Source organism: Streptomyces sp. Mut1 (assembly GCF_030719295.1).
GTDB classification, from domain to species: Bacteria; Actinomycetota; Actinomycetes; order Streptomycetales; family Streptomycetaceae; genus Streptomyces; species Streptomyces castrisilvae.
This window is the reverse complement of sequence record NZ_CP120997.1, coordinates 5,469,848-5,526,465: the sequence shown is the minus strand read 5'-3', so window position 1 is coordinate 5,526,465 and position 56,618 is coordinate 5,469,848. Positions and strand designations below refer to the sequence as shown.

Here is a 56,618-nt window from a genome sequence, read left to right as displayed (position 1 = left end):
CCTGAGCGGACCGAGCATGTGCCACTCCCCCCTGGTGCGCATGACACGTGGCCGCCGGCAATCCTGCCACGGCCGGCCGGAAGAGGGGTACGTACGCGAACACCGCGGCCCACGCCGGTAACTGACGCTACGTCAGCGATTGCCGACAAGAAAGGTCCCCCTTCGGGCGCGGCCCGCACGCCGCGCCCGAAGAGGGACCGTCGGCCCTCGCCCGTCAGCCCTCGCCGGTCAGCTCCGCCACCAGCTCGTCGGCCGCCGCGTACGGGTCGAGGCCGCCGGCCACGATGCGCTCGGCCAGCGCGCCGAGACGGCGGTCGCCGTGCAGGCTGCCGATGCGCTCACGGAGCCGGGTGACCGTGATCGTCTCGACCTCGCGGGCGGCGCGGGCCGCGCGCCGCTCGCCGAGGACCCCGCGCTCCTCCATCCACGCCCGGTGTTTCTCCAGGGCCTCGACCACCTCGTCGATGCCCTCGCCCCGGGCGGCGACCGTCTTCACGATCGGCGGCCGCCAGTCGCCGGGGCCCCGGGACTCCCCGAGGCCCAGCATGTGGTTGAGCTCGCGGGCGGTGGCGTCCGCCCCGTCCCGGTCGGCCTTGTTCACCACGTACACATCGCCGATCTCCAGGATTCCGGCCTTGGCCGCCTGGATGCCGTCGCCCATGCCGGGGGCGAGCAGGACGACCGAGGTGTCGGCCTGGGAGGCGATCTCCACCTCGGACTGGCCGACGCCCACCGTCTCCACCAGGACGACGTCGAAGCCCGACGCGTCCAGCACCCTGATCGCCTGCGGCGCCGCCCAGGCGAGGCCGCCGAGGTGGCCGCGGGTCGCCATGGAGCGGATGTAGACGCCCGGGTCGGAGGCGTGGTCCGACATCCGGACCCGGTCGCCGAGCAGGGCCCCGCCGGAGAACGGCGAGGACGGGTCGACGGCGAGGACAGCGACCCGCTTGCCCTGCCGCCGGTAGGCGGAGACGAGCGCCGACGTCGATGTCGACTTGCCGACACCCGGCGAACCGGTCAGGCCGACGACGTAGGCGTTGCCGGCCAGCGGTGCCAGGGCCGCCATCACCTCGCGCAGCTGCGGCGAGGCCCCCTCCACCAGCGAGACGAGCCGCGCCACGGCCCGCGGCCTGCCCGCACGGGCCTGCTCCACCAGGGTGGGGACATCCACCATCACCGCTCCGTCTCCTCGCTGCCTGTTCCGCGTGTTCTGCGTACTACTTGCCCGGGACGCGCAGGATCAGCGCGTCGCCCTGGCCGCCGCCGCCGCACAGGGCCGCGGCCCCGATGCCGCCGCCGCGCCGCTTGAGCTCCAGCGCCAGGTGCAGCACCACCCGGGCGCCGGACATGCCGATCGGGTGGCCGAGCGCGATGGCGCCGCCGTTGACGTTGACCTTCTCCGAGGTGACGCCGAGGTCCTTCATGGACTGGACGGCGACGGCCGCGAACGCCTCGTTGATCTCGATGACGTCGAGGTCCTCGACGCCGATGCCCTCCTTCTTCACGGCGTGCCGGATCGCGTTGGACGGCTGCGACTGGAGCGAGTTGTCCGGGCCCGCCACATTGCCGTGGGCGCCGATCTCGGCGATCCACTCCAGGCCCAGCTCCTCGGCCTTGGCCCTGCTCATGACGACGACCGCGGCGGCGCCGTCGGAGATCTGCGAGGAGGTGCCCGCCGTGATCGTGCCGTCCTTGGCGAAGGCCGGGCGCAGCTTGCCGAGGGACTCGGTGGTCGTCTCGGGGCGGATGCCCTCGTCCTTCGAGAAGAGGACCGGGTCGCCCTTGCGCTGCGGGATCTCGACCGGGGTGATCTCGGCCTCGAACAGGCCGTTCTTCTGGGCCGCGGCGGCGCGCTGGTGGGACAGGGCGCCGATCTCGTCCTGGGCGGCGCGGTCCAGGCCGAGGCGGGTGTTGTGCTTCTCGGTGGACTCGCCCATCGGGATGTTCTCGTAGGCGTCGGTCAGTCCGTCGTACGCCATGGAGTCGAGCATCTCGATCGCGCCGTACTTGTAGCCCTCACGGGACTTCGGGAGCAGGTGCGGGGCGTTCGTCATGGACTCCTGGCCGCCGGCCACGACGACGTCGAACTCACCGGCGCGGATCAGCTGGTCGGCCAGAGCGATGGCGTCGAGCCCGGAGAGGCACACCTTGTTGACGGTGAGGGCCGGGACGCTCAGAGGGATACCGGCCTTGACCGCCGCCTGGCGGGCCGGGATCTGGCCGGCGCCGGCCTGGAGCACCTGGCCCATGATCACGTACTCGACCTGGTCGCCGCCGATGCCGGCCCGGTCCAGCGCCGCCTTGATGGCGAAGCCGCCGAGGTCGGCCCCGGAGAAACTCTTGAGGGAGCCGAGGAGCCGGCCCATGGGCGTCCGGGCGCCCGCGACGATCACGGAAGTGGTACCGGTCGTTCCTGACATGAGGCACAGCCCCTTGGAATAGATGTGAACGAGGGTTTACTTGAATGTACTGAGCGGCCCCGCCCCCGTCATCCGGCCGCGAGTGTGATCGCGCGCACGTTGCGTAACCACCCGCCGCGCGCTGCACTGGTCCCATGCTGACGCGAATCGACCACATCGGGATCGCCTGTTTCGACCTCGACAAGACCGTCGAGTTCTACCGCTCGACCTACGGGTTCGAGGTCTTCCACTCCGAGGTCAACGAGGAGCAGGGCGTGCGGGAGGCCATGCTCAAGATCAACGATACGTCCGACGGCGGCGCCTCCTACCTCCAGCTCCTCGAACCGACCCGCGAGGACTCCGCCGTGGGCAAATGGCTGGCCAAGAACGGGGAGGGCGTCCACCACATCGCCTTCGGTACGGCCGATGTCGACGCCGACGCCGCGGACATCCGGGAAAAGGGGGTCAGGGTGCTGTACGACGAGCCCAGGACGGGGTCGATGGGCTCCCGGATCACCTTCCTGCACCCCAAGGACTGCCACGGCGTCCTCACCGAACTGGTCACGGCAAAGACGGAGCACTGACCCGAGGCAGACCCGGCCCGGTAGAGTGGGCTTTTCCGGGCCGGGGCCGGATCGGGGCCGCGGCGCGTCCTGGGCCGTTGATCTGTCACCATTCCCCGGGGGGCCGTTCACCGGCGGACGGTACTCGTTCGGCGTGCGCGACCGGGGTTGGGGTCTCCCCTGCTCAGTGGGACATCCCCTGCTCGAACGAAGTTGAGAGCGCGGGGAAAGAGTTGAGAGCTCGGGGAAGGATGGGACCGCGCAGTGCGGGGCTACGAACGCCAGGAGAGCCACCGGGCTGAAGACGACCATCTCTCGCGGTTCGAGGCCGAGATGGAACGGCTGAAGACCGACCGGGAGAAGGCCGTACAGCACGCCGAGGACCTCGGTTACCAGGTCGAGGTCTTGCGCGCCAAGCTGCACGAGGCACGGCGCAGTCTGGCGACCCGTCCCGCCTACGACAGCGCGGACATCGGCTACCAGGCGGAGCAGATGCTCCGTAACGCCCAGATCCAGGCCGAGCAGCTGCGTACCGACGCCGAGCGCGAGCTGCGCGACGCCCGCGCCCAGACGCAGCGCATCCTCCAGGAGCACGCGGAGCACCAGGCCCGGCTCCAGGCCGAGCTGCACAACGAGGCGGTGCAGCGCCGCCAGCAGCTGGACCGGGAGCTGGCCGAGCGCCGCCAGACCGTCGAGTCCCACGTCAACGAGAACGTCGCATGGGCCGAGCAGTTGCGGGCCAGGACCGAGTCGCAGGCCCGCCGCCTGCTGGAGGAGTCCAGGGCCGAGGCCGAGCAGGCGCTCGCCGCCGCCCGCGCCGAGGCCGCCCGGCTGGCCGACGAGACGCGGCAGCGGGTCGGTTCGGAGGCCGAATCCGCCCGCGCCGAGGCGGAGTCGATCCTGCTGCGGGCCCGCAAGGACGCCGAGCGGATGCTCAGCGTCGCGGCCGGACAGGCCCAGGAGGCCACCAGCCACGCCGAGCAGCTGCGGCTGACGACGACCACCGAGACCGAGCAGACACGGCAGCAGACCACCGAGCTGAACCGGGCCGCCGAGCAGCGCATGCAGGAGGCCGAGACCCAGCTGCGCGAAACCAGGCTGGAGGCCGAGAAGGTCCTCGCCGAGGCCAAGGAGGCCGCGGTCAAGCGGCTGGCCGGCGCCGAGTCGCAGAACGAGCAGCGCACCCGTACCGCGAAGACGGAGATCGCCCGGCTGGTCGGCGAGGCCACCAAGGAGGCGGAGACCCTCAAGGCGGAGGCCGAGCAGGCCCTCGCGGACGCCCGCGCCGAGGCCGAGCGGCTGCGCGCCGAGGCCGCCGAGGCCGCCCGCACCGCCGCGGCCGAGGACGCCGCGGCGCAGCTCGCCAAGGCGGCCAGGTCCGCCGAGGAGGTGCTGACCAAGGCGTCCGACGACGCGAAGTCGACCACCAGGGCCGCGGGCGAGGAGGCCGAGCGCATCCGCCGCGAGGCGGAGGCCGAGGCGGACCGGCTGCGCGGCGAGGCGGCCGAGCAGGCCGATCAGCTCAAGGGCGCGGCCAAGGACGACACCAAGGAGTACCGGGCCAAGACGGTCGAGCTCCAGGAGGAGGCGCGCCGGCTGCGCGGCGAGGCCGAGCAGCTGCGGGCCGAGGCGGTCGCGGAGGGCGAGCGGATTCGTGGCGAGGCCCGCCGCGAGGCCCTTCAGCAGATCGAGGAGGGCGCGAAGACCGCCGAGGAGCTGCTCGCGAAGGCGAAGGCCGACGCGGAGGAGCTGCGCGGCGGCGCGACCGCCGAGAGCGAGCGGGTCCGCGGCGAGGCGGCCGAGCGGGCCGCCGCCCTGCGCAAGCAGGCCGAGGAGGCGCTCGACCGGGCCCGCGCCGAGGCCGATGGGCTGCGCACCGAGGCCGAGGAGCAGGCGGAGGCGGCGAGGACGGCGGCCGAGGAGGCCGCGTCCGGGCTGCGCGAGGAGACCGAGCGCGCGGTCGCGGCCCGGCAGGCGGAGGCGGCCGATGAGCTGACCCGGCTGCACACCGAGGCCGAGACCCGTCTCGCCGCGGCCGAGCAGGCGCTCGGCGAGGCGCGTACGGAAGCGGAGCGCATCCGGCGCGAGACGAACGAGGAGTCCGAGCGGCTGCGCACCGAGGCCGCGGAACGGCTGCGGACGCTCCGGGAGCAGGCCGAGGCCGAGGCCCAGCGGCTGCGCGACGAGGCCGCCGCTGACGCCTCGCAGTCCCGTGCGGAGGGCGAGTCGGTCGCCGTACGGCTGCGCGGTGAGGCGGCCGCCGAGGCGGAGCGGCTGAAGACCGAGGCGCAGGAGACCGCCGACCGGGTGCGGTCGGAGGCCGCGGCCGCCGCCGAGCGGGTGGGCACGGAGGCCGCCGAGGCGCTGGCCGCCGCCCAGGAGGAGGCGAACCGGCGCCGGCGCGAGGCCGAGGAGACGCTCGACGCCGCGCGCGCCGAGGCGAACCAGGAGCGTGAGCGGGCCCGCGAGCAGAGCGAGGAACTGCTCGCCTCCGCGCGCAAGCGGGTCGAGGAGGCGCAGGCCGAGGCGCAGCGCCTGACCGGCGAGGCGGAGACCCGGGCCACCGAGCTGGTCGCGGCCGCCGAGCAGACCGCCCAGCAGGTGCGGGACGCGGTCAGCGGGCTCCAGGAGCAGGCCGAGGCGGAGATCGCCGGGCTGCGCTCCACAGCGGAGCATGTCGCGGAGCGGACGAAGACCGAGGCGCAGGAGGAGGCCGACCGGCTCCGGGCCGACGCGCACACGGAGCGGGAGCGGGCGGGCGAGGACGCCTCCCGTATCCGCGAGGTGGCGCAGGAGGAGACGGACGCCGCGAAGGCGATGGCCGAGCGTACGGTCTCCGAGGCGATCACGGAGTCCGAGCGGCTGCGCGCCGAGGCCGCCGAGTACAGCCAGCGGATGCGTACGGAGGCGTCGGACGCCCTGGCGTCGGCCGAGCAGGACGCGTCGCGCAGCCGGGCGGAGGCCCGCGAGGACGCCAACCGGATGCGGACCGAGGCAGCGGCCCAGGCCGACCTGCTGGTGGGCGAGGCGACCGCGGAGGCGGAGCGGCTGCGCACCGACGCGGAGCGGCAGGCGGCCCGGGTCGGCGACGAGGCGGCGGGCGAAGCGGAGCGGATGCGCGCGGAGGCGGCGGCCACCGTGGGTTCGGCGCAGGAGCACGCGGCGCGGACCCGCGAGGAGTCGGAGCGGCTGCGGGCCGACGCGGAGGCGGCGGCCGAGCAGATGCGGGCCGAGGCGCGCCAGGAGGCGGACCGGCTGCTGGACGAGGCGCGCGAGGCGGCGTCCAAGCGCCGGGCCGACGCGGCCGAGCAGGCGGACCAGCTCGTCAACAAGGCCCAGGAGGAGGCGCTGCGCGCCGCCACGGAGGCCGAGGAGCAGGCCGACACGATGGTCGGCGCGGCGCGCAAGGAGGCCGTGCGGATCACCTCCGAGGCGACCGTCGAGGGCAACGGGCTGGTGGAGCGGGCCCGCGCGGACGCGGACGAGCTGCTGGTCGGCGCGCGCCGGGACGCGACGCAGATCCGGGAGCGGGCCGAGGAGCTGAGGACCCGTCTGGAGAGCGAGATCCAGGAGCTGCACGACCGGGCACGCCGCGAGACGTCCGAGCAGATGAAGACGGCCGGCGAGCGCGTCGACAACCTGATGAAGGCGGCGACCGAGCAGCGCGAGGAGGCCGCGGCCAAGGCCAAGGAGCTGCTGGCGGACGCGAACTCGGAGGCGAGCAAGGTCAGGATCGCCGCGGTGAAGCGGGCCGAGTCGCTGCTGAAGGAGGCCGAGCAGAAGAAGGCCAGCCTGGTGCGCGAGGCGGAGAAGCTGCGGGCGGACGCCGAGGCCGAGGCCAAGCGGACGGTGGACGAGGGCCGGCGCGAGCTCGATGTCCTGGTGCGCCGGCGCGAGGACATCAACACCGAGATCTCCCGTGTCCAGGACGTGCTGGAGGCGCTGGAGTCCTTCGAGACCCCGGCGCCGAGCGGCAAGGGCACGGGCGCGGCACCGCCCGGCGGCGTCAAGGCCGGGGCCGCGGCGGGCACTCGATCGGGCGGCAAGCAGTCCGATGGGTAGTCAGCCGGCCGTCCGTCGTGGTTCCGCGTGGACTTTCCTACCCGACCGTGATCCGCCGAGCACGTCCTCCGGGCGTCAGCCACTCAAAAGGGGTGTCATTCTCCAGATCAAAAGCGCATCTGCTCGATGACACGCCGTTCCGGCCCCTAGGATTCCCTCTATCACCTCACCGGTCTCACTTCGACAGGAACCCCATGAGTGACCCTTCCTCCCCCTTCGGCTTCGAACTCGTGCGGCGTGGTTACGACCGCGGTCAGGTGGATGACCGCATTACCAAGCTCGTCGCCGACCGTGACAGTGCCCTCGGCCGCATCACATCGCTGGAAAAGCGCATCGAGGAGCTTCACCTCGAAACGCAGAACGCCCAGGCCCAGGTGAACGACGCGGAGCCGTCGTACGCGGGTCTCGGCGCGCGCGTGGAGAAGATCCTCCGTCTCGCCGAGGAGGAGGCGAAGGACCTGCGCGAGGAGGCCCGTCGCGCCGCCGAGCAGCACCGTGAGCTCGCCGAGTCCGCCGCCCAGCAGGTGCGTAACGACGCCGAGACGTTCGCCGCCGAGCGCAAGGCCAAGGCCGAGGACGACGGCGTCCGCATCGTCGACAAGGCCAAGGGTGAGGCCACCACTCTGCGCTCGGACGCGCAGAAGGACGCGGCCCAGAAGCGTGAGGAGGCCGACGCCCTCTTCGAGGAGACGCGCGCCAAGGCCGCCCAGGCCGCCGCGGACTTCGAGACGAACCTCGCCAAGCGCCGCGACCAGTCGGAGCGCGACCTCGCGTCCCGTCAGGCCAAGGCCGAGAAGCGTCTGGCCGAGATCGAGCACCGCGCCGAGCAGCTCCGTCTGGAGGCCGAGAAGCTCCGTACGGACGCCGAGCGCCGGGCCCGTCAGACGGTGGAGACCGCGCAGCGCCAGTCCGAGGACATCGTGGCGGACGCCAACGCGAAGGCCGACCGCATCCGCAGCGAGTCGGAGCGCGAGCTCGCGGCCCTCACCAACCGCCGCGACTCGATCAACGCGCAGCTGACCAACGTCCGCGAGATGCTGGCGACGCTGACCGGCGCCGCCGTGGCCGCCGCCGGCACCCCCGCCGACGAGGAGCCCGCCTCCCGCGGCGTTCCGGCCCAGCAGACCCGCTGACACCGGCGGGAAGCACCCGCTCCGTATCCCTCGTGCCCGGTTCCGCCTTTGTGGTGGCGCCGGGCACGCGGGCGTTCTAGCGTGAACGCATGATCGAGCTTGACGGACTCACCAAACGTTTCGGACACAAGGTCGCCGTCGACCAGTTGTCGTGCGTGATCAAACCGGGAATGGTGACGGGTTTTCTGGGACCCAACGGGGCGGGCAAGTCCACCACGATGCGGATGATGCTCGGTCTCGACAACCCCACCAGCGGTTCGGTGCGCATCGACGGCAAGCACTACCGCGACCTCGCCGAACCGCTGAAGTACATCGGCGCGCTGCTGGACGCCAAGGCGATGCACGGCGGGCGCAGCGCGTACCACAATCTGCTGTGCCTGGCCCAGAGCAACCGCATCCCGGAGAGCCGGGTGGCGGAGGTGCTGGACACCGTCGGGCTGACCGCGGTGGCGAAGAAGAAGTCCAAGGGCTTCTCGCTCGGCATGGGCCAGCGGCTCGGCATCGCCTCGGCGCTGCTGGGCGATCCCGAGATCCTCATGTTCGACGAACCGGTCAACGGCCTGGACCCCGAGGGCATCCACTGGATCCGGAATCTCATGAAGACGCTCGCGGGCCAGGGCCGGACCATCTTCGTCTCCTCGCACCTGATGAGCGAGATGGCGCTGACCGCCGACCACCTGATCGTGATCGGCCAGGGCAGGCTGCTCGCCGACACGTCGATGGCCGACTTCATCCATGAGAACTCCCGCAGCTACGTCCGGCTGCGCTCGCCGCAGCAGGAGCGGCTGCGCGATGTGCTGCACGAGGAGGGCATCGTCGCCGCCGAGGCGGGCGACGGTGCGCTGGAGGTGGACGGCGCCACCACCGAGGACATGGGTGAGCTGGCCGCCCGGCACACGATCGTGCTGCACGAGCTGAGCGCCCAGCGGGCCTCGCTGGAGGAGGCGTTCATGCAGATGACGGCGGGCTCGGTGGAGTACCACGCGCACTCGGGCCAGGACGGGGCACCACCGCCCGAGGAGCCATGGGGCCAGTGGGGTCAGCGCCCCGGCAACGGAAAGGGGGCGTGACCATGGCTTCGGTCCCCGCTGTCCTGACCTCCGAATGGACCAAGATCCGGACGGTCTCCTCCACCACTTGGACGCTCATCTCGGCGTTCGTGGTCACCGTCGCGATGGGCGCGGCGCTGTGCGCGGTGATGAACTCCCAGTTCGACCAGCTCGCCCCCGAGGAGCGGGCCACCTTCGACCCCACCTTCATCAGCTTCTCCGGGATGATTCTCGGCCAGCTGGCGATGGTGGTGTTCGGGGTGCTGGTGGTCGGTACGGAGTACAGCTCCGGCATGATCCGCACCTCGCTGGCGGCGGTGCCCCAGCGTGCGACCTTCCTGCTCGGCAAGATGCTGGTCGCCGGGGTGCTGGCGCTGGTGGTGGGTCTCGCCACCAGTTTCGCCACGTTCTTCCTCGGCCAGGCGCTGCTGGGCGACCACCGTACGGACATCGGCGCGGACAACGTGCTGCGGGCGGTGGTCGGGGGCGGCCTCTACATGGGGCTGATCGCGATCTTCTCCATGGGGGTGGCGGCGATGCTGCGCAGCTCCATGCTGTCGCTCGGCATCCTGATGCCGTTCTTCTTCCTGGTCTCACAGATCCTGACGGCCGTGCCGGGCGCCAAGACGGTCGCCCGGTACTTCCCGGACCAGGCGGGCTCCAAGATCATGCAGGTGGTGCCGGACGCGCTGAACAGCGACCCGGCGCCGTACGGGCCGTGGACCGGACTGCTGATCATGGTCGCGTGGGTGGCGGCAGCGGTGATCGGCGGCCTCCTCGTCCTGAAGAAGCGGGACGCCTGACCGGGGGCGGCGGGCTCCGGCCCGCCGCCTTTCGCGGGACTCGCCCCGGTAACGACTTGGCCGGAACCGTCAGCGCCTGGATATCCTCCTCACTCATACGGGGGGCGTACGGCCGGACGGCCTGTGCCCCGACGACAGATAAGTCGATGGGGCTGGAGCATGATCGAGGCAGTCGGCCTGACCAAGCGCTATGGCGCGAAGACGGCCGTGTACAACCTTTCCTTCCAGGTGCGGCCCGGTGCCGTCACCGGATTCCTCGGTCCCAACGGGTCGGGCAAGTCGACGACCATGCGCATGATTCTCGGCCTCGACCGGCCGACGGCCGGCCGGGTGACCATCGGTGGCCACGATTTCCGCAATCTGCCGAACGCGCCCCGCCAGGTGGGCGCCCTGCTCGACGCCAAGGCCGTGCACGGGGGCCGCAGCGCCCGCAACCACCTCCTCTCGCTGGCCCAGCTGGCCGGCATCCCGGAGGCCCGGGTGGACGAGGTGCTGGGCGTGGTCGGCCTCCAGGGCGTGGCCCGCAAGCGTTCCAAGGGCTTCTCGCTGGGCATGGGCCAGCGGCTCGGCATCGCCGCCGCGCTGCTGGGCGACCCGCAGGTGCTGCTCTTCGACGAGCCGGTCAACGGCCTCGACCCGGAGGGCATCCTCTGGGTCCGCAACCTGATGAAGATGCTGGCTTCCGAGGGCCGTACGGTCTTCGTTTCCAGCCATCTGATGAGCGAGATGGCTCTCACCGCCGACCACCTGATCGTGATCGGCCGCGGCCAGCTGATGGCCGACATGAGCATCACCGACTTCATCTCGGCCAACTCGGCCGACTTCGCCCGGGTCCGCGTCCCGGACGAGACGCCGGAGCAGCGCGAGAAGCTCACCACCACCCTGACCGAGGCGGGCGGCCAGGTCATGCCGGAGCCGGACGGGGCGCTGCGGGTCACCGGCCTGGCCCTGCCCCGGATCAGCGACCTGGCCCATGAGTCGGACGTCCGGCTGTGGGAGCTCTCGCCGCACCAGGCCTCGCTGGAGGAGGCGTACATGCGGATGACGCAGGGCGCCGTGGACTACCGCTCGACGGCCGACCAGAAGGCCCACCTCCAGCAGCAGCCGCCGCCGTACGCCGGATACGGGCAGCAGCCGGGGTACGCCCCGCCGCCGCAGCAGCCCGTGGCGGATGTCCCGCAGCAGGGCTGGTACGCCCCGCCGCCGCCCGGACAGAACCCGTACGCGGCCGCCCAGGCCCCCGCGGCCCCGGCGCAGGCTCCCGCCCCGGCGCAGGCCCCCACGGACGCCCCGGCCGCCGCGCCGGTGGCCGCCGCTCCCGCCCCGGCGGCGCCCGCCGAGGCCCCCGCAGACCTGACCAAGCGCGACACCAGCGAGGACCCCCGATGACCACGCCGTCCACGCCGCCGGCGCCGCAGGCGCCGTACCAGCAGGCCGCACCGCCCCAGGCGTACCAGCAGCCCCAGGGCTTCTACAGCTCGCCGATCCCGGTGCGCCCCGCGACGCTCGGTGACGCCATCGCCTCCGAGTGGACCAAGATCCGCTCCGTGCGCTCGACCATGTGGACGCTCGGCGTCATGACCGCGCTGCTGCTGGTCATCGGGGTGCTCACGGCATGGGCGGTCTCCGCGTCCGACTCGGAGATGGAAAGCACCCCGGTGCTGAGCCTCGGCTTCTTCGGTGTGCTGCTGGGCACGATCTGCGTGATCACGCTCGGCGTGATGACGATCGCGTCGGAGTACGGCACCGGCATGATCCGTACGACGCTGACGGCCTGCCCGAGCCGGGGCCGGGTGCTCGGTGCCAAGGCGCTCGTCTTCTTCCTGCTCACCTTCGTCCTCACCACGGTGATGACGTCGATCGTCGCCCTGATCCAGACGTCCGTGCTGGACGCGGCGGCGCCCACCGGGGAGGAGTGGCTGCGCGCCACGGTCGGCGTCGGCCTCTACATCGCGACGCTGGGGCTGCTCGCGCTGGCGGTCGGCGCGCTGATCCGGCACTCGGCCGGGGCGATCACGATCATGATCGGCGTGGTGCTGCTGCCGCTCGTGCTGGCCATCTTCATGTTCGCGGAGTCGCTGCGCACGCTCCAGGAGAAGCTGCTGGAGTACTCGATCCCCAACCAGCTGAGCATCTTCTACGACAACTCGGTCACGTCGTCCGGCGGCCCGTCCGGCTGGGACCCGCTGTGGATCATGATCGGTGTGACCGCGGTGGCCATGGGCGGCGCGTACCTGTCGATGAACCGGCGCGACGTCTGAGCCCTCGGGCCTGTCCGGCCCGTCAGTACCTGGGCGCGTTCCTGGACCGCTGCACCCGTGTGGTGCGGCGGTCCTTCGCGTTCCAGCAGGCCTTGTGCCAGTGCCTGCGGTCGTCCACCCCGCCGTACTCGGACCAGGCCACCAGGTGCGGGACGCCGGACGGGATCTCCTGGTCGCAGCCGGGGCAGCGGTAGCGCTTGCCCGCCGCGCTCGCGCCGCTGACCGCGCGCACGGACCACTCCTCGCCCTGCCACTCCTCCGAGCGCCCTCCCCCGCCGTACCGGCCCCCTGCCACGCTCGCGCTGTTGACGGGGCTCTCGCCGCCTCGGGGGCGGTTGCGGCGCGGGGACACGTGACACCTCACGGGGCAGGCTGGGCAGTTCCCGTCCAGCGTAGGGCCATTCGGGCGGGGTACCCGTCCCGCACCGCCCGCGGCGGCGCGGGTTAGCGGAAAATCGCAACAACCGGGCCCCGGACCGTGCCTTTGGCACGTGTCAGACGTTGTTGCCAGTAGGGGAGAGCCGCGTCGGCCGCAAGGAGGCAATTGGCGATGCGTGTGGGAACGTTCGTACTGGCAGCCCAGTTTCCGGGCCAGGGGCCGGGGGAAGCGCTGCACCGGGCGATCCGGTCCGCCGAGGTCGCGGAGGAATCCGGCCTGGACGCGGTCTGGCTGGCCGAACATCATTTCGTGCCGTACGGGGTGTGCCCGTCCGCCGTCACGCTGGCCGCGCAGCTGCTCGGCCGCACCCGCCGCATCCGCGTCGGTACGGCGGTGAGCGTGCTGCCCACCCAGCACCCGGTCGCGCTCGGCGAGCAGGCCGCGCTGCTCCACCTCACCAGCGGCGGGCGGTTCAGCCTCGGGGTGGGCCGGGGCGGTCCGTGGGTGGACCTGGAGGTGTTCGGCGGCGGGCTGGAGGCGTACGAGAAGGGCTTCCCGGAGTCCCTGGGGCTGCTGCTCGACTGGCTGCGCGAGCCGCGCGTCGCGGGCCGGGGCGAGCGGTACGGCTTCCGCGAGGTGGCGGTGGTCCCCCGGGCCGACGAACCGCTCGACGGCCGGGGTCCGGAGAGCTCCGGCGGCCCCGAGGTGATCGTCGCCTGCACCTCGCGCTCCAGTGTGGAGCTCGCCGCCGAGAACGGCCTGCCGATGCTGCTCGGCATGCACTGCGGGGACGCGGAGAAGGCGGAGATGGTCGCGCTGTGGCGGTCCCGCGCGCTGGCGGCGGGTCACGCGCCGGAGCGGGTGCACGGGGCGGGGCACGTATCGGCGGGGGTGGCCCAGATCGCCGACCGCACCGAGGACGCCGTCGAGACGCTGGTGAAGGCGATGCCGGGCTGGCTGCGCCAGGGGCTCGGCGCGCATGTGACGGTCGACGGCCGGCACCGCGTGATGCGGGACCCGGTGGAGTACGCGGAGCTGCTGTGCCGCCTTCATCCGGTGGGCACGCCGCGGCTCGCGGCCGACCGCCTCGCGACCACCGCCGCGCGCACGGGCATCACCCGCTTCGCGCTCCTGGTGGAGGGTTCCGGAGATCTGGTCGCCACGGAGGAGAACGTAGCGCGGCTGGGCACCGAGGTACTGCCACTCCTCGAATGACCCCCGCGCACCGCTCCGGGGGTGTACGGCGGTGTACGTACGGGGGCTGCCGCCCCGGACCAGTCGCACCTCCCGCGGCCCGGGGCAACAGCCGAAAGGATTCAGCAGTCCCGTAGTTCGGGCGACTGGTTGAGCAACTGGCCCCTCACCGAGGTGAACTTGGCCAGTCGGTCGTCGACCGAGGCGTCCAGCGGGAACACCGCGACGCGGTGGCAGTTCTGGAATGCGAGACGCACCCCGAAGTGCCGCTGCAGCGCGCCGCGTATCGCATCACTCGCGAGCGCACGCAGCAGCTGACCACGTGCCTGCTCGTTGGGCGGCGGCGTCTGGTTGTCGGCGAACTCCCCGCCGTCGACCTTCAGCTGAGCCACCAACGAGCTGATCATCTCCCATGCGAAGGGCAGGGAGGTCCGGACGCAGTCGACGAAGTCGGCTTCGTCGACCTCGCCTCGCTCGGCCTGTTCCAACAGCGCCGGTGAGACGTCGAGCGACATGGGTTCTCCTCTCGCGACCCCGGCGGAGTGCCGGAGCCTTACGGGCAGGGAAGGAGGACGGCGACGCAGCGTACACACGCGACGACCTCCTGCATCCACGGTAAGGGTGCAGTCCGGGCCGCACCAGGAGATTGGGAACACAACCGGCCAATAACGAAGGGGTTCAAAGAGGGGCAAGACAGAAAGCGTCAGGTCCGAAAGGGGCGGGAGTGGCGGATGGGTGAATCGCGTCGAGCCCCCGACGTCGAGTAGCGTTGCCGACCATGCGTCTTGTCATCGCCCGCTGCTCCGTGGACTACGCGGGCCGGCTCACGGCCCACCTGCCCTCCGCTCCCCGCCTGATCCTGGTGAAGGCCGACGGGAGCGTGTCGATTCACGCCGACGACAGGGCGTACAAACCGCTCAACTGGATGTCGCCGCCCTGCACCCTGAAGGAGGGCAGCGGTGACACCGAGGGCGTCTGGACCGTGGTGAACAAGGCGGGCGAAAAACTGATCATCACCATGGAGGAAATCCTCCATGACTCGTCCCACGAGCTGGGCGTCGATCCCGGGCTGATCAAGGACGGCGTGGAAGCGCACCTCCAGGAACTGCTCGCCGACCGGATCGAGACCCTCGGCGAGGGTTACACCCTGATCCGCCGCGAGTACTTCACGGCGATCGGCCCCGTCGACATCCTGTGCCGCGACGCCGACGGGCAGACGGTGGCCGTCGAGCTGAAGCGGCGCGGTGACATCGACGGTGTGGAGCAGCTGACCCGCTACCTGGAGCTGCTGAACCGCGACCCGCACCTGGCGCCGGTGAAGGGCATCTTCGCCGCCCAGGAGATCAAGCCGCAGGCCCGCGTCCTGGCCACGGACCGCGGCATCGGCTGCGTCGTCCTCGACTACGATGCGATGCGAGGCATCGAGGACGACAAGCTGCGGCTGTTCTGAGCCCTTTTCGGACGGGCCCACACCTCCAGGGCCCGCCCGGCGACACCACCGGCCCCGCCCGGCACCATCAAGCCCGCCCGGCACCATCAAGCCCGCCCGGCACCATCAAGCCCGTCCGGCGATTGAGGACAACGCGTCGACCGAGCCGCCCCCGCACCCCCTAGAGCACCGACGGGCTCTCGCTCACCTCGCCGGACGGCCCACTCGCCGAGTCGGACGAGCCCGGCGGCGTCGACTCCTCCGGGTCCGGCTCCGTCGGGCCCGGGGACTCCGGCTCCGTCTCCGAGGGCGCCGGACTGCTCGGCGCCGTGGCCGACTTCGTGGGCGTCGGCCTGGTCGACCCGGTCGGCCCGGTGGACGACGGCACCGAGGGCGACGAAGGCGCCCCGGACGACGCCCCCGTCTCCTCCGCACCGGCCGAGGACGACGCCGACGTCTCCCCCGCGCCCGCCGGCGCCGACCCGCTGTCCGACGGCCCGGGGGTCGTCGACGACGAGGCGGAGCCCGACGCCGTGGCCTTCCTCGTCGGGGGCGTATCGTCCGCGGGCTCGCCGACCGTCGTATCGCCGTCGTCGTCCGGGACCTGCTGCTCGGTCGAGGCCCCGGGGTCGCCCTGCGGGTCGCTGCTCGACGTCAGCCCGAGCGTCACCACCGTGCCGAGGACCCCGGCCAGCAGGACGCCCGCGCCCGCCGCGACCAGATTGCGCCGGGCCCCGCCCAGGAACGCCGCCGGTCCGCTCCGCCCGGCGCTCCTGCCGGCCGGGGGCGCCTCCTGGCGGGGCACCACCGCCGTGTCGTCGAACGCGCGCTGCATCGAGACCGGTATGACGGCGGGCACGCCCAACGGCGGGGACACCTCGAACGGACCGGCCGGAGTCTCGTCGCCCGAGGGCAGGCCGCTCACGGCCGTACCCCCGGAACGGTCCTCGACCAGGGCGAGCGCCCGCCGGCCGGCCACCGCTCCGCTCTTGTCGGCCAGCGCCCCGCGCATGCTGACGGAGGTCTCCAGCTCGGCCCTGGCCCGGTCGGGGTTGCCCGTGCAGAGCGCGAGGACGCCCAACTCGTGGTGGAAGTAGGCCTCTTCCGCGACCTCGCCGGCGATCCGGCCGGCCTCCTGACCGATCCGCAGGACCCGCTCCCAGGCGCCCCAGTGCAGCCCGGCCGCGAAGGCGGGGGCGGCGCTGCGGGCCAGGAGCACGGCGGCGCTCGTCTGCCCCGCCTCCTCCCCCGGCACCAGCTGGGTCAGCGCCGCGATGATCGCGTCGGCCTCGGCGGCGGCCCGGACGGGGGTGACCGAGGGGTGGCCGGTCCACCAGGCGTAGTGCTGGGCGGCCGAGCGCGCCCGGTCGGCCGCGTCGTCGCCGTATCCGGCGGCCACCAGCTGGGCGAGCACCCCGGCGGCCAGCCGGTAGCGGGAGCCGGCCGGGGAGAGCAGGCCGCAGCCGGCCAGCTCGCCGAGTGCGGCGTCGGCGTGGGTGTCCCCGACGAGCGCCGGCAGATGGGCCTGGTGCGGCACCTCGCCGCCGAGCGCCACCGCGAAGCGCAGCGTGTCGCGGGCAGCGGCGCTCAACCGCGAGGCGAGCAGCGCGGCGGGCGCGGCGCCCTCACCGAGACTGGGCAGCGGGGTCCCGGTGTCCTCCGCGCCGTCCTCGGGAGCCGGGGGCGCTTCGGCCGGCCGGTTCTCCAGGTAGCCGTACTCGTCGTACGCGGTGGGGTCGGTGCGCAGTTGGTCGCGCTGGCGCAGCAGGGCGCCGGCCTGGACGAAGCGCAGGGGCAGGCCCTCGGACTCGAACCAGAGGTCTCCGGCCCAGTTGGCCTCCTCCTCGGTGAGCGGCCGCTCGACGACCCGTTGCAGCAGGTCGACGGAGGTGGCGCGGTCGAGTCCGGTGAGGAAGACCTCTTCGAGGTGGGAGTCCGCGTCGGGGGCGGGCACGTCGGGCGTGGCGGCGAGCAGGTAGGCGCACTCGGGGGTCGCGTCGAGGAGTTCGTCCAGGGCCGCGCCGCCGAACTCCAGGTCGTCCAGGACGACGACGGCTCCGGTGGAGCGCAGCTTCTCCAGGAGGAGAGGGCGGTCGGGGCGGTGCAGGGGTGCGTCGTGGACGGTGTCGAAGAGTGCGTGCAGTAGGTCGGTGACGGTGCGCCTGTGGCCGCTGAGGCGGACGACCCCGTCGGGCGCGAGTTCGGCGCAGTCGGCGGCGACGGCGTCGAGCAGGACGGTGCGGCCGGAGCCCGCGGGGCCGGTGAGCCGGACCGAGCGGCCGCGGACGAGCAGGCGGCCGAGCCGTTCGCGTTCCTCCTCGCGCCGGAGCAGGGGCAGCTGCGGGAGAGGCGGGCCGGGCGGCACGGGGGGTGCGGCGGCGCGGGCGCGGTCGGCGCGTTCGGCGGGGGTGCGGCGGACGGGCGGGGCGGGCTGCTCGCCGGGCGGGCACAGCTCGACCTCGCTGCCGTCGACGGGGTTGACGGTGAGCAGCAGGTCGCCCGCGACGAGCGTGACGACGCGGACCTGTTGCGGTGTTTGCTGACCGAAATCCGGGGTCAGCGGATCGCGTGAGGGCCGGCGCCGGCCGGCCTCGTCGGCGAAGCCGTTGCTGTCGTGGCCGAACTCATCCGGCCCCCGGTGTATCGGGTCCATCGCCAAAGCCCCCAAGACGCGTCGAGCGCGGTTGTCCCTCCCGGCCTCGCACATCCGCTCACGGTCCGGTGTCCGCCGGGTGGGTCCGTCAATCGGCAGACGGCCGAACCCTAAACCTTTGCACAGTATCTACGAACCCCCGGGGTGGCTCGCCGCCCCACAGATCACGGTCTCGTGAGGATTGTGCGGCTTCGGGCCGTACGGTCACCGAGGGTCCGTCCGGGGCCACGGGGCGTCCCCTGCGGGGGCGCTCAGACGCGCGGCAGCGACTCCGCGGCGATCCCGCCCTCGATGGCGAGGATGCGGTGCAGCCTTGTGGCCACCAGGAGGCGTTGCATCTGCGGGGGTACGCCGCGCAGCACGAGGCGCCGTCCGGCGCGTCCGGCCCTGCGGTGTGCGCCCATGATGACGCCGAGTCCGGTGGCGTCCCACGAATCCAGCTCGGTCAGGTCGAGCACCAGATCTCCGACGCCGTCGTCGAGGGCCGAGTGCAGGACCGTACGGGCGTCCGCCGCGCTTCGGACGTCGAGGCGGCCCCCGACGACCAGCTCGGCGTGGTCGCCCCTGATGTGCATATGCGCTCCCCTGGAATGCTCCGTGATCCGGTCCGTCTGTCCGAAACTGTCTCTGCCCCAACTGACTGCGGCAGCGTCAGGGTAGTTGCCGTCTGTAAGCGAACCGATACCGAATTCACTCCGGGGAGTGATACGGGCGGGTCGCGGACTCCGGTGGCTGAGCCGGCGGCGGCCGGCGTCCCCCGACGGGCACCCGGCCTGATTGACAGCGGATCAGACGGACCGGACCGAAAATGATCAGTAGGTGTAGAAGCCCTGCCCGCTCTTGCGTCCGATGTCACCTGCATCGACCATCCGGCGCATCAGCTCCGGGGCGGCGAACTTCTCGTCCTGCGACTCGGTGTAGATGTTGCCGGTGGCGTGCAGCAGGATGTCGACGCCAGTCAGGTCGGCGGTGGCCAGCGGGCCCATGGCGTGGCCGAAACCGAGCTTGCAGGCGGTGTCGATGTCCTCGGCCGTGGCGACACCCGACTCGTAGAGCTTGGCGGCCTCGACCACGAGCGCCGAGATCAGCCGGGTAGTGACGAAGCCGGCCACGTCGCGGTTGACGACGATGCAGGTCTTGCCGACGGACTCGGCGAACTCCCGTGCGGTGGCGAGGGTTTCGTCGCCGGTCTTGTAGCCGCGCACGAGTTCGCAGAGCTGCATCATCGGGACCGGCGAGAAGAAGTGGACGCCGACGACGCGCTCCGGGCGCTCCGTCACGGCCGCGATCTTGGTGATCGGGATGGCGGAGGTGTTGGAGGCGAGCACGGTGTCGTCCCGGACGATCTTGTCGAGGGCCCGGAAGATCTCGTGCTTCACCTCCAGCTTCTCGAAGACGGCCTCCACGACGATGTCCGCGTCGGCGACGGCGTCCAGGTCGGTGGTGGTGGTGATCCGGCCGAGCGCGGCCTCGGCGTCGGCCGCGTCCAGCTTGCCCTTGCCGACGAACCTGTCGTAGGAGGCCTTGATGCCGTCACGGCCACGGGTCAGCGCCTCGTCGGTGACGTCGCGCAGGACGACGTCCCAGCCCGCCTGCGCGGAGACCTGTGCGATGCCGGACCCCATGAGTCCGGCTCCGATGACGGCGAGCTTCCTGGCCACGTTGGCACCCCTGTGTCTTGTCAATGGTTATGGTCCATGCCCTCCGGCGGAGGTTAGTACCCGTGGCGGGCCCTGGGGCCGCGAAGAGATGCGCGTCACGTCTCAAATGACGGACATCACACCGGGAGGTGTCATTCGGCGGTGCGGCGGGCGTAGTTGAGCACCTTTTCGCCCAGCAGGTCCTCGATGTCGTCGAGCAGGGCGAGGGCGTCCCGGGAGACCTCGGCGGGCTTGCGCCCGGCGACCATCTCGCCGCCGACGTAGGCCATGAGCGTGCTGTGGACCCAGGAGAGCTGACCGGCCACCAGAACGGCCGTCCGGTCCCCGGGAGTGGCCCCGGACACCTCCTGGAGGGTTGCCTCCAAGTGCTGCTGGGCCTCCTGCTGGATGAGCCACAGGCGGGCCTTGAGGCCGTCGGCGCCCTCGATGACCCGCATGAAGCGGGCGTACCCCTCCATCAGTCCGACGGTGGGCGAGACGCTCTCGACCTGGACGCGCAGCTCCCGCAGGACGGCGTCGGCCGCGGACTCGCCCTCGTCCCGCCCCCTGACGTACCGGGAGAGGCGCTCGACCATGCCGGCGCCGCGGTCGAGGAAGAGGTCCTCCTTGGTGGGGAAGTAGTTGTAGACCGTGTTGACCGAGACGTCGGCGGCGTGCGCGATCTCGGCGATCGTGACGGCGTCGAAGCCCCGCTCCAGGAACAGGCCGGTGGCCAGGTCCGAGAGGTACTGCCTGGTCTGCCGCTTCTTGCGCTCCCTGAGTCCCTCAGCCATGCCCCCATCGTAGAGCGCGCTGGGGTCCCTGGATATTTGGAGTCGTTGCAATTTTTCAGTGACTCTGTTTTTGTGGTCGCTATGCCAATCATCAGTACGGCCGGGCTCGCCCGGACCTTCATGAGCAAGGCCGGTCCGGTGGAGGCCGTCCGCTCCATCGACATGACCGTGGCGGCCGGCGAGATCGTCGGCCTGCTCGGCCCCAACGGCGCCGGCAAGACCACCACCCTGCGCATGCTGACCACGCTGCTGTCCCCCACCGGGGGCGCGGCCACCGTCGCCGGCCACGACCTGGCCACCGACCCGGCGGGCGTACGCGAGCAGTGCGGTTACGTCGCCCAGTCGGGCGGGGTCGACCCGCACATCACCGTGCGGGAGGAGCTGGTCACCCAGGGCCGGATGTACCGGCTCGGCAAGGCGGCCGCGGCGGCCAGGGCCGGTGAACTGGCCGGGGATCTCGGCCTGTCCGACCTGCTCGACCGCAGAACCGCCACGCTCTCCGGCGGCCAGCGCAGGCGGCTCGACATCGCGATGGGGCTCACCCACCGCCCCGCCGTGCTCTTCCTGGACGAGCCGACGACCGGCCTCGACCCGGGCAGCCGCACCGACCTGTGGGAGCTGGTACGCCGGCTGCGCGACGAGTCCGGCACCACCGTCGTACTCACCACGCACTACCTGGACGAGGCGGACGCGCTCGCCGACCGGCTCGTCGTGGTCGACCAGGGACTGGTGGCCGCCGAGGGCACACCCGACGCGCTGAAGACCCGCTACGCGGGCTCCCCCGGCGCCACGCTCCAGGACGCCTTCCTGGCCATCACCGGGCGCGCGCCCGCCGCCGACACCGCTCCGGTCGCCGTCTAGCGCCGCGTCAGGGACTAAGGCCTGCCGGACACCGATCAGAAACCGATACCCATGCTGCTGCACGACACCGCGCTGATCTTCGGGCGCTACGCCCGCCAGACCCTGCGCTCCAGATTCCAGATCCTCTTCGGCATCCTCATGCCCCTGCTCTACCTGCTCTTCTTCGGCCCGCTCCTCACCGAACTGCCGCTCGGCCCGGACGGCGACTCCTGGCAGGTCCTGGTGCCCGGACTGCTGCTCCAGCTCGGCCTGTTCGGCGCCTCGTTCACCGGATTCGCCCTCATCATCGACAAGTCGACCGGGGTGCTGGAGCGGATGCGGGTCACCCCGGTCAGCCGGGCGGCGCTGCTGCTGGGCCGGGTGCTGCGCGACGCGCTGCTGTTCATGTTCCAGGCGGTGCTGCTGGTGCTCGTCGCCGTACTGATGGGGCTGCGGGCTCCGCTGGGCGGGGTGCTCATCGGCTTCGCGTTCGTCGGTCTGCTGACGGTCTCGCTGGCCTCGCTCTCGTACGCCCTGGCGATGCGGGTCTCCACCCCGCAGGAGTTCGGCCCGGTCATCAACTCGCTCACCATGCCGGCCATGCTGCTGTCCGGCCTGATGCTCCCGATGACGCTCGGCCCCCGCTGGCTGGACGTGCTCTCGCACTTCACCCCGTTCCGCTATCTGGTGGACGCGGTCCGGGACGCGTACGTGGGCTCGTACGCCACCACGCACATGCTGTACGGGGTCCTGGTCGCGCTCGGCTTCGCGGCACTCGCCGTGACCCTGGGCACAGGTGTCTTCAAGAAGGCCGGGGCCTAACTAGGCTGGCCGCATGGTCAATCTGACGCGCATCTACACCCGCACCGGCGACAAGGGCACCACCGCCCTCGGGGACATGAGCCGGACCGCCAAGACCGATCTGCGGATCTCCGCGTACGCCGACGCCAACGAGGCCAACGCGGTCATCGGTACCGCGATCGCCCTCGGGCAGCTGTCCGACGACGTCGTGAAGGTCCTCGTCCGCGTGCAGAACGACCTGTTCGACGTGGGCGCCGACCTCTCGACGCCGGTGGTCGAGAACCCGGAGTACCCGCCGCTGCGGGTCGAGCAGAGCTACGTCGACAAGCTGGAGGCGGACTGCGACCACTACCTGGAACAGGTGGAGAAGCTCCGCAGCTTCATCCTTCCGGGCGGTACGCCGGGCGCGGCGCTGCTCCACCAGGCGTGCACCGTGGTCCGGCGGGCCGAGCGCTCCACCTGGGCCGCGATGGAGGTGCACGGCGAGGTGATGAACGCGCTGACCGCCACCTACCTCAACCGCCTCTCCGACCTGCTGTTCATCCTCGCCCGGGTGGCGAACAAGGAGGTCGGCGACATCCTGTGGGTGCCGGGCGGCGAACGCTGAGCCAGGGGGCCCGCCCGCGAGGGGATCAGCTCGCGGGCGGGTCCTTGTGGGGCTCCCTCTTGGGGAACACGGTGTAGCTCGCCGCGATCACCAGGTTGATCCCGATCACGACCAGCATCGTCCGCTGCCACGACTGCAACGAGGACACGTCCCCGTCGCCGCCCACGTACCAGACCGCCGCCTGGAGCAGCGCCAGCGCCGTCACCGCGGCCACGGTCCACCGGCCGGCCACCCGCCACTCGTGCACGGCCCGCGCCGTCCCGTACTTCGGCGGCTTCACCGGGGGCGGGCCGCCGGCGAAGCGGTGGGCGACCCGGGCGTCGGCCCACTTGATGGTGGAGTGCCCGAGGCCCACCGTGAAGCCGATGTAGACGGCGGCGAGCCCGTGCTTCCAGTCGGGGGCCGCCCCGTTCTTCAGGTCGACGACGGTCACCGCGAGCAGGACGAGTTCGAGCACCGGTTCGCACAGCAGGACGGCGGCGCCCAGGCGCGGCCTGCGCGCCCCGTAGCGCAGCGCCAGGCCGGCGGCCAGCAGCACCCAGAAGGCGATCTCGCAGGCGACGATCAGTGTGACGATCACGGTCCGTTTCCTTTCCCTCCCCTCCAGGCTCCCGCCCGCGCCGCCTCCGGTCGTCGGCCCCGGTGACGAAAGACGACTGCATCCTTCGATGTAGTGGCGGATCGCCCGCCGAGCGGAGGTGCGGCGGCGGGCCGGACGTGTTGGATGGGCAGGTGTTCTCCTCGGCCCGCCCCCACCGCCACGACATCCTGATCGCGGCCGTCGGACTGCTCGGCGGAGCGGTCCTGTCGCTGCTCGGGCTGCGCATGCAGAACGACCGCCTGTTCGACGCGTCCTGGACCGCTCTCGTCCCGCTCACGGTGATGGCGGGGCTCGAACTGCTGCGCCGCGGCGCACCGCAGACCGCGCTGGTCATCGGCACCCTCGCGCTGGTCGCCGACCAGTTCACCCCGGGGAACCTGGCGACCGTGCTGATGTTCACGGACATCATGTACGCGGCCGTCCTCTACGGCACCCCGGCCGCCGCCCGCCGCATCCCGGTGACCACGTTCCTGATCACCGTCGGGGTCACGATCGGCTTCCTGGCCTGGTTCCGCGACGCCGAGGCCCTGCTCGTCGGCATCCTCACCGCCGTGGTCGCGTTCGTCCCCGCCCTCACCGGGGTCAGCGTCCGCAACCACCGCGAGGCCGCCGACGCCGCCCGGCTGCGCGCCGACCAGACCGCCCTGCTCGCCGAGATGGACCGCACCCAGGCGGTGACCGCCGAGCGGGCCCGGATGGCGCGCGAGCTGCACGACATGGTCGCCAACCACCTGTCCGCCATCGCGATCCACTCCACCGCCGCGCTCTCCATCGACGAGCCGGAGACCTCCCGCAACGCCCTCGGGGTGATCCGTGAGAACAGCGTCGAGGGTCTGGCCGAAATGCGCCGTCTGATCGGGCTGTTGCGCACCGGATCGGCCGATCCGGAGCCCAGCAGCTCGCCGACGCTGGCCTCACTGGACGCGCTGGTCGAGCAGCACCGGGCGAGCGCCGCGTCCAGTGGGCTGAGCTGCGTCCTGGAGGACACCCGGGCGGACCGGGAGCGGCTGCCGGCCCCGGTCGAGCTGGCCGCGTACCGCATCGTGCAGGAGTCCTTGACCAATGCCCTCAAGCACGCGGCGCCGGGCCCGGTCACGGTCCGGCTCGGGCAGATGGAGCGGGTGCTGAAGGTGGAGGTGAGCAGCGTGCTCGGCGACCGGACGGGGCCGCGCGCACCGGGGTCGGGGGCCGGTCTCGTGGGAATGCGGGAGCGGGTGGCGCTGCTCGACGGGGAGTTCGAGGCGGGCCCGGTGACGGGCGGGGACGATACGCGGTTGTGGCGGGTACGGGCACGGCTGCCCGTCCCGGACGGTACGGAAGGCGGGACGTGGTCATGACGATCCGGGTGCTGGTCGCGGAGGACCAGGCGGCGGTACGGGCGGGGCTGGTGCTCATCCTGGGCAGCGCGCCGGACATCGAGGTCGTCGGGGAGGCGGGCGACGGCGAGGAGGCGGTGCGGCTGGCCCGCGAGCTGCGCCCGGACCTGGTGCTGATGGACGTACAGATGCCGCGGCTGGACGGGGTGTCGGCCACCCGGCAGGTGGTGGACGAGCATCTCGCGGACGTGCTGGTGCTCACCACCTTCGACCTGGACGCGTATGTGTTCGGCGCGTTGCGCGCCGGGGCGTCGGGCTTCCTGCTGAAGGACACCGAGGCGCGCGGGCTGCTCGACGCGGTCCGTACGGTGGCGCGCGGCGAGGGGCTGATCGCCCCGGCGGTGACGCGGCGGCTGATCGCGGAGTTCGCCGGTTCCGCGCCCGTACGGCCGGCCGGCGCACCCGACGCGGCGGTGCTGGAGACGCTGACCCGGCGCGAGCGCGAGGTGCTGGGGTGCCTGGGCGAGGGGCTGTCGAACGCGGAGATCGCGGTGCGGCTCTCGATGGCCGAGGCGACGGCGAAGACACACGTCAGCCGCCTGCTGGGGAAGCTGGAGCTGCGCAGCCGGGTCCAGGCGGCAGTGCTGGCACAGGAGTTGGGCGTCTGAGGTTTATTCCCGCGGGGAGGGCGATCTTTGGTCCAGACCTCTTGACGATTGGTCCAGACCTTCCTAATCTCACCGAGCACACTGCGGTGAGCCCGCCATGACAAGGCAGGCTCAGGGCGGCGCAGGGTCAGCAGTCCACGGACCACCCCCGTTTGTCCGGACCTCACCCGAGGAGCACCGTTGAGCACTGAGACCCCCCGCCGGACCCGATTCAGACTCGGGTCCGGAACAGCCACCAGATCCAGAGCCGTCGCGGGCCTCACCGCACTGCTCCTTCCCCTTGCCGCCATGGTCGGCATGGCCTCCCCCGCCGAGGCGGCGACTTCCGCCACGGCCACGTACCTCAAGAAATCCGACTGGGGCACCGGCTTCGAGGGCCAGTGGACGGTGAAGAACACCGGCACCACCGCCCTCAGCTCCTGGACCATCGAGTGGGACTTCCCCAGCGGCACCGGCGTCGGCTCCGCCTGGGACGCCACCGTCACCCACACGGGCGACCACTGGACCGCCAAGAACGTCGGCTGGAACGGCACGGTCGCCCCGGGCGCGAGCGTCTCCTTCGGCTTCAACGGCACCGGCTCGGGCAGCGGCGCCGCCACCAACTGCACGCTGAACGGCGCCTCCTGCGACGGCGGCAGCGTCCCCGGCGACGAGGCACCCTCCGCGCCGGGCACCCCCACCGCGAGCGACATCACCGACACCTCGGCGAAGCTCAGCTGGTCCGCGGCCACCGACGACCACGGCATCAAGAACTACGACGTCCTGCGGGACGGCGCGGTCGTCGCCACGGTCACCGGCACCACGTACACCAACACCGGCCTCACCGCGGGCACCGACTACTCGTACACCGTGCAGGCCCGTGACACCGCCGACCAGACCGGACCGGTCAGCGGCGCGGTCAAGGTGCACACCACCGGTGGCGGCGACGGTGACGGGGACGGCGACGGGGACGGCGACGGCAACGGCGGCAACATCAACCTCGGTTACTTCACCGACTGGGGCGTCTACGGCCGCGACTACCACGTCAAGAACCTGGACACCTCCGGCTCCGCCGCGAAGATCACGCACATCAACTACGCCTTCGGCAACGTCCAGGGCGGCAAGTGCACCATCGGCGACTCCTACGCCGACTACGACATGGCGTACACCGCCGACAAGTCCGTCGACGGCGTGGCCGACACCTGGGACCAGCCGCTGCGCGGCAGCTTCAACCAGCTGCGCAAGCTCAAGGCGAAGTACCCGAACATCAAGGTCCTGTGGTCCTTCGGCGGCTGGACCTGGTCCGGCGGCTTCGGCCAGGCGGCCCAGAACCCGGCCGCGTTCGCCGAGTCCTGCTACAACCTGGTCGAGGACCCGCGCTGGGCCGATGTCTTCGACGGCATCGACATCGACTGGGAGTACCCCAACGCCTGCGGTCTGACCTGTGACACCAGCGGCCCGGACGCGCTGAAGAAGCTCACCTCGGCGCTGCGCACGAAGTTCGGCAGCAACAACCTGGTCACCGCCGCCATCACGGCCGACGGCTCCGCCGGCGGCAAGATCGACCTGGCGGACTACGCCGGCGCCGCGCAGTCGCTCGACTGGTACAACGTGATGACGTACGACTTCTTCGGCGCCTGGGACGCGAAGGGCCCGACCGCCCCGCACTCCCCGCTCAACTCCTACAGCGGCATCCCGCAGGACGGCTTCAACTCCGCCGACGCGATCGCCAAGCTGAAGGCGCAGGGCGTCCCGGCATCGAAGCTGCTGCTCGGCATCGGCTTCTACGGCCGCGGCTGGACCGGCGTCACCCAGGACGCGCCCGGCGGCACCGCCACCGGCGCCGCCCCGGGCACGTACGAGGCGGGCATCGAGGACTACAAGGTCCTCAAGAACAGCTGCCCCGCCACCGGCACCATCGCCGGCACGGCGTACGCGCACTGCGGCACCAACTGGTGGAGCTACGACACCCCGGCCACGATCACGTCCAAGATGGCCTGGGCGAAGAACCAGGGCCTGGGAGGCGCGTTCTTCTGGGAGTTCAGCGGGGACACCAGCAACGGTGAACTCGTGAGCGCGATGCACAACGGCCTCAACTAGCACCACGGCGCCGCACATCGCGTAACCCCGAAAGCACCGGGGAGACAGGTCCGCCCCCTGTCTCCCCGGTTTTCGCGTTCCCGGGGGCCTTTGGTGCAGGCGCACCGGGGCATGACGATGCCGGCCGCCTCAAGCCACATTGACTCTCCCCCGGACTCCGTCCGGGGGGACCCCCAACCAGCGAGCGCCCCTACTCAAGCCACATTGACTCGCTGGCCGGGAGGGGCCGCCTCCAGCCAGGCCAGGAAGCCGGTCAGCGCGTCCTCGCTCATCGCCAGCTCAAGGCGGGTCTCCCGGTGGAGACAGCCGAGCACGATGGCGTCCGAGAGGAGGGCCAGCTCCTCCTCGCCCTCCGGCAGGCGGCGGGCCACGACCTCGATCGAGGACCGCTCCAGCACCCGGCGCGGACGCGGCGAGTAGCTGAAGACCCGGAACCAGTTGACCTTGTCGCCGCTGTACCGGGCGACGCCGTACACCCAGCCCTTGCCCGAGAAATCGGGCTCGGCGGGCACATCCCACCTCAGGCTGCAGTCGAAGGTCCCGCCGGAGCGCTGAATCAGCCGCCGGCGCAGACCGAAGACGAAGAGTCCAATCGCGACCAGTGCGACGACCAGCCCGCCCACCCACAGTGCGAGGAACATCTCCACCGACCTCCTCGCGTCGTCGAGTAAACGGATACCGCCCGGACTTCACCTGCATCTGCATCGCCTCAGCCGCGACACGGGCCGGAGGGGTCTCCGGCACGGGCCGCGGCTGAGGGTAAAGCCATGTCGTGTGGTGGCTAGTGTGCCGCCACCGCACGCAGTCGTACTTCGGCGCGCCGCTCGGAGACGGCGTCCGTGTCCGACTTCGCACGTTCGAGCGCACGCTCAGCGCGCTCGACATCGATCTCGTCGGCCAGCTCGGCAATCTCCGCCAGAAGCGAGAGCTTGTCGTCGGCGAACGAGATGAAACCGCCGTGCACCGCGGCGACGACGGTCGCGCCGTCGCTCGTACGGATCGTCACCGGGCCCGACTCCAGCACACCCAGAAGCGGCTGGTGACCGGGCATGACGCCGATGTCGCCGGACGTGGTGCGCGCGACGACCAGGGTGGCCTCGCCGGACCAGACACTGCGGTCCGCGGCGACCAGCTCGACGTGCAGCTCAGCAGCCAAGGGTGGCTCCTCGGGTCACCACCCGGCGGTCGTGCCGGGTGTTGGGTCAATTCTACGGGGCGTGGTGAGGGGGACGGGACGCGCCCGCCCCCCTCGGTGAGCCGGGGGCTCAGGAGACGCCGAGCTCCTTGGCGTTGGCCTTGAGGTCCTCGATGCCACCGCACATGAAGAACGCCTGCTCGGGGAAGTGGTCGTACTCACCGTCGCAGATCGAGTTGAACGCGGCGATCGACTCCTCGAGCGGAACGTCCGAACCGTCCACGCCGGTGAACTGCTTGGCGACGTGGGTGTTCTGCGACAGGAAGCGCTCGACGCGACGGGCACGGTGGACAACGAGCTTGTCCTCCTCGCCCAGCTCGTCGATACCGAGGATCGCGATGATGTCCTGGAGGTCCTTGTACTTCTGGAGGATCCCCTTGACACGCATGGCGGCCGCGTAGTGGTCCGCGGCGATGTACCGCGGGTCCAGGATGCGGGACGTGGAGTCCAGCGGGTCCACGGCCGGGTAGATGCCCTTCTCCGAGATCGGACGGGAGAGCACCGTCGTCGCGTCGAGGTGGGCGAAGGTGGTGGCCGGCGCCGGGTCGGTCAGGTCGTCCGCGGGGACGTAGATCGCCTGCATCGAGGTGATCGAGTGACCGCGGGTCGACGTGATGCGCTCCTGGAGCAGACCCATCTCGTCGGCCAGGTTCGGCTGGTAACCCACCGCGGACGGCATACGGCCGAGCAGGGTGGACACCTCGGAACCGGCCTGGGTGTACCGGAAGATGTTGTCGATGAAGAAGAGCACGTCCTGCTTCTGCACATCGCGGAAGTACTCCGCCATGGTCAGACCGGCCAGGGCGACGCGGAGACGGGTCCCCGGCGGCTCGTCCATCTGGCCGAAGACGAGCGCCGTCTTGTCGATGACGCCGGACTCGGCCATCTCCTCGATGAGGTCGTTGCCCTCACGGGTACGCTCACCGACGCCCGCGAACACCGACACACCGTCGTGGTTGTTGGCGACGCGGTAGATCATTTCCTGGATCAGCACGGTCTTGCCGACACCGGCACCACCGAACAGACCGATCTTTCCACCCTTGACGTACGGGGTGAGGAGGTCGATGACCTTGACGCCGGTCTCGAACATCTCGGTCTTCGACTCGAGCTGGTCGAAGTTGGGCGCCTTGCGGTGGATCGGCCAGCGCTCGGTGACCTCGGCCTCGGCCTCGGGCTTGTTCAGGATCTCACCGAGGGTGTTGAACACCTTGCCCTTGGTGATCTCGCCGACCGGCACCGTGATGCCGTTGCCCGTGTCGGTCACCGGGGCCTGGCGGACCAGACCGTCGGTGGGCTGCATCGAGATCGCGCGGATCACGCCGTCACCGAGGTGCTGGGCGACCTCGAGCGTCAGCTTCTTGAGCTTGCCGTCCTCGGCCGGGTCGGCCACCTCGACGGTCAGCGCGTTGTAGATCTCCGGCATCGCGTCGACGGGGAACTCCACGTCGACGACCGGGCCGATGACCCGGGCGACGCGGCCCGTGGCAACGGCCGTCTCAACTGTGGTCGTCATTACTTGTCACTCCCCGCGGTCGCGTCGGCCAGCGCACTGGCACCACCGACGATCTCGCTGATTTCCTGGGTGATTTCGGCCTGGCGGGCCGCGTTGGCAAGCCGGGAGAGCGTCTTGATGAGCTCACCGGCGTTGTCGGTGGCCGACTTCATCGCGCGGCGGCGGGCGGCGTGCTCGGAAGCAGCGGCCTGAAGCAGCGCGTTGTAGATACGGCTCTCGACGTACCGCGGAAGCAGGGCGTCGAGGACGTCCTCCGCCGACGGCTCGAAGTCGAACAGCGGCAGGATCTCTCCCTTGCCGTCCTCGTCCTTCGTGGCACCGAGACTGAGCGGCAGCATCCGGTCGTCGACCGGGTTCTGCGTCATCATCGACACGAACTCCGTGAAGACGATGTGCAGCTCGTCGACGCCGCCCTCGGCGGTCTCCCGGGTGACCGCCTCGATCAGCGGAGCAGCCGTCCGCTTGGCATCCGCGTACGTCGGGCTGTCGGTGAAGCCGGTCCACGAGTCCGCGACCTTGCGCTCGCGGAACCCGTAGTAGGCGACACCCTTGCGGCCGATCACATAGGTGTCGACCTCCTTGCCCTCACCTCGCAGCCGATCGGTCAGCTTCTCCGCGGCCTTGATGGCGTTGGAGGAGTAACCGCCGGCCAGACCGCGGTCGCTCGTGATGAGCAGGATCGCGGCCCGTGCCGGAGTCTCGGCCTCGGTGGTCAGCGGGTGCTTGGTGGTGGAGCCGGTCGCCACCGCGGTCACCGCACGGGTGAGCTCGGTCGCGTACGGCGTCGACGCCGCCACCTGGCGCTGCGCCTTGACGATGCGCGAGGCGGCGATCATCTCCATCGCCTTGGTGATCTTCTTCGTGGCGGTGACGGAGCGGATGCGGCGCTTGTAAACGCGAAGCTGAGCGCCCATCTGTCAGCCCTCGCCCAGGAGCTTGCCGTCCGAGGTCTCGAACTGCTGCTTGAAGGCGGCGACGGCGTCGGCGATGGCCTGCAGCGTGTCGTCGGACATCTTGGCGCCCTCGCGGATGCTGGTCAGGAGGTCCTTGCGCTCGCGGCGCAGGTACTCCAGCAGCTCCGACTCGAAGCGGCGGATGTCCTCGACCGGGACGTCGTCCATCTTGCCGTTGGTGCCGGCCCAGACGGAGACGACCTGCTCCTCGACCGGGAACGGGGCGTACTGCGGCTGCTTCAGCAGCTCGACCATGCGCTTACCGCGCTCCAGCGAGGCCTTCGAGGCCGCGTCCAGGTCGGAACCGAAGGCGGCGAACGCCTCCAGCTCGCGGTACTGGGCGAGGTCCACGCGGAGCCGGCCGGACACCTGGCGCATGGCCTTGTGCTGGGCGGAGCCACCGACACGGGAGACCGAGATACCGACGTTCAGGGCCGGACGCTGGCCGGCGTTGAACAGGTCGGACTCCAGGAAGCACTGGCCGTCGGTGATGGAGATGACGTTGGTCGGAATGAACGCCGACACGTCGTTCGCCTTGGTCTCGACGATCGGGAGGCCCGTCATCGAACCGGCACCCATGTCGTCGGAGAGCTTGGCGCAGCGCTCCAGCAGACGCGAGTGGAGGTAGAAGACGTCGCCCGGGTAGGCCTCGCGGCCCGGCGGACGGCGCAGCAGAAGCGACACGGCGCGGTAGGCGTCGGCCTGCTTCGAGAGGTCGTCGAAGATGATCAGGACGTGCTTGCCGGAGTACATCCAGTGCTGGCCGATGGCCGAACCGGTGTACGGCGCCAGGTACTTGAAGCCGGCCGGGTCCGACGCCGGGGCGGCGACGATGGTCGTGTACTCAAGCGCGCCGGCCTCTTCGAGGGCACCGCGCACCGAGGCGATGGTGGAGCCCTTCTGACCGATGGCGACGTAGATGCAGCGCACCTGCTTGTTCACGTCGCCCGAGCGCCAGTTGTCGCGCTGGTTGATGATCGTGTCGACGGCCAGAGCGGTCTTACCCGTCTGACGGTCACCGATGATCAGCTGACGCTGGCCGCGGCCGATCGGCACCATGGCGTCGACGGCCTTGTAGCCGGTCTGCATCGGCTCGTGCACCGACTTACGGACCATGACGCCAGGGGCCTGCAGCTCAAGGGCGCGCCGGCCGTCGGTCGCGATCTCGCCGAGGCCGTCGATCGGGTTGCCGAGCGGGTCGACGACGCGGCCGAGGTAGCCCTCGCCGACGCCGACGGAGAGCACCTCACCGGTGCGCTGCACCGGCTGGCCCTCCTCGATTCCGCTGAACTCGCCGAGGACGATCGCACCGATCTCGCGCTCCTCGAGGTTGAGGGCGAGACCGAGGGTGCCGTCCTCGAACTTCAGCAGCTCGTTCGCCATGGCGGAGGGCAGGCCCTCCACCTTCGCGATGCCGTCGCCGGCAACGCTGACCGTACCGACCTCCTCGCGCGAGGCCGCGTCCGGCTGGTACGACTGGACAAAGTTCTCCAGTGCGTCCCGGATCTCCTCCGGCCGGATCGTGAGCTCCGCCATCTGGGTTCCCTGCTCTCCTTGTTGGGCCCGAAGTTTCTTAAGGGGGTCTGGGGGCCGACCCCCAGGAATCTTCTGCAATTTCTGCACGGCCCAACCGGGCCGCTGGTCTTGCTCTGTTCTGTTGCGCTGCGTCTGTGTCAGCCGGCCATGCGGCGGGTCGCCTCGTCGAGGCGCTCCGCGACGGTGCCGTTGATGACCTCGTCGCCGACCCGCACCGTGATCCCGCCGAGGACCGCGGGGTCCACGTCGAGGTTCAGGTGCATCTGCCGGCCGTAGATCTTCGCCAGGGCCGTGCCCAGGCGCTGCTTCTGCCGGTCGCTGAGCGGAACCGCCGAGGTCACGATCGCAACCGTGCGCTGCCGGCGCTCCGCGGCGAGCTTGGAGAGGGATTCGAGTCCCGCTTCCAGGCTACGTCCCCGGGGCTGGGTGACAAGCCGCACGATGACGCGCTCGGTGGTGGGCCGCGCCTTTCCGCCGAGCAGGCTGCGCAGCAGCTCGCCCTTGGCGGCGGGGGTCGCGGTCCGGCTGGTGAGCGCGGCGCGCAGACCGGTGTCCGAGGCGACGATCCGGCCGAACCGGAAGATCTCGTCCTCGACGTCGTCCAGGTCGCCGTTGCGCTGGGCGGCGGTGAGGTCCGCGGTGTTCGCCAGCTCCTCGACCGAGTCGACCAGGTCACGCGACTGCGACCAGCGCGAGCGGACCATGCCCGAGACCAGGTCGACGGCTTCGCCGCCCACCTGACCGCCGAGCAGCCGGGCTGCCAGCTCGGCCCTGGCCTCGCCGGGCTGCGCCGGGTCGGTCAGGACCCGGCGCAGCGACACCTCGCGGTGCAGCAGCGCCGTGACGCCGGCCAGGTCCTCGGCGAGCTTCGCCGCGTCGACCGACGTGCTGTCGGTCAGCGCGTCGAGACGCTCGCGTGCGGCAGCCAGTGCCTCGCGGCTCGCGCTGTTCATCGGACGGCCTCGGCCTTCGCCTCGAGCTCGTCGAGGAAGCGGTCGACGGTGCCACTCTGCCGGGCGTGGTCCTCCAGGGACTCGCCGACGAGCTTGCCGGCCAGGTCGGTGGCGAGCTTGCCCACGTCCTGGCGCAGTGCCGAGGCGGCGGCCTTGCGGTCGGCCTCGATCTGGGCGTGGCCGGCGGCGACGATCTCGTCGCGCTGGCGCTGCCCCTCCTCGCGCATTTCCTGCAGGATCACGGCGCCCTGCTCCTGCGCCTCCTGGCGCATACGAGCGGCTTCGTGGCGGGCCTCGGCGAGCTGAGCCTTGTACTGCTCAAGAACGCTCTGGGCCTCGGTCTGGGCCGCATCGGCCTTTTCGATACCGCCTTCGATGGCCTCGCGGCGCTCTTCCAGAACCTTGTTGATGTTCGGGAGGAGCTTCTTGGCGAGGAAGCCGAAGACGATGACGAAAGCGATGAGGCCAATGACGAGCTCAGGGATCGGCGGAATGAGCGGGTTTTCCGCTTCCTCCGCCGCGAGCTGAACCAGGGGGTTCACGTCAGTGCCTTCCGTCGAATGGGCTGTTCGCGACCGGTCAGGAGGTCGGGTAGACGAACGGCATGACCAGACCGATCAGGGCGAGCGCCTCACAGAAGGCGAAGCCGAGGATCTGGTTGGCGCGGATGAGACCGGCAGCCTCGGGCTGACGGGCGAGCGCCTGGGTGCCGTTACCGAAGATGATGCCGATGCCGACGCCGGGGCCGATCGCGGCGAGGCCGTAACCGATCGAGCCGAGGTTGCCCTTGATTTCGACGCCGGCGGCGAGGGTCTGGAGAGCGGACATGCCGGTTCTTCCTTCTCTTTCAATGTCCGGTGGGGGTTGGCCACCGGGTGCTTCAGGAGGTGGGGTGCTCAGTGGCCCTTGGCGAGAGCGCCCTGGATGTAGCTGCAGGCCAGCAGCACGAACACATAGGCCTGGACAGCCTGGATGAAGAGTTCGAAGGCCGTCATGACGAGGACCATCACGAACGACACACCTGCGTAGGCGATGCCGATGCCGTTGAGCATGTACCAGCTGGCGATCGTGAAGAGCAGCAGGAGGGTGTGGCCCGCGAACATGTTGGCGAAGAGCCGGACCGCGTGCGTGAACGGCCGGACCAGGAGGTTCGAGAAGAACTCGATGGTCATCGAGAGCGGCAGGACCCCGCCGAGGTTCTTGTCGTAGCCGGTGAAGTTCTTGAAGGCTCCGACGAAACCGTGCTTCTTGAAGGTCAGACCGACCCACAGGAGGTAGACGATTCCGGCGAGGATCGCCGGGTACGAGATGATCGCCGTCACGGGGAACTGGGCAACCGGGATGATGGACCAGAGGTTCATCATCCAGATGACGAAGAACAGCGAGACCATCAGCGGGACGTACTTCTCGCCGTCGCGCTTGCCGATCGTCTCGTAGACGATGCCGCGGCGGATGAAGTCGTAGCCGGCTTCGGCCGTCATCTGAAGCTTGCCGGGCACCAACTTCGGCTTGCGGAAGGCGGCCCAGAAGAAGCCAACGATGATGACCGAGCCGAGCAGGGCCAGCAGCATCGTCTTGTTGAAGTACAAGTTGCTGTCCGCGTCGCCCCAGAGGGGTTCGAACAGGAACGAGTGCAGGCCGGGTGCCGGAAAGCCACAACCGTCGAAGAGGTGGCAATCGGTCTCGAAGGCGAGCACCTGTGTCGGGTCAGCACTCACCGCGGGCTCCTTCAGCGTGGCGCATAGGTACGGCAACCTCGTTGTGTCGGCGCGGCGCACAGCCGCGGTTCGGCACTGGACTGGTGTTTCGGATGTGTGAGCGGCAGTCAGGCATGTGAGCCTCGCGATCGAGCAGGCGTCAGCTCACATGCACGCGCCCGCAGTGCCGCAGTTGGAACCGGACGATAGCAGGGTCCTGACCCCGCGTTTATTCCGCCCCTACCCTTCACGCTTCGGACCCCGGTTTCCTGGGCTTCTCGCCCTTGTCGGACTCGGGTTCGACGTAAAGGATCTTGGCCTTCATGTGCGCACGCGCCTGTGCGCCGATCCACACGAGGGTCGTCGCGACCAGCGTGATCGCGAAGGCCTTCGGGTTGAACAGAGAAGTGTTCTTGAATACGGCGACGAAGATGAACAGCAGCAGGAGCTGCGCCGTGTAGAGCGCGAGCCCCATCGCCTGGAAGAGGTGGGGCATGGACCGGGCGGTCCGCTGCAGGACCATGAGTCCGATCCCCATGAAGAGGACGACCACGACCGTTCCGACGACCGCGCCCAGGGCTCCCTTGCCGCCGGCGACACCAGCGCTGATCGCGACGGCTACGGCGCCGGCGACAGCGGTGGGTACGGCGGTCTGGAGGAGAGTCCGGACGTCGTTGGACGGCATGGGGCAGCTCCGCTTGCAGGGGGTGGGCAGTGTGTCGTCAGGGACGAGCGTAGGCCCGGTCCGAGTCGATGCCTCGGGCCGATGGACCGTGCTACATCAGGTCCTTCGGCTCTGTCACCGGGCTTCGTGAACGGTATCACAAACTATTTGATGAGGTCTTTACCAAGAAAGTGTGCTTGCTGTCACACGTGAGGGCTAACGAGCACGTGTGAGCGAGGCGCACTTTCGATTTGTCTGCTATTGGGCATCGGTGCCCGGTTCACCGACGGGTGGAACCGGCCTCGCGGCGGTCCGCGAAACGCGAACGGTGACCAATGGCGGTCGCTCCGTTGACGCCGGAGACACCCGCGGCGACCGGGGCGCCGGCCTCGGCCGGGCGCTCGCCGCCGCCGTCCTGCGATCCACCCGCCCCTTCCCGCTCCATCTGCCCGTCCTGGGGCCCCTGTTGGCCCTCCTCGGCGCCGTACGACTCCGCCCCGGGCTCCCCCTCCGGACCGCGCGGTCTGCGGCGGTAGCGGGGCGGTACGAAGCGTTCCGCCCAGTGCGGCGCACGCGGGGTGAAGCGCGGCATCAGCAGCAGGATCAGCCCCAGGGCACTCAGCCCCACGATCACCAGCACGATCCACATGGACGTCGAGTGCACCGAGTAACCCACCGCGCCGAACGCGATCAGGGCCGACCAGAAGTACATGATCAGCACCGACCGGCTGTGCGAGTGCCCGATCCCCAGCAGCCGGTGGTGCAGGTGGCCGCGGTCCGCCGCGAAGGGCGACTGGCCGTTCCAGGTGCGCCGCACGATCGCCAGCACCAGGTCGGCCGCCGGGATCGCGATGATGGTCAGCGGCAGCAGCAGCGGGATGAAGACCGGCAGCATCGCGTGGGTGGCCTGGCGCTCACTGCCCTCGAAGATCTTCATGGTGTCCGGGTCGACCTGCCCGGTCACGGAGATCGCGCCGGCCGCCAGGACGAGGCCGATCAGCATCGAGCCGGAGTCGCCCATGAAGATCCGGGCGGGGTGCATGTTGTGCGGCAGGAAGCCCAGGCACATGCCCATCAGGATCGCGGCGAACAGCGTCGCCGGAGCGGCGGCCTCGATCGTGTGGCCGTACCAGAGCCGGTAGGTGTAGAGGAAGAACGCGGCGGCGGCGATCAGGACCATGCCCGCCGCCAGACCGTCCAGCCCGTCCACGAAGTTGACCGCGTTGATCGTGATGACGACCAGCGCGACGGTGAGCAGCGTGCCCTGCCACGGGGTGAGGGCCACGGTCCCGACGCCCGGGATCGGCAGCCACAGGATCGTCAGGCCCTGGAGCACCATGACCGCCGCGGCGAGCATCTGTCCGCCGAGCTTGATCAGGGCGTCGATCTCGAACTTGTCGTCCAGCACCCCGATCAGCCAGATCAGCGCCGCCCCGGAGAGCAGCGCCCTGGGCTCGCTGGAGCGGTCGAAGACACCGTCGAGGTTGGCCAGGTGGTTGGCGACGATCAGGCCCGCGCACAGCCCGCCGAACATGGCGATGCCGCCGAGCCTCGGGGTCGGTTCGCGGTGGACGTCGCGCGCGCGGATCGCGGGCATCGCCCCGACCGCGATGGCGAACTTGCGCACCGGGCCGGTGAGCAGGTAGGTCACAGCGGCCGTGACACAGAGTGTCAGCAAATAGTCACGCACGGGCTGCCCCACAGAATGTCGCCGGCCATCTCAGCCCACACCTTAACTAGACAGGTCCCATGGTTGAGGACACGGAGCCGTCCGCGATGGTTGCACAGACCGCTGTCATCGCGGACAAAGGGGCGATGTCACCCGGGGTGGGCCGGGTGGAGCGGGGCCGGTTCGCGGACCCGCTGTCCGGGGCCCGGTGGGTACGCCACGTCCTCCCCGGGCCGCCGTACGGCCCTCGGCGCGGCGTGGACGGCCCCCGCGGGGCCGGACGGTCAGTGCGGGGCGGGGACGCCGGTCAGCGCGGTGACGACCGGGTCCAGGGCCTGGCTGATCTCGTCGCCGATGGACCGGAAGAACGTGATCGGGGCGCCGTACGGGTCGTACACCTCGTCGGCCTCCGCGGTCGGCGCCAGCAGCCAGCCGCGCAGCGCGGCGGCGGCCCGGACCAGGGCGCGGGCGCGCTCCACGACGCCCTCCTCGCGGGCGTCGGGCAGGGTCGCCGGGTCTATGGCCCGCACCAGGCGGGTGAACTCTTTGAGCGTGAAGGTGCGCAGCCCGGCCGAGTGGCCCATCGAGATCACCTGGGCCCGGTGGTCGCGGGTGGCGGTGAGGACCAGGTCGGCGCGGATCACGTGCTCGTCGAGCAGTTCACGGCCGGTGAAGCCGGTGGCGTCGGCCCCGAAGTCGGCGAGCACCACCTCGGCGTTGGCCTCCATGGGGGCGCCCTCGTGGCCCCAGGTGCCCGCGCTCTCCACGATCAGCCCGCCCTGGAGGGGATCGCCGAGGCGGTCCACCAGGGCATGGCGGGTCAGCCGCTCGGTGATCGGCGAGCGGCAGACGTTGCCGGTGCTGACGTGGAGGATGCGGAAAGTGTCGGCCCGCCCCGCTATGCCACGCCCCTCGGGGGCGGTCAATTGGCCACCTCAAGGTCGGGTACCACCTTGCGCAGGTCCTCGGCCGAGAGCGCGCCCGCGCGCAGCAGGACGGGCACCTTCCCGCTGACATCCACGATGGAGGACGGCACGATGCCCGGGGTCGGCCCGCCGTCGAGGTAGACCGAGACGGAGTCGCCGAGCATCTCCTGGGCGGCGTCGCAGGTCTCCGGCGAGGGGTGGCCGGTGAGGTTGGCGCTGGAGACGGCCATCGGGCCGACCTCGGTGAGCAGTTCGATGGCGACCGGGTGCAGCGGCATCCGGACGGCGACGGTGCCCCGGGTGTCACCGAGGTCCCACTGCAACGAGGGCTGGTGCTTGGCGACGAGCGTCAGCGCGCCCGGCCAGAAGGCGTCGACCAGCTCCCAGGCCTGCTCGGAGAAGTCGGTGACCAGGCCGTGCAGGGTGTTCGGCGAGCCGATGAGGACGGGTGAGGGCATGTTGCGGCCGCGGCCCTTGGCCTCCAGCAGGTCACCGACGGCCTCGGAACTGAAGGCGTCCGCGCCGATCCCGTAGACGGTGTCGGTGGGCAGCACGACGAGTTCGCCGCGGCGGACGGCTGACGCGGCCTCGCGCAGACCCGTCGTACGGTCGGTCGCGTCGTTGCAGTCGTATCGCCGTGCCATCAGCCGGCCTCCTCAAGCATGTACGGGTAGGGCTGGTACGGGTCCGGCTCGTGGCCGCCGGTCACGGCATCGCCTTGCGGGCCGTGGCGAAGCGGGGGCGCCGGTTGAGGTCCGGGTGGTCGGCCGCGTCGGCCCAGCCCCGCTCCTCGGTGAAGATCCAGGGCACCTGGCCGCCCTGGGTGTCGGCGTGCTCGATGACGACGAGGCCGCCGGGGCGGAGCAGACGGTGGGCGGTGCGCTCGATGCCGCGGATCGTGTCGAGGCCGTCCTCGCCGGAGAAGAGCGCCATCTCGGGGTCGTGGTCGCGGGCCTCCGGCGCCACGTACTCCCACTCGGTGAGCGGGATGTACGGCGGGTTGGAGATCACCAGGTCGACCTGGCCGTCGAGTTCGGGCAGGGCGGTGAGGGCGTCGCCGCGGTGCACGGTGACGCGCGAGTCCTCGGCGTTCTTCCGGGTCCACTTCAGGGCGTCCTCGGACAGCTCCACGGCGTGCACGCGGGAGCGCGGCACCTCCTGGGCCATGGCGAGGGCGATGGCGCCGGAGCCGGTGCACAGGTCGACGATCAGGGGCTCGACGACGTCCATCGCGCGGACGGCGTCTATGGCCCAGCCGACCACCGACTCGGTCTCCGGCCTGGGCACGAAGACGCCGGGTCCTACCTGGAGCTCCAGGTAGCGGAAGAAGGCGCGTCCGGTGATGTGCTGGAGCGGTTCGCGGGCCTCGCGGCGGGCGACGGTCTCCCAGTAGCGGGCGTCGAAGTCGGCGTCCGGCACGTTGTGCAGCTCGCCCCGCTTGACGCCGTGCACGAACGCGGCGAGTTCCTCGGCATCGAATCTCGGTGAGGGAACACCGGCGTCGGCCAGCCGCTGGGTGGCCTGGGCCACCTCGGCGAGCAGCAGGTTCATCGCGGTTCTCCGTACGGGTTCACGAGCGGGGCGGGCGGTGAGGTCAGGCGGCGGCGAGCTTGGCCGCGGAGTCGGCGTCGACACAGGCCTGGATCACCGCGTCCAGGTCTCCGTCGAGGACCTGGTCCAAGTTGTACGCCTTGAAGCCGACGCGGTGGTCCGAGATCCGGTTTTCCGGGAAGTTGTAGGTACGGATCTTCTCCGACCGGTCGACCGTGCGCACCTGGCTGCGACGTACGTCCGAGGCTTCCTGCTCGGCGGCCTCCTGGGCGGCGGCCAGCAGGCGGGAGCGCAGGATGCGCATGGCCTGCTCCTTGTTCTGGAGCTGGCTCTTCTCGTTCTGGCAGGAGGCGACGACGCCGGTCGGCAGGTGTGTGATGCGGACGGCGGAGTCGGTCGTGTTGACGGACTGGCCGCCGGGGCCCGACGAGCGGTAGACGTCGACGCGCAGGTCGTTGGCGTGGATCTCGACGTCCACCTCCTCGGCCTCGGGCGTCACGAGGACGCCGGCGGCGGAGGTGTGGATGCGGCCCTGGGACTCGGTGGAGGGCACGCGCTGCACGCGGTGCACACCGCCCTCGTACTTCATCCGGGCCCACACGCCCTGGCCGGGTTCGGTGGCCCCGTTGCCGCCCTTGGTCTTCACGGCGACCTGGACGTCCTTGTAGCCGCCGAGCTCGGACTCGGTGGAGTCGATGATCTCGGTCTTCCAGCCGACGCGCTCGGCGTAGCGCAGGTACATGCGCAGCAGATCGCCGGCGAACAGCGCGGACTCGTCGCCGCCCGCCCCGGCCTTGATCTCCAGGAGCACGTCCTTGTCGTCGCTGGGGTCCCGGGGTACGAGCAGGAGGCGGAGCTTCTCGGTGAGGTCCTCGCGCTCCTTCTCCAGGTCCTTGACCTCGGCGGCGAAGTCCGGGTCGTCGGCGGCGAGCTCGCGGGCGGTCCCGATGTCGTCACCGGTCTGCTTCCAGGAGCGGTACGTGGCGACGATCGGGGTCAGCTCGGCGTAGCGCTTGTTGAGCTTGCGCGCGTTTCCCTGGTCCGCGTGGACCGCGGGGTCCGCGAGCTGCTTCTCGAGATCGGCGTGCTCGCCGATCAGTTCCTCGACCGCCTCGAACATTTTCGGGCTCCTGGTTCCTTCGCTGGTCGTACCTGCCGGCCGGCGGTTGCCTGCCGGGCGGGACGCGGAGGGTTCCGTGCCCCGGCCGGAAAAAACGCCGGCCACGGCGCCCCCGGGAAGAGGGCGCCGCGGACCGGCGCGGACGGCTCGCTACTTGCTGGCGGTGGCGGTCTTGCCGAAGCGGGCCTCGAAGCGGGCCACGCGGCCACCGGTGTCGAGGATCTTCTGCTTGCCCGTGTAGAACGGGTGGCACTCGGAGCAGACGTCGGCACGGATGGCGCCGCTGTCCAGCGTGGACCGGGTGGTGAACGACGCGCCACAGGTGCAGCTGACCTGCGTCTCGACGTACTGGGGGTGGATGTCGCGCTTCAAGGGTTTCTCCTAGGTTCGGGAGGGCGCCGGGTCGTACGCGCGGATTGCGCGTCCGTGAACCGGGGCCGACGTACCAGTCTGCCAGGACTGGCCGTATCTCCCAAAACCGGGGTGGACGGCCGGGTATTCCCCGGCCGTCCCGGTCACTGCACGATCTGCCCCGCGTCGCCCTTGTCGCCGGCCGACTGCTCGGTGGCGGACGCGGGAATCGGCCGGTCCCGGCGCAGCGCGTCCCACACCTGTTCGCCGGCCTTCTCCAGCGGGACGACGCGGTTGGGGTCGGCGGGGTCGTACTCGACGGGCAGGGTCACCATGTGGACGTCGTCGGAGCCGAGCCCCTTGAGGCCGGTCGCGAAGCGCGCCAGCTCGGTGACCGAGCCGAGGTCGGAGTCGGTCGTGATGGCCTTGGTGGCGGTGTCGGCGATGCCGTAGAGCTTGGTGCCGTTGAGCAGTCCCACGCTCTTGGCCTGCTGCATCAGCGCCCTGATGAAGGCCTGCTGGAGCTGGATGCGGCCGAGGTCGCTGCCGTCTCCGACGCTCTTGCGGGTGCGGACCAGGCCGAGGGACTGCTCGCCGTCCAGGGTGTGGGTGCCGGGTTCGAGGTCCAGATGGCTCGCCGGGTCGTTGATCGCCTGCTTGGTGGTGATCTCGACGCCGCCGAGCTTGTCGACGAGCTTCTTGAAGCCGGTGAAGTCGACCTCGATGTAGTGGTCCATGCGGATGCCGGACATCGATTCCACGGTCTTGACCGCGCAGGCCGGTCCGCCGACCTCGTACGCCGTGTTGAACATCGCCCGCCGCTGTCCGGCGACGGGTTCGCCGCTCTCGTCGCCCGTGCAGTCGGGCCGGGTGACGAGGGTGTCGCGCGGGATGGAGACCACACTCGCGGATTTGTGGCCCTTGTTGACGTGGACGACCATCGCGGTGTCCGAGCGGGCCGCGCCCTCGTCGGTGCCGTACTCGCCGTTGGCGCCGGAGCGGGAGTCGGAGCCGAGGACCAGGATGTCCTCGGAGCCGTTGTCGACGTTGCTGGGGCGGTCCTTGCCGAGCGCGGTGTTGATGTCGACGGCCTGGAGATTGCCGTTGAGGTGGACGTAGGCGTATCCGAGCCCCGCTCCGCCCACGACGACCACGCCGGCCAGGCTCCAGGCGGCTGTGCGGGTCGCTCTGCGGCGGCGGGAGGACTTCTTCCGGCGCTTGCCGGTGGCCCGTATTCGGCTGCTCCCGCTCTGCTCGCTCATCCGTCTCCTCGTTCCGTCGGCTGCTTCCGGCTACCCCCTGCGGTGGCGAGCGGGTGTGTGTGCCGCTTTGTCGCTGTTGTTCGTCACTCCTGGGTACGACGCGGCGGCGACAAGAAGGGTTGCACAGCCACCCGTGGCCTCCGGGTAAGCGCCGGACGGCCTCCGGGCGGGCCCGGACAGCCGGTGATCCCGCGTTCACCTGCGGTTTCGTGGCCGGTACAGACAACCGGCCGGGCGCCCGGACACGGGCGGCCGTGTGGCGAAGGTCTCGGAACGGCAACGGCGTACGGCACAGGGCCGCCCCCGCACCGGAGTGCGGGGGCGGCCCTGTGTGCTGCTGCCGGAGGGGCTACGACTAGTCGTTGTTGCCCGGGGCCGGCGTCGTCTTCTGGATCTGGAGCAGGAACTCCGCGTTGGACTGGGTCTTCTTCATCCGGTCCAGGAGCAGCTCGATGGCCTGCTGCTGGTCGAGCGCGTGCAGCACCCGGCGCAGCTTCCAGACAATCCCCAACTCCTCGCTGCCGAGCAGGATCTCCTCCTTGCGGGTGCTGGACGCGTCGACGTCCACCGCCGGGAAGATGCGCTTGTCGGAGAGCTTGCGGTCGAGCTTGAGCTCCATGTTGCCGGTGCCCTTGAACTCCTCGAAGATCACCTCGTCCATCCGCGAGCCGGTCTCGACCAGCGCGGTGGCCAGGATGGTCAGCGAGCCGCCGTCCTCGATGTTGCGCGCCGCACCGAAGAAGCGCTTCGGGGGGTAGAGCGCGGTCGAGTCGACACCACCGGACAGGATGCGGCCGGAGGCCGGGGCGGCGAGGTTGTACGCGCGTCCCAGACGGGTGATCGAGTCCAGCAGGACGACCACGTCGTGACCCAGCTCGACGAGGCGCTTGGCGCGCTCGATGGCCAGCTCGGCGACGGTGGTGTGATCCTCGGCGGGACGGTCGAAGGTCGAGGAGATGACCTCGCCCTTCACCGACCGCTGCATGTCGGTGACCTCTTCCGGACGCTCGTCCACCAGGACGACCATCAGGTGGCACTCGGGGCTGTTGACCGTGATCGCGTTGGCGATGGCCTGGAGGATCATGGTCTTACCGGTCTTCGGCGGGGCCACGATCAGCCCTCGCTGGCCCTTGCCGATGGGGGCGACCAGGTCGATGATCCGCGTCGTCAGGATGTTGGAGTCGGTCTCCAGGCGGAGCCGGTCCTGCGGGTAGAGCGGCGTCAGCTTCTGGAACTCGGGACGGCCGCGGCCGGTCTCGGGCGCCATGCCGTTGACCGAGTCGAGGCGGACCAGCGCGTTGAACTTCTCGCGGCGCTCGCCGTCCTTGGGCTGGCGCACGGCACCGGTGACGTGGTCACCCTTGCGCAGGCCGTTCTTGCGGACCTGGGCCAGCGAGACGTACACGTCGTTCGGGCCCGGCAGGTAGCCGGAGGTCCGGATGAACGCGTAGTTGTCGAGGATGTCCAGGATGCCCGCGACGGGGATCAGGACGTCGTCGTCGCTGACGGGCGGGGCGTCGCCCGCGAAGTCCTCGCGTCCGCGGCGGCCTCGGCGGTCGCGGTAGCGCCCGCGCCGGCCGCGCCGGCCGCCCTCGTCGTCGAAGCCGTCGTCCTGCGGGCCGCCGCCGCCCTGGTTCTGGCTCTGGCCCTGGCCCTGGCCGCCGCCCTGACGCCGGCCGCCCTGGCCGCCACCCTGGTCGTCGCCCTTGCCCCGGCGGTCGCGCTGACGGTCACGGCGCTCGCCGCGATCGCCGCGGTCACCCCGCTGACCGCGCTCCTGACGGTCCCCGCGGCGCCCCTCTGCGTTGTCCGCGGCGGCCTCGGCCTTGGGCTCGGAGCGGTCCTCGGCGGGAGCCTCGTGCTTCTGCTCCTGCTTCGGCTCGTCCTGCGCCCGGTCCTTGGTCTGCGTCTGCGCCTTGGCGTCCGACTTGCTCTCCGGGCTGCCCGCCTGGGCGGTCGCGCGGCGGCGACGGCGCTCGCCCGTGGGCTGCTCGTCGCTGGCCGGCTGGCCGGGGATGTCGATCTGCTGCTGGGCCGCGGCCTTGTCGGCGGGAGCGGCGGCCGGGGTCTCGTCGCCCGCGCCGGTACGCGTCTTGGAGGTCGCGCGGCGCTTCGGCTTGGTCTCCGCCGCCTCGGCGGGGGCGGCCTTGGCCTTGGGCGCGGAGGACCCGGCGCCGGCCTGGGCCTCCTTGATGACCTCGATCAGCTGGCTCTTGCGCATCCGCGCGGTGCCCTTGATACCGAGGCCGGACGCGACCTGCTGCAGCTCGGCCAGGACCATGCCCTCAAGGCCGGTGCCGGAGCGGCGGCGCCGTGCGGTGGTGCCAGTGGCAGCACCTTCGGCGGGCGCGGCGCTGTCGACGTTCTTGTCGGCAGTCACGCCCATCAGATCGGTGGTGTCGCTCACGAAGGGTCCTTCCCTGGAGCGGACGTCGGCCTTCTGGCTCGGCGACCGGTTGTGCTGTCCGGCTTCGGTCCTCGGTGGTGCGGCCCGTGCCGGGGCGGTGGTCCGCCGGGTAGAACGGCGGAGAGATGAACGTGTGCATGGGCCCGGCGCGAGCATCCCCCTGCTCGGCCCACTCCTGGACGAGCGAGGGGTGTCGTGCCGGTTCCGGAGCGTGCTCGCAACTGCTCAGGCAGGCTGCTCAGGCAGTTGGGGAGGCTCCCGGAAGAATTGGTGGTCCCGAAGGGGACACGAAGCAACGCGCCTCATGGACGTCGATTGCAGACTTGAGGTTAACACTACCGGCTCCAACAAACATTCCCCCTCTCACTCACCGGCAATCACTTCTGGGGCAGCGGTCTCCCGCTCTAGGACGCGAGCGGCAGGACGCTCGCACCCCGGGCGTCGAGAGTCAGCCGGTTGGCCGCCCACCCCTCGCCCGCCAGTCGGGCGACCTTGTCCGCCGCGCCGTCCCCGGCCAGGGCCAGCACCGTCGGTCCGGCACCGGAGATGACCGCGGGGACGCCCTCGGCGCGCAGCCGGCCCACGAGTTCCACGCTCTCGGGCATGGCCGGGGCGCGGTAGTCCTGGTGCAGCCGGTCCTCGGTGGCCGTGAGCAGCAGCTCGGGGCGCCTGGTCAGGGCCTCCACGAGGAGGGCGGCACGGCCCGCGTTGAAGGCGGCGTCGACGTGCGGGACGGTGCGCGGGAGCAGTCCGCGGGCGGTTTCGGTGAGCACCGGCTTGCCGGGTACGAAAACCACCGGAACGATGGAATCCGAGGGATCCATCCTGATGGCGCGGGCCGACGACCCGTCCATCCAGGCGAGCGTGAATCCGCCGAGCAGGCAGGCCGCGACGTTGTCGGGGTGGCCCTCGATCTCGGTCGCGAGCTCCAGCAGGGCCGCGTCGTCCAGGCGGGCGTCGCCGCCGGTCGTCACGGCGCGGGCGGCGACGATGCCGGCGCAGATGGCGGCGGAGGAGGAGCCGAGGCCGCGGCCGTGCGGGATGCGGTTGGCGCAGACGATCTCCAGGCCGCGCGGCTGTCCGCCGAGCAGGTCGAAGGCGGTGCGCAGGGACCGTACGAGCAGGTGCTTCTCGTCGCGGGGCAGGGTGTCCGCGCCCTCACCGGCGATGTCGATGTGCAGCCCGGAGTCGGCGACGCGGACGACGACGTCGTCGTACAGGCCGAGCGACAGGCCGAGGGCGTCGAAACCGGGGCCCAGGTTGGCGCTGGTCGCGGGTACGCGCACCCGGACGGCGGCGGCTCGGAAGGCGGGACCGGCCATCGCTGTGACGACTCTCCTTGTGAGGCGGCGGGGATTCGGGGCGCTGCGGCTACGGGAAATGGTTCGTGGGGAGCCGCAACGGCCCGGGGCACCCCGGCAGATGCGGCGGGGCGGGTTGGGTACAGCTTATCGAAGGAAGGTTCTGTGGCGACATAGGGCGCACAGGAGGCGCACGATGCGTGTCGCACGCCCGCGATGCGCTCTCCGGCCGGGAATGGGCTAGGGCCTGTCGTCAAATTGCCGTCGTTCGCCCGGAGGGCGGGCCGGGCGGCGTCAGGTGCGTGCTCTCGGTGTGCCGGCCCCAGGCCCTCGTACTGGACGTACTTGGGTCTGGGGCCGGTGCGGCGAGAGTGCGTGCATGGCGTCGCCCGGCAGACGGGAATTTGACGACAGGTCCTAGTGCGGCGGTATTTCTGACGATGCGTTGCCACCGTCGCGCCCCGGGGCCCGTCGTACGGACCGGGCCCCGGGTGCGCCGCGCTGTTACGCCAGGCCCAGCTTCTCGGCCGCGGTGGCCGCGTCGACCGGGACGGTGACCGGCTGCGGTGCGCCCGCGACGGCCCAGTCCGGGTCCTTGAGGCCGTTCCCGGTCACCGTGCAGACGATGCGCTGCCCGGGGTCGACCTTGCCCTCCTCGGCGGCCTTGAGCAGCCCGGCGACGGACGCGGCCGAGGCGGGCTCCACGAAGACGCCCTCCTGGGAGGCCAACAGCCGGTACGCGGAGAGGATCTGACGGTCCGTGACCTCGTCGATGAAGCCGCCCGACTCGTCCCGCGCGGCGAGCGCGTAGTTCCAGGAGGCCGGGTTGCCGATCCGGATCGCGGTGGCGATGGTCGACGGGTCCTTGACGACCTCGCCGCGCACGATGGGCGCGGAGCCGGAGGCCTGGAAGCCCCACATCCGCGGCTTGTGCGTGGAGACGCCGTCGCCCGCGTACTCGGTGTAGCCCTTCCAGTACGCGGTGATGTTGCCGGCGTTGCCGACCGGGAGTACGTGGATGTCGGGGGCGTCGCCGAGCGCGTCCACGATCTCGAACGCGGCGGTCTTCTGGCCCTCGATGCGGACCGGGTTGACCGAATTGACCAGCGCCACCGGGTAGTTGTCCGAGAGCGAGCGGGCCAGCGTCAGGCAGTCGTCGAAGTTGCCGTCGACCTGGAGGATCTTCGCGCCGTGGACGAGCGCCTGGCCCATCTTGCCGAGCGCGATCTTGCCCTGCGGCACGAGGACGGCGCAGACCATCCCGGCCCGGACCGCGTACGCGGCGGCGGAGGCGGAGGTGTTGCCGGTGGAGGCGCAGATGACGGCCTGCGCGCCCTCCTCCTTGGCCCGGGTGATGGCCATGGTCATGCCGCGGTCCTTGAAGGACCCGGTGGGGTTGGCGCCCTCGACCTTGAGGTGCACCTCGCAGCCCGTGCGCTCGGAGAGGACCTGAGCGGGGACGAGCGGCGTACCGCCCTCACGGAGCGTGACGACCGGCGTCGTGCTCGTGACCGGCAGACGGTCCCGGTACTCCTCGATGATGCCGCGCCACTGGTGGGTGCCCTTGGTGGTCATGGGTCCTTACTCCCCTTCAACACGCATGATGCTGGCGACACCGCGCACGGTGTCGAGCTTGCGCAGCGCCTCGACGGTCCCGGAGAGGGCGGCGTCGGGCGCGCGGTGGGTGACGACGACGAGGGAGGCCTCGCCGCCGGATTCCTGACTGTCCGGACGGCCCTTCTGACGGACCGTGTCGATGGATACGCCCTGCTCGGCGAAGACCGTAGCGACCTGGGCGAGCACGCCCGGTTTATCGGCCACGTCGAGGCTGATGTGGTACCGCGTGACGACGTCGCCCATGGGGCTCACCGGCAGACGCGTGTACGCGGACTCGCCGGGCCCGGGGGCCTCGTTGAGCTTGTTGCGGCAGACGGCGACGAGGTCGCCGAGGACCGCGGACGCGGTGGGCGCCCCGCCCGCGCCGGGACCGTAGAACATCAGCTGCCCGGCCGCCTCGGCCTCCACGAACACCGCGTTGTACGCCTCGCGGACCGAGGCCAGCGGGTGGCTGAGCGGGATCATCGCGGGGTGCACGCGGGCCGTCACGGACGCGCCGTCGGCGGCGCGCTCGCAGATGGCGAGGAGCTTGACCGTGCAGCCCATGCGGCGGGCGGAGGCGATGTCGGCGGCGGTGACCTCGGTGATGCCCTCGCGGTGCACGTCGCCGATCCGCACCCGGGTGTGGAAGGCGATGCCGGCCAGGATCGCGGCCTTGGCGGCGGCGTCGAAGCCCTCCACGTCGGCGGTGGGGTCGGCCTCCGCGTAGCCGAGGGCGGTGGCCTCGTCCAGCGCCTCGGAGTAGCCGGCGCCGCTGGTGTCCATCTTGTCGAGGATGAAGTTGGTGGTGCCGTTGACGATGCCGAGCACCCGGTTGACCTTGTCGCCGGCCAGGGACTCGCGCAGCGGGCGCACCAGCGGGATGGCTCCGGCGACGGCGGCCTCGTAGTAGAGGTCCCGGCCGTCGCGCTCGGCGGCGGCGTGCAGCGCGGCGCCGTCCTCGGCGAGCAGCGCCTTGTTGGCGGAGACGACGCTCGCGCCGTGCTCGAAGGCGGTGGTGATGAGCGTACGGGCGGGCTCGATGCCCCCGATGACCTCGATGACCACGTCGATGTCGCCCCGTTTGACCAGGGCGGTCGCGTCCGTGGTGATCAGTGCGGGGTCGATGCCCTCGCGCACCTTGGACGGGCGGCGCACGGCGACACCCGCGAGCTCCACCGGCGCGCCGATGCGTGCGGCGAGGTCGGCGGCGTGCGTCGTCATGATGCGCGCCACCTCTGAGCCGACCACTCCACAGCCCAGCAGCGCCACCTTCAGCGGACGCGTACGCATCATCCGACCTCGTTTCCTTTACATCTGTTGTACGGACCAGTCTCACTCACCGGACGGGCGTTCCCGCCACCCGTCCGGATCCTGAGATGTTTACGTGGCCCCGGTGGTACGGGCCGGGAAATACGGCATCAGCCGACATCGAGACGCAGGAGATCTTCCTCCGTCTCGCGCCGGACGATGACCCGCGCCGCGCCGTCCCGCACGGCGACGACCGGCGGGCGCAGGGCGTGGTTGTAGTTGCTCGCCATGGAGCGGCAGTACGCGCCGGTGGCGGGCACGGCGATCAGGTCGCCGGGGGCCAGGTCGGACGGCAGGAAGGCGTCCTTGACCACGATGTCGCCGCTCTCGCAGTGCTTGCCGACGACCCGGACGAGCATCGGCTCGGCGTCCGATGTGCGCGAGGCGAGCGTGACGCTGTACTCGGCGTCGTACAGCGCGGTGCGGATGTTGTCCGACATCCCGCCGTCCACGCTGACGTACGTCCGCAGCCCCTCCAGCGGCTTGATGGTGCCGACCTCGTAGAGCGTGAAGGCGGTCGGGCCGACGATGGCGCGGCCGGGCTCCACGGAGATGCGGGGGGTGGCGAGTCCGGCGGCCTCGCACTCGCGGGTGACGATGTCGCCGAGCGACTTGGCGATCTCGTGCGGCTCGCGCGGGTCGTCCTCGGAGGTGTACGCGATGCCGAGGCCGCCGCCGAGGTCGATCTCGGGCAGCTCGACGCCGTGCTCGTCGCGCACCTCGGCGAGCAGCTGCACGACGCGGCGGGCGGAGACCTCGAAGCCGGCCATGTCGAAGATCTGCGAGCCGATGTGGGAGTGGATGCCGATGAGTTCGAGCCCGTCCAGGGTGAGGGCGCGGCGCACCGCTTCGGCGGCCTGTCCCCCGGCCAGCGCGATACCGAACTTCTGGTCCTCGTGGGCGGTGGCGATGAACTCGTGGGTGTGCGCCTCGACGCCGACGGTCACCCGGATCTGTACGGGCTGGCGCCTGCCGAGCCGCCGCGCGGTGTGCGCGACGCGGACGATCTCCTGGAAGGAGTCGAGGACGATGCGCCCGACGCCCGCCCCGACGGCCCGCTCGATCTCCTCGACCGTCTTGTTGTTGCCGTGGAAGGCGATGCGCTCGGCCGGCATTCCGGCGTCCAGCGCGGTGGTCAGCTCGCCGCCCGAGCAGACGTCGAGGTTGAGCCCCTCCTCCTTGAGCCAGCGCACGACGGCCCGGGACAGGAACGCCTTGCCGGCGTAGAAGACGTCTGCGCCGGGCCCGAAGGCGTCGGACCAGGCGCGGCAGCGGGCCCGGAAGTCGGCCTCGTCCAGGAAGTAGGCCGGGGTGCCGAACTCCTCGGCGAGACGGGAGACTTCGATCCCGCCGACGGTCAGGGCGCCGTGCTCGTCCCGGGTGACGGTGCTGGACCACACCTTCTCGTCCAGGGCGTTGAGGTCGTCGGCGGGGGCGGTGTAGTGGCCCTCCGACATGACGTCGGCGTGACGGGGCCCGGCGGGGTGTGCGGATCGGCTCATCGTGTGGCTCTGCTCTCTCGGGTCTTCAGAGGTGTTCGGGCGCGCTGACGCCGAGCAGGGACAGGCCGCCGGCCAGCACCGTCCCGGCGGCTTCGGCGATGGCCGTCCGGGAGCGGTGGGCGGCCGAGGGTTTCTCGTCCCCGACGGGCAGCGGTGGGGCGGCGTCGTGGAAGTCGAAGAAGGCGCCCGCGACCGCTTCGAGGTGCCGGGCGAGCCGGTCGGGCGCGCGGTGCCGGGCGGCGGCGGCGAGCACGGCGGGGTGGTCGGCGAGCAGCGCGAGGAGGGCGTCGGCCCCGGTGGCGTCGAGGTCCTCGCCGTCCCCCGGGACGGCGACACCGAGCCGCCCCGCCTCCCGGACCACGGCACGGGTGCGGGCGTACGCGTAGCGGACCCGGAAGAGGGCGTTGGCCTCGGTCTGCACGATCAGCTCGGGCCCGAGGGGGGCACGGTCGTGCCCGGCGGCCCGGAGGAGGCCCCAGCGGGCGGCGTCGGGACCGAGGCGGGTGAGCAGGGCGGCGGCGGTCTCGCCGGCGGGGATGGGGCGTATCGGGGCAAGCGGCGTCCCGGGGGCGTCGGGCCCGTGGGCGGCGCCGCCGAGCGGCTGCCGGTCCGCGCCGGGCCCGGCCGGCGGCTTCCCGTACGCGTCGATGGCGACCCCGAGCCGGGCCCAGTCCGCGTCCGGCTCGCCCTCGCAGCTGAGGCGTACGACGGCCCCCCGGGCGGTCAGCAGCCGGCGGACCGCGTCGGCGGTGACGGCGGCCCGGACCTCGCGGGCGTGGACGACGCCCAGCCGCTGTCCGGCGAGGTCGTCCCCGTACCCGTACCGCTCCCCCTCCTCCCGCACCCGGTGCACGATGTCGCGGTGGGCGGCGGCGCCGGCCGACGCGTCGAGCGTGAAGTTCAGGAAGCCGGGGCCGGTGATCTCGACGCGCGAGACGCCGGGCGCTCCGGTGAGCCGGTCGCGGAGGATCTCGGCGACCTCGCGGGCGGGCAGTGCGGCGGGCCCGGCCAGTTGGAGCGCGACGGCGCTCGCGTAGTCGCCGCGACCGCCGGGCCGGGTCCTCTCCACCCGTACGCGCGCGGGCACGGGCGCGCGCAAGGCGTTCTCGCCGACCGCGCGGCGCACGGCGTGCAGCACGGTCGTGGAGAGGTCGACGGGGGTCACGGGACCAGCGTATGGGAGGGAGGGGGGCCTTTCGCGAACCGGTTTCGCCATGCGGTCAGCCATCGGGCCCGTCCGGCGGTCACGATCCCGCCGCACGGTCAGCCCGCGGCGCTCTCCGCCCGCCCGGCACCCGGCCCGCCGTCCAGGACGGGCGGCCGCCCGCGCTCCATCAGCCGCCGCACGAGCCGCACCAGCTCACTCGGTTCGAACGGCTTCGCCAGGAACGCGTCGACACCGGCCGCGACCCCGTTGTCCACCTCGTACGGCGTGCAGGCGCTGATGATCGCGAGGGGCAGATGGCCCGTGCGCGGATCGGACCGGAGTCTGGTGGCCGTCTGGAGACCGTCCAGCCGTGGCATGACGACATCGAGCGTGATGACATCGGGATGCACCCGGTGCACCAGATCCAGACACTCGACACCATCGCCCGCGGTCACGACCTCGAAGCCCTCAAGCTCAAGGTTGACCCTGATCAACTGCCGGATGACCTTGTTGTCGTCGACAACAAGCACGCGGCCGCATGCCCCTGACACCCTTCGAGAGTAGGCGGAGCGGAGGGGCTGCGTCCGGGTTTTGCCCACTTCCGTCCCACGGACGAGGGCCGCAGAGGTTGGCCGGATGTGTGTGCGACGGGCGGCCGGACCCCGCGCGATGACGCGGAATACCTGTTCACGGGCACCCCGAGGAAGCTGGTAGTGTTTCACCCGTCGCCGAGCAGCACAGCGATACGCCCCCGTAGCTCAGGGGATAGAGCATCGGCCTCCGGAGCCGGGTGCGCAGGTTCGAATCCTGCCGGGGGCACTTCGCGAGAAGTGCTAAAGAAGCCTCTGACCTGCAGAAATGCAAGTCAGAGGCTTTCTTGTTCCATGCCGGAGGATCCGTGGCCCCCGGCCCCCTTCCCCGGCTACCGCCAGGCACGGACCAGGTCCTCCGGGCCCCAGTGCGCCGCCAGAGGCAGATCGCCCGGCCCGTGCGGCAATGCGGGGGCACCTCACGAAGGCACAAAGACCCCGCCGTCAGCGGAAGAGCTGAGGTCGGGGTCTTCGCGTTCGTCCGGGCACCGACCGTCTGCCGGGGCCGACGACCGGCGGCGGAAACATCGAGGGCCGCACGTCACAACGTGCGGCCCTCTGCCCCTCAAGCGGGACCGGGATCGAAGATCTCGTGCCCGCCGACTCGACGCCACACGATATGCGGCTCACCCGCGCGGACCTCGTCCGCGTACTGCCAGGTGGCACGCCCGTCGGGCGCCCAGGTCATCTCCATGACGGGACGTGCGCCGGTGGGGAGTGGCACTCCCTGGACCGGCTTGACCCGGAGGCCGGGCCGAAACCGCCCGTTGGTCACGTCCGGCACGAACTTCTTCCGAACGCAGTCCTGGAACCGTGCCCGCTCCTCGGGGAGGAGCTTCTTGAAGTCACGGTCGAAGCGAGCGGTCGTCTCGAATGTCGGCAATGGGCCTCCCAGGGGGCGGGGTCAGTTCTCCTCGGCGAGGTGCGCGAACATCTCGTCCACGTCCTCGTGCCGGGTGGTGCGCCCGACTGCGATGTCCTCGCTCGCCTGACGCTCACCCGCCTGCCACCGCTCCGTCCAGAACCACGCCTGGTCCGTGCGGATCTTCCGCAGTCCGTGCACCTCGACGACTCCGTCGTCGTTGATGGCGAACTCAAGCTCGTCACCCGGGGAGACTCCCAGCGCCTCGCGGACCCCTGCGGGCAGCGTCAACTGCCCCTTGTCGCGTACGCCGGCATGGAACGTGGTCGCAGCCATGAGTGACCTCCCTCTCCGCACCCCGTGTCTACCTCGTGGATTCAGAGTACCTGGAGATGGAAGAAAGTGCGAGATTCCAACTTTCCTAATCCTCGACTCCCGTTCCCCGCTTTTGGCATGCGGTACCCGCAGTCCACCGTCAGAGCGGCAGGTCCAGTTCGGCCACGACCGTCTTGCCGACGCAGGCGCGGTCCAGCACCTCCCATCTGTCGGCGAGCGCGCCCACCAGGAGCAGCCCCCGGCCCTCCTCGGCGAGCGGGGCGGGCTCGGCCAGGCCCCCGGCGGGCGGGCGGCGTTCGCCCCGGGCGTCGGAGACCTCGATGCGGAGGGTGCGGCCGGCGAGCCGGACGACCAGCTCGAAGTCCCGGCCGGGGACGCGGCCGTGCGTGACGGCGTTGGCGGCGAGTTCGGCGACGAGCACGGCGACGGTGTCGGATGCCGTGGTGCCGTGCGGCACGCCCCAGGCGTCGAGCTGGTGCAGGGCGAGCCGCCGGGCGAGCCGGGCGCCGCGCGGGGTGGAGCTGAAGCGCTGGGTGAACACGCTTGCGGTGGCCGGAGCTTGGGGGGCGACCGCGATGGGCAGTGGTGTCATGCTCCCAATCTGGCGGTACGCCCACACCCCGCACCAGTGATCAGCCGCGTACTCAGGGTGAGCGTACGCACTCAGGGTGTCCGCATCAGCCCCCGGAGCCCGGCGACGCGGGCCGAGACCCCATGGGCGCCGTCCGGGGTCACGGACGGCGTGTGCGAGACCCGGCACGGGCGGCAGAGGCCGTCCGGGAGGGCGTCCGCCGGGCCGGGGCGGCCACATTCGACGCACTCCACCCGGAGCCCGCTCGCGGGGCCCGTCGCGTCCGGTAGGTGCGGCGGCATCTTGTCGGCGAGGCGGCGGCGCACCAGGCCGAGCGGGTGCCTGACGGCCTCCGGCAGCCCGGCGGTGAGCGCCGACGTCAGGTGCTCGGCGCCGACACCGCGTGCGAACCAGGCGGCGGCGAGCGGTTCCAGGGCGGCGCAGTCGGCGGCGGAGAGCGCCAGCCGGGGTTCACGGCGGCCGAGTCCGGCGAGGGCGAGGTAGGCGGCGGAGGGTGCGGCGATGGCTCCCGACTGCGGAGGTGCGGCGGCAGCTTCCGACGGCAGGGGCGCGGGCGGCTCGGGGGCGGGGCCCTCGGTGGTGGGCCGCCAGGGTACGTACACCGGCTCCGCATGCGGGGCGGCGGCCGAGCCGGAGAGCACGGTGATCCACCACTCGTTGTCGCGGGCGGTCCGGGACCAGTAGGTGTACGTCACCCACCGGCTCGTACCCTCCCCTTCGACCCGGCGTCGTACGCGGCGCAGGTGTCCGGCCACGGCGAGGGCACGCAGGGCGGAGCCGATGGCCATCTGGCCGTACAGGGGGAGGTCCTTGGCCAGCGACTTGATGTCCATGGCGGCGCCCTCGGGGAGGCGGTCGACGTAAGCCGCGACGTACCGCTCACGTTCGGGCAGGGCGGCGAAGTCGGCGGGTTGGGAGGGGCCTTGACCGGGGACGGCCTGCTTGCCGTAGCCGGAGTTGGCCGTGCGGTGCGGGCGCGGGGCTTCGGGCGCGGAGAGGGCGGGGCTAAAGTGCTGGGCAGCCATGAGATCGGTCTTTCATTGGGTGTCGATCTTGGGTCAGACCCCGGCCGGTGCGCTAACACCGCGTCGGGGTCGTTTCGTTGGGGGCACCGTAAGCAGTCGCGACTTTCCGCTGCAACTCGCTCACTATTAGTCATACTTGCTGGCCGTGACGGGGCGGGAAGGGTGGGAGGGTTTCCTTTCCCCGCCCTCCCCGCCGGATGTAAAGCACCGCTCGGATCTCGGATCTCGAAGCCCAAGGCACCCCGAACACACGGCCCGGGACCCAAGAGTCGAGACCCGAGATCCGAGACCCGAGATCCGAGCGGCGATCACCCCTCGACTTCCTTCCGGCGCCGCACCAGCCGCCAATCGCGAGCCTGCTTCGGGATGTTCGCCTCGTCCGTGGCCGGCACGGTCTCGCCCACGATGACCTGCCCGGTCGGCGCGGCGAGTTCCAGGCCGGAGAGATGCTTCTTGAGTCTCTTCGCCATGGGGAGGAAGGTCGCCAGGGTGAACCCGCCGGACACCACGGCCCCGACGACGGGAACAGCCTTCGAGACGGACTTGGCGAACGTCTGCTTCGTCATCTTGACGCCGAGATGTGCGGCGATGTTCTTCACGACCGGATAGACGACACCCTTGGTCAGCGCCTTCTGCGGCAGCTTCTTGGCGACCTCCTTGGATATCGCCTCGGCCACCTTCCCCACGGCCACGTTCGCGGACTGGGTCCCGAACATGACCCCGAAGAAGAGCGTGAGCATGCTCCTGGTCGCGTCATCGACGTCATCTTCGCCCGAGAACAGATCGGGCCAGCTGTAAAGGTAGGCGAGCTTCTGCGCGATGCGCAGCATGTGACCGACGTACTGGGCGAGATCGGCGGGCACCGTAGCCGGTATGGCGAGAGCCCCGGGAAGCCCGGTGGCTGCGGATATCGCGCTCACCTTGGCGGTTTCGTAGCGGATCGCCTCGTTCGCCACCCGTTCCAGAACGTCCACAGGGATGCCCGCCGCCGCCGGGGTCTCCTCGACCGCCTTGCGTACGTCCTCCTCCGAGCAGTGACGGCGCAATGCCGTCCGGAGGTACGCCTGCCGGTCGATCCGCACGCCCGGAAGCTTCGCCCCAGCGGCGAGGAGAGCGGAGAACCGCGACTCCGCGTTCTCGCTCGTTTTGTCCATGTCCATGGCGGGAACGTACAGGTGGTCGACGCCCCGGCACGGCACTTCGCACGCAACGCCGAAATCCCCGTTCGCACCAGGCCCGCAGCGCGTACGCTGCGTCAGCGTACGCACACGCCTGGTGGACAGTACGT

Annotated in this window: 54 protein-coding genes and 1 tRNA gene (1 of these 55 cut by a window edge); 16 read left to right on the top strand and 39 right to left on the bottom strand. The window is 71.1% G+C overall.

Annotated features, from left to right (window positions below):
- The 3 genes from P8A18_RS24195 to P8A18_RS24185 form a co-directional block, all read right to left on the bottom strand.
- Positions 1-18, bottom strand: the start of a protein-coding gene (locus P8A18_RS24195; RefSeq protein WP_306057561.1) for a serine/threonine-protein kinase. It extends 2,451 nt beyond the left edge of the window; the window shows 18 of its 2,469 coding nt (coding positions 1-18); the start codon lies at positions 16-18; the stop codon falls past the left edge of the window.
- A gap of 196 nt (positions 19-214) precedes the next feature.
- A complete protein-coding gene (gene meaB / locus P8A18_RS24190; protein ID WP_306057560.1) occupies positions 215-1,174 on the bottom strand; it encodes a methylmalonyl Co-A mutase-associated GTPase MeaB in 960 nt (319 codons plus the stop codon).
- A gap of 43 nt (positions 1,175-1,217) precedes the next feature.
- A complete protein-coding gene (locus P8A18_RS24185) occupies positions 1,218-2,420 on the bottom strand; it encodes an acetyl-CoA C-acetyltransferase (protein WP_306057558.1) in 1,203 nt (400 codons plus the stop codon).
- 134 nt (positions 2,421-2,554) lie between these two features.
- On the opposite strand from P8A18_RS24185, the gene mce reads away from it, so the two are divergent.
- From mce to P8A18_RS24150, 7 genes are all read left to right on the top strand, one after another.
- Entirely contained in the window at positions 2,555-2,983 is a 429-nt protein-coding gene (gene mce, locus P8A18_RS24180; protein ID WP_018550068.1) for a methylmalonyl-CoA epimerase, read from the top strand.
- 243 nt (positions 2,984-3,226) lie between these two features.
- The gene (scy, locus tag P8A18_RS24175) at positions 3,227-7,024 is read left to right on the top strand and encodes a polarized growth protein Scy (RefSeq protein WP_306057556.1); all 3,798 of its coding nucleotides are present in this window, start codon (positions 3,227-3,229) and stop codon (positions 7,022-7,024) included.
- A 194-nt stretch (positions 7,025-7,218) separates the two neighbouring features.
- The gene (locus tag P8A18_RS24170) at positions 7,219-8,157 is read left to right on the top strand and encodes a coiled-coil domain-containing protein (RefSeq protein WP_306057555.1); all 939 of its coding nucleotides are present in this window, start codon (positions 7,219-7,221) and stop codon (positions 8,155-8,157) included.
- A gap of 89 nt (positions 8,158-8,246) precedes the next feature.
- The gene (locus P8A18_RS24165; RefSeq protein WP_306057553.1) at positions 8,247-9,227 is read left to right on the top strand and encodes an ABC transporter ATP-binding protein; all 981 of its coding nucleotides are present in this window, start codon (positions 8,247-8,249) and stop codon (positions 9,225-9,227) included.
- 2 nt (positions 9,228-9,229) lie between these two features.
- Complete coding sequence (locus P8A18_RS24160) at positions 9,230-10,009, top strand: ABC transporter permease (RefSeq protein ID WP_306057552.1); 780 nt, start codon at positions 9,230-9,232, stop codon at positions 10,007-10,009.
- A gap of 159 nt (positions 10,010-10,168) precedes the next feature.
- Positions 10,169-11,398 carry an ATP-binding cassette domain-containing protein gene (locus P8A18_RS24155; RefSeq protein ID WP_306057550.1) on the top strand — a complete coding sequence of 410 codons (1,230 nt, stop codon included), beginning with the start codon at positions 10,169-10,171 and terminating at the stop codon, positions 11,396-11,398.
- The gene (locus P8A18_RS24150; RefSeq protein ID WP_306057548.1) at positions 11,395-12,270 is read left to right on the top strand and encodes an ABC transporter permease; all 876 of its coding nucleotides are present in this window, start codon (positions 11,395-11,397) and stop codon (positions 12,268-12,270) included. The genes P8A18_RS24155 and P8A18_RS24150 overlap by 4 nt, the downstream gene beginning before the upstream one ends.
- Positions 12,271-12,292: 22 nt before the next feature.
- Here P8A18_RS24150 and P8A18_RS24145 read toward each other — a convergent pair whose 3' ends face one another.
- The gene (locus P8A18_RS24145; RefSeq protein ID WP_306057546.1) at positions 12,293-12,622 is read right to left on the bottom strand and encodes an Rv1322 family protein; all 330 of its coding nucleotides are present in this window, start codon (positions 12,620-12,622) and stop codon (positions 12,293-12,295) included.
- A 198-nt stretch (positions 12,623-12,820) separates the two neighbouring features.
- On the opposite strand from P8A18_RS24145, the gene P8A18_RS24140 reads away from it, so the two are divergent.
- Positions 12,821-13,864, top strand: coding sequence for an LLM class flavin-dependent oxidoreductase (locus P8A18_RS24140; protein WP_306057544.1), 1,044 nt, complete (start codon positions 12,821-12,823; stop codon positions 13,862-13,864).
- Between the two features lie 101 nt (positions 13,865-13,965).
- Here P8A18_RS24140 and P8A18_RS24135 read toward each other — a convergent pair whose 3' ends face one another.
- Positions 13,966-14,358, bottom strand: a complete 393-nt coding sequence (locus tag P8A18_RS24135) for an SCO5389 family protein (RefSeq protein ID WP_018550059.1) — start codon at positions 14,356-14,358, stop codon at positions 13,966-13,968.
- A 263-nt stretch (positions 14,359-14,621) separates the two neighbouring features.
- On the opposite strand from P8A18_RS24135, the gene nucS reads away from it, so the two are divergent.
- Positions 14,622-15,293, top strand: coding sequence for an endonuclease NucS (gene nucS / locus P8A18_RS24130; RefSeq protein WP_018550058.1), 672 nt, complete (start codon positions 14,622-14,624; stop codon positions 15,291-15,293).
- Between the two features lie 160 nt (positions 15,294-15,453).
- Here the strand turns inward: nucS and P8A18_RS24125 are convergent, their stop codons facing one another.
- From P8A18_RS24125 to P8A18_RS24110, 4 genes are all read right to left on the bottom strand, one after another.
- Complete coding sequence (locus P8A18_RS24125) at positions 15,454-17,925, bottom strand: ATP-binding protein (RefSeq protein WP_306057540.1); 2,472 nt, start codon at positions 17,923-17,925, stop codon at positions 15,454-15,456.
- Positions 17,926-18,176: 251 nt separating this feature from the next.
- Positions 18,177-18,500, bottom strand: coding sequence for an STAS domain-containing protein (locus P8A18_RS24120; RefSeq protein WP_018102617.1), 324 nt, complete (start codon positions 18,498-18,500; stop codon positions 18,177-18,179).
- A 237-nt stretch (positions 18,501-18,737) separates the two neighbouring features.
- On the bottom strand, positions 18,738-19,586 hold the full coding sequence (locus P8A18_RS24115) for a 3-hydroxyacyl-CoA dehydrogenase family protein (RefSeq protein ID WP_306057536.1): 849 nt from the start codon (positions 19,584-19,586) through the stop codon (positions 18,738-18,740).
- 131 nt (positions 19,587-19,717) lie between these two features.
- Entirely contained in the window at positions 19,718-20,359 is a 642-nt protein-coding gene (locus P8A18_RS24110; protein WP_306057533.1) for a TetR/AcrR family transcriptional regulator, read from the bottom strand.
- 81 nt (positions 20,360-20,440) lie between these two features.
- On the opposite strand from P8A18_RS24110, the gene P8A18_RS24105 reads away from it, so the two are divergent.
- Genes P8A18_RS24105 through P8A18_RS24095 form a run of 3 tightly spaced genes read left to right on the top strand, consistent with a single transcriptional unit; the run spans position 20,441 to position 22,607 of the window.
- Complete coding sequence (locus tag P8A18_RS24105; RefSeq protein ID WP_306057531.1) at positions 20,441-21,220, top strand: ABC transporter ATP-binding protein; 780 nt, start codon at positions 20,441-20,443, stop codon at positions 21,218-21,220.
- A 51-nt stretch (positions 21,221-21,271) separates the two neighbouring features.
- Positions 21,272-22,021: an ABC transporter permease gene (locus P8A18_RS24100; protein WP_306057528.1), complete on the top strand. Its 750-nt coding sequence runs from the start codon at positions 21,272-21,274 to the stop codon at positions 22,019-22,021.
- Between the two features lie 13 nt (positions 22,022-22,034).
- The gene (locus tag P8A18_RS24095; RefSeq protein ID WP_136203297.1) at positions 22,035-22,607 is read left to right on the top strand and encodes a cob(I)yrinic acid a,c-diamide adenosyltransferase; all 573 of its coding nucleotides are present in this window, start codon (positions 22,035-22,037) and stop codon (positions 22,605-22,607) included.
- Between the two features lie 25 nt (positions 22,608-22,632).
- Here P8A18_RS24095 and P8A18_RS24090 read toward each other — a convergent pair whose 3' ends face one another.
- Positions 22,633-23,187, bottom strand: coding sequence for a hypothetical protein (locus tag P8A18_RS24090; RefSeq protein WP_306057524.1), 555 nt, complete (start codon positions 23,185-23,187; stop codon positions 22,633-22,635).
- Between the two features lie 152 nt (positions 23,188-23,339).
- On the opposite strand from P8A18_RS24090, the gene P8A18_RS24085 reads away from it, so the two are divergent.
- The 3 genes from P8A18_RS24085 (at position 23,340) to P8A18_RS24075 (ending at position 27,271) form a co-directional block, all read left to right on the top strand.
- Positions 23,340-24,545 (top strand): sensor histidine kinase, encoded by a 1,206-nt coding sequence (locus tag P8A18_RS24085; protein ID WP_306061111.1) that lies wholly within the window; start codon positions 23,340-23,342, stop codon positions 24,543-24,545.
- Positions 24,542-25,192, top strand: coding sequence for a response regulator (locus P8A18_RS24080; protein ID WP_306057521.1), 651 nt, complete (start codon positions 24,542-24,544; stop codon positions 25,190-25,192). The genes P8A18_RS24085 and P8A18_RS24080 overlap by 4 nt, the downstream gene beginning before the upstream one ends.
- Before the next feature lie 180 nt (positions 25,193-25,372).
- Positions 25,373-27,271 (top strand): glycoside hydrolase family 18 chitinase, encoded by a 1,899-nt coding sequence (locus P8A18_RS24075; protein ID WP_306057519.1) that lies wholly within the window; start codon positions 25,373-25,375, stop codon positions 27,269-27,271.
- A 194-nt stretch (positions 27,272-27,465) separates the two neighbouring features.
- Here P8A18_RS24075 and P8A18_RS24070 read toward each other — a convergent pair whose 3' ends face one another.
- The 24 genes from P8A18_RS24070 to P8A18_RS23955 form a co-directional block, all read right to left on the bottom strand.
- On the bottom strand, positions 27,466-27,912 hold the full coding sequence (locus tag P8A18_RS24070; protein WP_018550047.1) for a DUF2550 domain-containing protein: 447 nt from the start codon (positions 27,910-27,912) through the stop codon (positions 27,466-27,468).
- Positions 27,913-28,052: 140 nt separating this feature from the next.
- Positions 28,053-28,427: a F0F1 ATP synthase subunit epsilon gene (locus tag P8A18_RS24065; protein ID WP_306057517.1), complete on the bottom strand. Its 375-nt coding sequence runs from the start codon at positions 28,425-28,427 to the stop codon at positions 28,053-28,055.
- Positions 28,428-28,536: 109 nt separating this feature from the next.
- Positions 28,537-29,979, bottom strand: a complete 1,443-nt coding sequence (gene atpD, locus P8A18_RS24060) for a F0F1 ATP synthase subunit beta (protein WP_306057515.1) — start codon at positions 29,977-29,979, stop codon at positions 28,537-28,539.
- The gene (locus P8A18_RS24055) at positions 29,979-30,893 is read right to left on the bottom strand and encodes a F0F1 ATP synthase subunit gamma (RefSeq protein ID WP_306057513.1); all 915 of its coding nucleotides are present in this window, start codon (positions 30,891-30,893) and stop codon (positions 29,979-29,981) included. Before P8A18_RS24055 ends, atpD begins: the two co-directional genes overlap by 1 nt.
- Positions 30,894-30,896: 3 nt before the next feature.
- The gene (gene atpA / locus P8A18_RS24050; RefSeq protein WP_018550043.1) at positions 30,897-32,468 is read right to left on the bottom strand and encodes a F0F1 ATP synthase subunit alpha; all 1,572 of its coding nucleotides are present in this window, start codon (positions 32,466-32,468) and stop codon (positions 30,897-30,899) included.
- 137 nt (positions 32,469-32,605) lie between these two features.
- Entirely contained in the window at positions 32,606-33,421 is an 816-nt protein-coding gene (locus P8A18_RS24045) for a F0F1 ATP synthase subunit delta (RefSeq protein WP_306057511.1), read from the bottom strand.
- Complete coding sequence (locus P8A18_RS24040; protein ID WP_018550041.1) at positions 33,418-33,963, bottom strand: F0F1 ATP synthase subunit B; 546 nt, start codon at positions 33,961-33,963, stop codon at positions 33,418-33,420. The genes P8A18_RS24045 and P8A18_RS24040 overlap by 4 nt, the downstream gene beginning before the upstream one ends.
- 37 nt (positions 33,964-34,000) lie before the next feature.
- Positions 34,001-34,249: an ATP synthase F0 subunit C gene (gene atpE, locus P8A18_RS24035; protein ID WP_018102636.1), complete on the bottom strand. Its 249-nt coding sequence runs from the start codon at positions 34,247-34,249 to the stop codon at positions 34,001-34,003.
- A gap of 68 nt (positions 34,250-34,317) precedes the next feature.
- Positions 34,318-35,139, bottom strand: coding sequence for a F0F1 ATP synthase subunit A (atpB, locus tag P8A18_RS24030; RefSeq protein ID WP_026249312.1), 822 nt, complete (start codon positions 35,137-35,139; stop codon positions 34,318-34,320).
- Positions 35,140-35,365: 226 nt separating this feature from the next.
- On the bottom strand, positions 35,366-35,803 hold the full coding sequence (locus tag P8A18_RS24025; RefSeq protein ID WP_306057505.1) for a Cg1360 family ATP-synthase-associated protein: 438 nt from the start codon (positions 35,801-35,803) through the stop codon (positions 35,366-35,368).
- Positions 35,804-36,062: 259 nt separating this feature from the next.
- Positions 36,063-37,484, bottom strand: a complete 1,422-nt coding sequence (locus P8A18_RS24020) for an MraY family glycosyltransferase (protein ID WP_306057503.1) — start codon at positions 37,482-37,484, stop codon at positions 36,063-36,065.
- A 251-nt stretch (positions 37,485-37,735) separates the two neighbouring features.
- The gene (locus P8A18_RS24015; RefSeq protein WP_306057500.1) at positions 37,736-38,377 is read right to left on the bottom strand and encodes an arsenate reductase/protein-tyrosine-phosphatase family protein; all 642 of its coding nucleotides are present in this window, start codon (positions 38,375-38,377) and stop codon (positions 37,736-37,738) included.
- Positions 38,374-39,021 carry an L-threonylcarbamoyladenylate synthase gene (locus P8A18_RS24010; protein ID WP_306057498.1) on the bottom strand — a complete coding sequence of 216 codons (648 nt, stop codon included), beginning with the start codon at positions 39,019-39,021 and terminating at the stop codon, positions 38,374-38,376. Before P8A18_RS24010 ends, P8A18_RS24015 begins: the two co-directional genes overlap by 4 nt.
- Before the next feature lie 61 nt (positions 39,022-39,082).
- Positions 39,083-39,928 (bottom strand): peptide chain release factor N(5)-glutamine methyltransferase, encoded by an 846-nt coding sequence (gene prmC, locus P8A18_RS24005; RefSeq protein WP_306057497.1) that lies wholly within the window; start codon positions 39,926-39,928, stop codon positions 39,083-39,085.
- A 43-nt stretch (positions 39,929-39,971) separates the two neighbouring features.
- Positions 39,972-41,048, bottom strand: coding sequence for a peptide chain release factor 1 (gene prfA, locus P8A18_RS24000; RefSeq protein WP_306057495.1), 1,077 nt, complete (start codon positions 41,046-41,048; stop codon positions 39,972-39,974).
- 150 nt (positions 41,049-41,198) lie between these two features.
- A complete protein-coding gene (gene rpmE / locus P8A18_RS23995) occupies positions 41,199-41,420 on the bottom strand; it encodes a 50S ribosomal protein L31 (protein WP_018550033.1) in 222 nt (73 codons plus the stop codon).
- A 143-nt stretch (positions 41,421-41,563) separates the two neighbouring features.
- Positions 41,564-42,661 carry an LCP family protein gene (locus P8A18_RS23990; RefSeq protein ID WP_306057492.1) on the bottom strand — a complete coding sequence of 366 codons (1,098 nt, stop codon included), beginning with the start codon at positions 42,659-42,661 and terminating at the stop codon, positions 41,564-41,566.
- A 355-nt stretch (positions 42,662-43,016) separates the two neighbouring features.
- Complete coding sequence (gene rho, locus P8A18_RS23985) at positions 43,017-45,068, bottom strand: transcription termination factor Rho (protein WP_306057490.1); 2,052 nt, start codon at positions 45,066-45,068, stop codon at positions 43,017-43,019.
- A 404-nt stretch (positions 45,069-45,472) separates the two neighbouring features.
- On the bottom strand, positions 45,473-46,390 hold the full coding sequence (gene thrB, locus P8A18_RS23980; RefSeq protein ID WP_306057488.1) for a homoserine kinase: 918 nt from the start codon (positions 46,388-46,390) through the stop codon (positions 45,473-45,475).
- Between the two features lie 483 nt (positions 46,391-46,873).
- Positions 46,874-47,944 (bottom strand): threonine synthase, encoded by a 1,071-nt coding sequence (gene thrC / locus P8A18_RS23975; RefSeq protein WP_018550029.1) that lies wholly within the window; start codon positions 47,942-47,944, stop codon positions 46,874-46,876.
- Positions 47,945-47,950: 6 nt separating this feature from the next.
- Positions 47,951-49,261 (bottom strand): homoserine dehydrogenase, encoded by a 1,311-nt coding sequence (locus P8A18_RS23970; protein WP_018550028.1) that lies wholly within the window; start codon positions 49,259-49,261, stop codon positions 47,951-47,953.
- 125 nt (positions 49,262-49,386) lie between these two features.
- On the bottom strand, positions 49,387-50,778 hold the full coding sequence (lysA, locus tag P8A18_RS23965; protein ID WP_306057486.1) for a diaminopimelate decarboxylase: 1,392 nt from the start codon (positions 50,776-50,778) through the stop codon (positions 49,387-49,389).
- A 25-nt stretch (positions 50,779-50,803) separates the two neighbouring features.
- Positions 50,804-51,943, bottom strand: coding sequence for an ArgS-related anticodon-binding protein NrtL (gene nrtL / locus P8A18_RS23960; RefSeq protein WP_306057484.1), 1,140 nt, complete (start codon positions 51,941-51,943; stop codon positions 50,804-50,806).
- 98 nt (positions 51,944-52,041) lie between these two features.
- The gene (locus tag P8A18_RS23955) at positions 52,042-52,455 is read right to left on the bottom strand and encodes a response regulator transcription factor (RefSeq protein ID WP_018550025.1); all 414 of its coding nucleotides are present in this window, start codon (positions 52,453-52,455) and stop codon (positions 52,042-52,044) included.
- A gap of 217 nt (positions 52,456-52,672) precedes the next feature.
- On the opposite strand from P8A18_RS23955, the gene P8A18_RS23950 reads away from it, so the two are divergent.
- Positions 52,673-52,744, top strand: a tRNA-Arg gene (locus P8A18_RS23950).
- 336 nt (positions 52,745-53,080) lie between these two features.
- Here P8A18_RS23950 and P8A18_RS23945 read toward each other — a convergent pair.
- The 5 genes from P8A18_RS23945 to P8A18_RS23925 all read right to left on the bottom strand — a co-directional run bounded on the left by P8A18_RS23945 (position 53,081) and on the right by P8A18_RS23925 (position 56,490).
- Entirely contained in the window at positions 53,081-53,398 is a 318-nt protein-coding gene (locus tag P8A18_RS23945; RefSeq protein ID WP_306057482.1) for a hypothetical protein, read from the bottom strand.
- 21 nt (positions 53,399-53,419) lie between these two features.
- Entirely contained in the window at positions 53,420-53,713 is a 294-nt protein-coding gene (locus P8A18_RS23940) for an AbrB/MazE/SpoVT family DNA-binding domain-containing protein (RefSeq protein WP_306057480.1), read from the bottom strand.
- A gap of 139 nt (positions 53,714-53,852) precedes the next feature.
- Positions 53,853-54,305, bottom strand: a complete 453-nt coding sequence (locus tag P8A18_RS23935) for an ATP-binding protein (protein WP_306057479.1) — start codon at positions 54,303-54,305, stop codon at positions 53,853-53,855.
- 71 nt (positions 54,306-54,376) lie between these two features.
- Positions 54,377-55,330, bottom strand: a complete 954-nt coding sequence (locus P8A18_RS23930; RefSeq protein ID WP_306057477.1) for a MarR family transcriptional regulator — start codon at positions 55,328-55,330, stop codon at positions 54,377-54,379.
- Positions 55,331-55,638: 308 nt separating this feature from the next.
- The gene (locus tag P8A18_RS23925) at positions 55,639-56,490 is read right to left on the bottom strand and encodes an EcsC family protein (RefSeq protein ID WP_306057476.1); all 852 of its coding nucleotides are present in this window, start codon (positions 56,488-56,490) and stop codon (positions 55,639-55,641) included.
- Positions 56,491-56,618 lie beyond the last annotated feature (128 nt).

Bases quoted from the DNA above. Each gene is read 5' to 3' on its own strand.
- P8A18_RS23970 (WP_018550028.1), bottom strand. From the start codon at position 49,261: ATGATGCGTACGCGTCCGCTGAAGGTGGCGCTGCTGGGCTGTGGAGTG.
- meaB (WP_306057560.1), bottom strand. From the start codon at position 1,174: ATGGTGGATGTCCCCACCCTGGTGGAGCAGGCCCGTGCGGGCAGGCCG.
- P8A18_RS24125 (WP_306057540.1), bottom strand. From the start codon at position 17,925: ATGGACCCGATACACCGGGGGCCGGATGAGTTCGGCCACGACAGCAAC.
- prfA (WP_306057495.1), bottom strand. From the start codon at position 41,048: ATGTTCGAGGCGGTCGAGGAACTGATCGGCGAGCACGCCGATCTCGAG.
- P8A18_RS24095 (WP_136203297.1), top strand. From the start codon at position 22,035: ATGGTCAATCTGACGCGCATCTACACCCGCACCGGCGACAAGGGCACC.
- P8A18_RS24160 (WP_306057552.1), top strand. From the start codon at position 9,230: ATGGCTTCGGTCCCCGCTGTCCTGACCTCCGAATGGACCAAGATCCGG.
- thrC (WP_018550029.1), bottom strand. From the start codon at position 47,944: ATGACCACCAAGGGCACCCACCAGTGGCGCGGCATCATCGAGGAGTAC.
- atpA (WP_018550043.1), bottom strand. From the start codon at position 32,468: ATGGCGGAGCTCACGATCCGGCCGGAGGAGATCCGGGACGCACTGGAG.
- lysA (WP_306057486.1), bottom strand. From the start codon at position 50,778: ATGAGCCGATCCGCACACCCCGCCGGGCCCCGTCACGCCGACGTCATG.
- P8A18_RS24155 (WP_306057550.1), top strand. From the start codon at position 10,169: ATGATCGAGGCAGTCGGCCTGACCAAGCGCTATGGCGCGAAGACGGCC.
- P8A18_RS24140 (WP_306057544.1), top strand. From the start codon at position 12,821: ATGCGTGTGGGAACGTTCGTACTGGCAGCCCAGTTTCCGGGCCAGGGG.
- P8A18_RS24070 (WP_018550047.1), bottom strand. From the start codon at position 27,912: ATGTTCCTCGCACTGTGGGTGGGCGGGCTGGTCGTCGCACTGGTCGCG.
- P8A18_RS24165 (WP_306057553.1), top strand. From the start codon at position 8,247: ATGATCGAGCTTGACGGACTCACCAAACGTTTCGGACACAAGGTCGCC.
- P8A18_RS24150 (WP_306057548.1), top strand. From the start codon at position 11,395: ATGACCACGCCGTCCACGCCGCCGGCGCCGCAGGCGCCGTACCAGCAG.
- P8A18_RS23925 (WP_306057476.1), bottom strand. From the start codon at position 56,490: ATGGACATGGACAAAACGAGCGAGAACGCGGAGTCGCGGTTCTCCGCT.
- nucS (WP_018550058.1), top strand. From the start codon at position 14,622: ATGCGTCTTGTCATCGCCCGCTGCTCCGTGGACTACGCGGGCCGGCTC.
- P8A18_RS24045 (WP_306057511.1), bottom strand. From the start codon at position 33,421: ATGAACAGCGCGAGCCGCGAGGCACTGGCTGCCGCACGCGAGCGTCTC.
- P8A18_RS23935 (WP_306057479.1), bottom strand. From the start codon at position 54,305: ATGACACCACTGCCCATCGCGGTCGCCCCCCAAGCTCCGGCCACCGCA.
- atpE (WP_018102636.1), bottom strand. From the start codon at position 34,249: ATGTCCGCTCTCCAGACCCTCGCCGCCGGCGTCGAAATCAAGGGCAAC.
- prmC (WP_306057497.1), bottom strand. From the start codon at position 39,928: ATGAACCTGCTGCTCGCCGAGGTGGCCCAGGCCACCCAGCGGCTGGCC.
- P8A18_RS24025 (WP_306057505.1), bottom strand. From the start codon at position 35,803: ATGCCGTCCAACGACGTCCGGACTCTCCTCCAGACCGCCGTACCCACC.
- P8A18_RS24100 (WP_306057528.1), top strand. From the start codon at position 21,272: ATGCTGCTGCACGACACCGCGCTGATCTTCGGGCGCTACGCCCGCCAG.
- P8A18_RS24185 (WP_306057558.1), bottom strand. From the start codon at position 2,420: ATGTCAGGAACGACCGGTACCACTTCCGTGATCGTCGCGGGCGCCCGG.
- P8A18_RS24080 (WP_306057521.1), top strand. From the start codon at position 24,542: ATGACGATCCGGGTGCTGGTCGCGGAGGACCAGGCGGCGGTACGGGCG.
- P8A18_RS24055 (WP_306057513.1), bottom strand. From the start codon at position 30,893: ATGGGCGCTCAGCTTCGCGTTTACAAGCGCCGCATCCGCTCCGTCACC.
- P8A18_RS24110 (WP_306057533.1), bottom strand. From the start codon at position 20,359: ATGGCTGAGGGACTCAGGGAGCGCAAGAAGCGGCAGACCAGGCAGTAC.
- P8A18_RS24170 (WP_306057555.1), top strand. From the start codon at position 7,219: ATGAGTGACCCTTCCTCCCCCTTCGGCTTCGAACTCGTGCGGCGTGGT.
- P8A18_RS24105 (WP_306057531.1), top strand. From the start codon at position 20,441: ATGCCAATCATCAGTACGGCCGGGCTCGCCCGGACCTTCATGAGCAAG.
- P8A18_RS24135 (WP_018550059.1), bottom strand. From the start codon at position 14,358: ATGTCGCTCGACGTCTCACCGGCGCTGTTGGAACAGGCCGAGCGAGGC.
- P8A18_RS24120 (WP_018102617.1), bottom strand. From the start codon at position 18,500: ATGCACATCAGGGGCGACCACGCCGAGCTGGTCGTCGGGGGCCGCCTC.
- P8A18_RS23990 (WP_306057492.1), bottom strand. From the start codon at position 42,661: ATGAGCGAGCAGAGCGGGAGCAGCCGAATACGGGCCACCGGCAAGCGC.
- P8A18_RS24010 (WP_306057498.1), bottom strand. From the start codon at position 39,021: ATGGCACGGCGATACGACTGCAACGACGCGACCGACCGTACGACGGGT.
- mce (WP_018550068.1), top strand. From the start codon at position 2,555: ATGCTGACGCGAATCGACCACATCGGGATCGCCTGTTTCGACCTCGAC.
- P8A18_RS23940 (WP_306057480.1), bottom strand. From the start codon at position 53,713: ATGGCTGCGACCACGTTCCATGCCGGCGTACGCGACAAGGGGCAGTTG.
- P8A18_RS23930 (WP_306057477.1), bottom strand. From the start codon at position 55,330: ATGGCTGCCCAGCACTTTAGCCCCGCCCTCTCCGCGCCCGAAGCCCCG.
- atpD (WP_306057515.1), bottom strand. From the start codon at position 29,979: ATGACGACCACAGTTGAGACGGCCGTTGCCACGGGCCGCGTCGCCCGG.
- thrB (WP_306057488.1), bottom strand. From the start codon at position 46,390: ATGGCCGGTCCCGCCTTCCGAGCCGCCGCCGTCCGGGTGCGCGTACCC.